We start from the raw sequence: 57,671 nt of genomic DNA, 5'->3' as shown, positions 1-57,671 counted from the left end.
ACAATGGAAGGCCGCCGGGATGATCGGCATTTTGCTGCTCACCTTCGGTAATGGCGGCGTCACGTTGGCCGAACATGCGGGCGTGTCGTCCGGCGTGGCTGCCCTGGCGGTGGCGACCGTGCCGCTGTTCACCTTGCTGTGCGGGTATTTCTGGGGCGCGCGCAATACGCGGCTGGAATGGGCCGGGGTGATCCTGGGGATTGTCGGCATCGCCATGCTCAACATGGGCAGCACCCTGCAATCAAGCCCGGTGGGCGCCGCCTTGTTGCTGTTCGCGGCGGCATCGTGGGCATTCGGGTCGGTGTGGAGTCGGCAGTTATCGCTGCCCCAGGGCGCCATGGCCAGTGCTGCGGAAATGCTGGTGGCGGGCGTGACCCTGTTGATCGGCAGCGCGCTTTCCGGTGAGCACCTGCAGGCCATGCCGCCACTGGAGGGTTGGCTGGCGTTGGCCTACCTGACGGTGTTCGGCTCGATCATCGCCTTCAACGCCTATATGTATCTGCTCAAGCACGTCCGCCCGGCTGCGGCGACCAGCTATGCCTATGTGAACCCTGCGGTGGCGGTGTTGTTGGGGATTGTGTTCGTCGGCGAGACCATCGGCCTGGAAGAAGCCTTGGCGATGTTGGTGATCATCAGTGCCGTGCTATTGATCAGCCTGCCCCAGTGGCGCAAGCCCAAGCCGGAAATAAGGTAAACTGCCGCGCATTACGCCCTTGCGCTGAATTTTTCCTACGGTAACTACATGACTTTCGCCACCCTTGGCCTGATCGAACCCTTGCTGCGCGCCCTTGAGACGCTTGGCTACCAGACCCCGACGCCGGTGCAGGCGCAAGCGATTCCGGCGGTGCTGGCTGGCCGCGACCTGATGGCGGCGGCCCAGACCGGCACCGGCAAGACTGCCGGTTTCGCCGTGCCGCTGTTGCAACTGCTGACCATGGAAGGACCGAAAGTCGCCGCTAACTCGGTGCGCGCGCTGATCCTGTGCCCGACCCGCGAACTGGCCGAGCAGGTTCACGCCAGCGTTGCCGAATACGCCCAGAACCTGCCGCTCACCACCTACGCGGTGTACGGCGGCGTGAGCATCAACCCGCAGATGATGAAGCTGCGCAAGGGGGTCGACGTGCTGGTCGCCACCCCTGGCCGGCTGATCGACCTGTTCCGCCAGAACGCGCTGAAACTCAATCAGCTGCAAACCCTGGTGCTGGATGAGGCCGACCGTATGCTCGACCTGGGCTTCTCCGAAGAACTGGCGAACATCTACCGCATGCTGCCGAAAAAGCGTCAGACCCTGCTGTTCTCCGCGACCTTCTCCGATGACATCCGCCTGCTCGCCGGGCAGATGCTCAACGACCCGCTGAGCATCGAAGTCAGCCCGCGCAACGTGGCCGCCAACACCGTCAAGCAATGGGTGGTGCCGGTGGACAAGAAGCGCAAGGCGGAGTTGTTTGTGCACCTGATGCGCAAGGGCCGCTGGAAGCAGGTGCTGGTATTCGCCAAGACCCGTAACGGCGTGGATGCGCTGGTGGATAAGTTGCAGGGCCTGGGCATCAATGCCGATGGCATCCACGGCGACAAGCCGCAGGCCACGCGCCAACGTGCGCTGGATCGTTTCAAATCGAGCGATGTGCAGATCCTGGTGGCCACTGATGTGGCGGCCCGCGGCCTGGACATTGAAGACCTGCCGCTGGTGGTCAACTTTGACCTGCCGATCGTGGCCGAGGACTACATCCACCGTATCGGCCGTACCGGTCGCGCGGGCAACACCGGCGAGGCGATTTCCCTGGTGTGCGCCGATGAAGTGAACATGCTGTCGGCCATCGAGATGCTGACCCGCCAGACGTTGACCCGCAAGATGGAGCCGGATTTCGAACCGGAACACCGCGTGCCCGACACCGATGCCAGCGGCCAGGTGGTGAAGAAACCGAAAAAACCGAAGAAGCCCAAGGCGTCAGGTGGTGGCGGTGGTAAGCGCAACCTGGGCAAGTGGGTGGACAGTGGCGAAGTGGCGCCGTCGGAGCCTTCGATCAAGCCGGTGCGTAAGGTGCCGGTGTTTAATACTGGGCCGCGTAAGAAAAAGTGATTTTGCGGTGTGGCTGATGGCCTCATCGGGGGCAAGCCCCCTCCCACATTTTGATGTGTGAATACATTCAAACTGTGGGAGGGGGCTTGCCCCCGATGGCGGCTTTGAATTCACCACGAATATCAGCGGTTAAGCCACTCCAACATCCCCCGCCCAGCCGCCCTGCCACTGGCAAAACACCCCGTCAGCAAATACCCGCCGGTCGGCGCTTCCCAGTCCAGCATCTCCCCCGCACAAAACACCCCTGGCAATTGCTTGAGCATCAACCGCTCATCCAACGCTTCAAACGGCACACCACCGGCCGTGCTGATGGCTTCATCCATCGGCCGTGTCTTCACCAAGGTCAGCGGCAGCGCCTTGATAGCCGCCGCCAACTGCGCCGGATCATTGAAGTGTTCGGCGGGTGCCAACTCGCGCAACAACGCCGCCTTGACCCCATCCAACCCCAACTGACTGTGCAAGTGCTTGCTCATCGAGCGCGAACCACGTGGCTTGGCCAACGCGGCATGGACCTTGTCCAACGGCTTGCTGGGCAGCAAATCGATATGCACCGTGGCCGAACCTTTCCGGTTGATCGCCTCACGAATCGGCGCCGACAGCGCGTAGATCAAGCTGCCCTCGATACCGCTGGCGGTGACCACGCATTCGCCGAGGCGGGGTTTGTCATCGCCCAGGCCGATGACGACATTTTTCAACGGTGCGCCGGCGAATTTGCTGACCATCAATTCGCTCCAGGCCGACACCTCGAAGCCGCAGTTGCTCGGTTGCAACCTGGCGCAGGGCACGCCTTTATCTTCCAGCAATTTGAGCCAGGCGCCGTCAGAGCCCAAGCGCGACCAACTGCTGCCGCCCAGCGCCAGCAACACGGCAGCACTGTGGATGGTTTTTTCGCCGTCCGGGCTGTGGATAAGTAAATCCCCCTGCGCATTCCAGCCCTGCCAACGATGCCGGGTGTGGATAACCACGCCTTGGTCGCGCAGGCGCTTGAGCCAGGCACGCAGCAACGGGGCGGCTTTCATGTCGGTGGGAAATACGCGGCCGGAGGTACCGACAAACGTCTCGATGCCCAGGCCATGAATCCATTCGCACAGTGCTTCAGCGCCAAATGCCCGCAATAACGGCGCCAGGTGGGGGGCCCGTTCGGCATAGCGCGAGAGGAAAGCCGGGTAGGCTTCGGAATGGGTGATGTTCATGCCGCCCACGCCCGCCAGCAGGAATTTGCGCCCCACCGACGGCATGCCGTCGTACAGGTCGACCCGCACCCCCGCCTGGCTCAAGACTTCAGCGGCCATCAGCCCGGCGGGGCCGCCGCCGATGATGGTGACGTGTTGAGGAGAGGTCTGAGGCATGGGCAGGGCTACGGTCGCTTGAATAGGCCGAGCATTCTACCCGACGGCAGCGTGGCTGCCTGATCAAAAAACGTACACTTTCCTACAGGCCATGCGGCTACTCGCTTTCAGCCCCTTACGCTCAAGTTATCCACAGCCCGTTCCACAGGCATTGTGGGTAACGCCCAGGGTTCAATGACAACCTGATGACGTCCACACCCGTTGCGCGCTGTGGTGCAGGATGCCATGACGGCGCGCCAGGGCTGGGCGATCCTTGCTGTAGCCGCCGCCGATCACTCCCATCACCGGGATGTCGCGACCCAGGCAGTGGCGCATCACGCTTTCATCGCGGGCGGCGACGCCTTCGTCGGTCAGCTTGAGGTAACCGAGGGCGTCGTCCTTGTGTACATCGACGCCGGCGTCGTATAGCACCAGGTCCGGCTGGTACAACGGCAAAAGGTAGTTCAGTGCATCGTCCACCACCTTGAGGTACTCGGCATCGCCCATGCCCATGGGCAGCGGGATATCCCAGTCGCTCTGGGCCTTGCGGGCCGGGAAGTTCTTCTCGCAGTGCAGCGACACGGTGATTGCGTCCGGCGTGTCGTGGAGGATGCGCGCGGTGCCGTCGCCCTGGTGCACGTCGCAGTCGAAGATCAGCACGCGGTTGACCCGCCCGCTGGCCAGCAGGTAATGGCTGATCACCGCCAGGTCGTTGAAGATGCAAAAGCCGGCCGGATAATCATAATGGGCGTGATGGGTCCCCCCCGCCAGGTGGCAGGCCAGGCCGTGTTTCAGCGCCTGTTCTGCCGCGAGTATCGAGCCGCCGACCGCGCGCACGGTACGCCGGGCCAGCGCTTCGCTCCAGGGCAGGCCGAGTCGCCGTTGGTCTTCTCGGGACAACTTGCCGCTCATGTAGCGTTCGATATACCCAGGTTCATGGGCCAGGCCCAGAATCTCTGGCGGGCACAGTTGCGGGCGCAGCAACTGGCGGTCTTCGGTCAGGCCGCTGGCCACCAGGTGGTCGCGTAACAGGCGGAACTTGTCCATGGGAAAGCGGTGATCCGCGGGGAACTCAGGGCTGTAGTCATCGTGGTAGATCAATGGCAAAGGCATGGGATTTTCTGACGGGAACCTGCGAGGGATCTTAACAGCGCTGTACACTCACGCACATGGCAAGGGGAGGGGACCCGTGGAGCCGATACTGGAATTGGAAAGCGCGCGCCTGGTGCTGCGCCAATGGCGTGACAGCGACCTGCCGGCGTTTGCGCAAATGTGTGCCGACCCGCAGGTGATGCGCTATTTTCCCGGCCTGCTGGACCGCCTGGAAAGCGCCGCGCTGATCGGCCGGATTCGTGGGCATTTCGCTGAATACGGCTTTGGCCTGTGGGCCTTGCAGCGCAAGGACAGTGGCGAATTCATCGGCCTGACCGGGTTGCAGAATGTCAGTTTCGAAGCCGGTTTTACCCCCGCCGTGGAAATCGGCTGGCGCCTGGCCCGCGAGCATTGGGGCCTGGGCTACGCCAGTGAAGCGGCCTGGACGGCGCTGCGCTGTGGTTTCGACCGCTTGCAGCTGGATGAAATCGTCGCGTTCACCACCGAAGCCAATCTGCCATCACAAAAAGTCATGCAGGCCATCGGGATGCATTACGATCCCCAGGCGGATTTCGAACACCCCAAGGTCGCAGCCGATAACACGCTGCGCCATCATGTTTTGTACCGCATCACCCGCGCCCAATGGTTGGACACGCTGCACGGATAAGCAGCCCGGAATGCCCAATAGACCCCTGTAGGCGCGAGCTTGCTCGCGAAGAACGCAAGAGCGCTGCGGTAGACCAGAAGCGCGGCGTTATCGTTAACCACCTTCGCGAGCAAGCTCGCGCCTACAGGTAGATACCGTTTTGCTCTGAGGAGAGTTTGAATGAGCCAAGTATTGGAAGATCTGGTGGACTTGCTGACCCTGGAACCGATCGAGGAAAACCTCTTTCGCGGCCGCAGCCAGGACCTGGGTTTTCGCCAACTGTTCGGTGGTCAGGTGCTCGGCCAGTCGCTGTCGGCCGCCAGCCAGACCGTAGAAGAAGCGCGCCACGTGCATTCCCTGCACGGTTATTTCCTGCGCCCTGGCGACGCGGCCTTGCCGGTGGTGTATTCGGTGGACCGCGTGCGTGATGGCGGCAGTTTCAGCACGCGTCGGGTCACGGCGATCCAGAAGGGCCACCCGATTTTCACCTGCAGCGCTTCGTTCCAGTACGACGAAGAAGGCTTCGAACACCAGACCACCATGCCGGTGGTGGTCGGCCCGGAGAACTTGCCGTCGGAGCTGGAACTGACCAAGCAGCGTGCGCACCTGATCCCGGAACACATGCGCGAAAAGTTGCTGTGCCCCAAACCGATCGAAGTGCGCCCGGTAACCGAAAAAGACCCGTTCAACCCGCAGCCGTCGGACCCGGTCAAGTACGTGTGGTTCCGCGCCGACGGGGCACTCGCCGACGCGCCGGCGCTGCATAAATACCTGCTGGCCTACGCGTCGGACTTCGGCCTGCTGACTACCTCGCTGCTGCCCCATGGCAAGACGGTGTGGCAGAAAGACATGCAGGTCGCCAGCCTTGACCATGCGCTGTGGTTCCACGCCGACCTGCGCGCCGATGACTGGTTGCTCTACGCCATGGACAGCCCATGGGCCGGCAACTCCCGTGGTTTCTCCCGGGGCAGTGTGTACAACCGCGCCGGGCAACTGGTGGCGTCGGTGACCCAGGAAGGCCTGATTCGCCACCGCAAGGACTGGGCATGAGCCTGGCCGACGTTAAGCATTGGGTGTTCGACATGGACGGCACCCTCACGGTGGCCGTGCATGATTTTGCGGCTATTCGCGTGGCCCTGGAGATTCCACCCGAGGATGACATCCTCACCCATCTCGCCGCTTTGCCGGCGGACATCGCCGCGGCCAAACATGCCTGGTTGCTGGAACATGAGCGCGAGCTGGCGCTGGGCTCCGTCGCGGCGGACGGTGCGGTGGAGCTGGTGCGCGAGCTGGCCGGGCGGGGTTATCGCCTGGGGATCCTGACCCGCAATGCGCGGGAGTTGGCGCATATCACCCTGGAGGCTATTGGCCTGGCGGACTGCTTTGCGGTCGAGGATGTGCTGGGACGTGACGATGCGCCGCCCAAGCCGGATCCGGGTGGGTTATTGAAATTGGCGGCGGCGTGGGATGTATCGCCGAGCGAGATGGTGATGGTCGGGGATTACCGCTTCGACCTCGACTGCGGCCGAGCGGCGGGGACCCGAACGGTGTTGGTCAACCTGCCGGAGAACCCGTGGCCCGGGTTGGCGGATTGGCATGCGCAGGATTGTGCGGCATTGCGCCGGATGATCTAGCCCAAGCGACGAATATCAAATGTGGGAGGGGCGGTGCGACGATTCGACTTGCCCCCGATAGCGGTGGATCAGTTACAGATGCTGAGACTGACACACTGCTATCGGGGGCAAGCCCCCTCCCACATTTTGAACAGGTTTCGTCAGTTATCGCTTAAACAGTACTTTCTGGCCTTCTGGCGAAGTAAACATCCCATCCCCGTCATGCCCAACCCCCGGCACTTCCACCAGCGTCTGGCTCAACTGCGGATGGCGTTGCTTGAGGTAGTCAAAATAGTTGTGCCCACGAATCAGCCGATACGCGCCCTGGGTCTCGGCTTCGCAGCTTTTATCCAGTGCCGGGTGGTTCGGGTCGGTGTCCTGCTGGCCCAGCAGGTAGGTAATGTCGCGTGACACGTAGGCCCGCTCAAGCTGCTCGACGCCTTGGCCTTCAGCATAGGCGGGCAGGTGTTGCATGCCGTATTTCCAGTCGTTGAATCCAGGGCAGTCGGCCACGTTGAATTTCACCGGGCGTTGCGGGCTGAAGTAGGCGTAGGACGACGGGTTAGCCACCACATACCGCAGGCGGATGCCTTCGGTGTGCAGGGCCGGGTGGTCGTGGCCGGTGAGGGCGAAGCGCTGTACCACCTGGCCTCCGCCGGAATGGCCGGCTACCACGATCTCTTTGAGCGCCGGGAACAGTGTGCGGTTGCCCAGGTGCTTGATGATCTGGTCCAGGGCGCCGAAGGAGCTGACAGCGCCCGGCCCCACCGAGGGCTCGCCAGCCATCCAGTCGTTGCCCCTCCAGCGCAGGACCTGATTGTCCAGATGGTTGCGTTTTACGTCTGAATCATTGAGAAACTGCGGCGCGATCACCAGCGTCGTGGCTCCAACCCCGGCGTGTTCAGCAGCGTCTTCGCCACTTTGCAGGTAGGTCTGCGCATTGCGCAGCCGACCATGCACGATGATCAGGGCTCGGGTGACCTGGGGCAGGGGGCTGGCCCAGTCCTGGCTCAGGCCCAGGCTGAGGTCGCCGGCCGGCAGGTGAAAACGATCGGGACTGACCACCTTGACGCCATGCTCTTTCTCGGCCGCCCAAGTGGTGGTGGAGCAGGTCAGCCATACGCCCAGCAGCAATCCCAATCGGTTATTCATCTAAAGACTCTTGGCCGTAAACGTGTCGCATTGAGTGATCTGGCCCTGGGCGAAGCCAGTCTTGAACCAGCGAACCCGCTGTGCCGAGGTGCCGTGGGTAAACGAGTCCGGCACCACGCGCCCTTGACCCTGTTGCTGCAAACGGTCATCGCCGATGGCGTTGGCCGCATTCAATGCTTCTTCAATATCGCCGGGCTCCAACCAGTTCAGGCGCTTTTGCGCACGGTTGGCCCATACCCCGGCAAAGCAGTCGGCTTGCAGTTCCTGGCGGACCAGCAGGCCGCCGTCGCCTTGCATCTGTCGGCCTTGCTGGCGTGCAGCCTGGATCTTCGCCGAGATGCCGAGCAAGGTCTGCACGTGGTGCCCGACTTCGTGGGCAATCACATAGGCCTGGGCGAAATCACCCGCGGCCTGGAAGCGTTGCGACATCTCCCGGAAGAAGTCGAGGTCGAGGTACACCTGCTGGTCGGCCGGGCAATAGAACGGGCCGCTGGCCGAGGTCGCCCCACCGCAGGCGGAATTGACCCGGCCACGGAACAGAATCAATTTCGGGTTCTTGTAGGCCAGGCCGTTTTCCTGGAACACCTGGCCCCAGGTGTCTTCGGTATCGCCCAGTACGGCCCTTACAAAATCGGCTTGCTCGTCATTGGCCGGTGGCGCCTGGCGCGACTGTGTACTCACCGAGGGGGCCTGGTCCATTTGGCCGGTCAACTGGCCAAGGATCTGCAGCGGGTCCTGGCCTGTCAGCCAACCGATGCCGACGATCAGCACAATCGCCGTGAGGCTCAGGCCCTTGCCGCCGCCAAAACGCATGCCCCCACCACCGCCGCCGCCACTGTCGTCGCGGGCGTCCACCACGTTGTCGCTGCGTCGGCCTTTTTTCCATAGCATGGGAGCAATCCTCTTGATAAACCTGCTGTAGGCGCGAGCTTGCTCGCGAAAAACGCACAAACACCGCGTTTAACCAGATTGCCCGCGTTATCGTTAACGAATTTCGCGAGCAAGCTCGCTCCTACACTAATTTAGTGTCTGATTATGGTCGGTATTAACGGCAATAGCCTTCGCCGGTGGCGACGATCAGGCAGTCCTTTTTATCCGCCAGCCATTTCAGCCCGGTCGCTTCGCCATCTCCGGCGCGCAGCAGTTGCGGGCCGTCCGGGCGGGTGAAGGCAATACCGCCGTCGGCCGCTTCCCCTTTAAAGGTGCCGGAGTCGCCTGCGTCAAGGCCGTATTGCATGGTTAGAACGTAGTGGCCTCGGCCGATGCTGTCGTCTTTGGCGATGGTCAGGTTCAAGCCTTCAACACCGATCCACTTGCCGACCCATTGGTCAGTGGGCGGGGTTTGCGGCACCAGAGTGGCCTGCACGGAGGCTGGTGCAGGTTTGGGGGCGACCTTGGCTTCCTGGTTGCAAGCGGCGAGCAGCGCAACGGCGCAGAGAAGAAAGAGGGTTTTTTTCATAACGGCAGGGCCTTGGCTAAAAAGTGTGCAACGCGGGAGCGAGCGTGCAGCGTTAGACTCGATTCCCGTGATTTAGTGCGCTGTTCGCACGTTGTTTGGTTATGCTCTTGGGGCAGACTCCCGCCCGGCTGCTAGATTACCGGGTTGAGCGCCACTTCGTTCAGTGCTCAGCGTTCCGCTCGCCAAGCCAGAGAATTCAATGACTGTCAGTACCCCGCTTTCCGGCGTCAACCATCCCTTCAAAGGCATCCTGCTGATTGTGCTGGCGACGTTTCTGTTCTCCAGCCATGACGCCCTGTCCAAATACCTGGCCGGGTTCTACCCGATCGTGATGGTGGTGTGGGCGCGCTACCTGGTGCACACCTTGCTGATGGCCGGGATTTTCCTGCCGCAATCGGGGCTACGCGTGCTGCGCAGTAAACGCCCGGGGATGCAGGTCGTCAGGGCCTTGTGCCTGCTGGGCACCAGCCTGTTTTTCACCTCGGCGCTGCATTTCATCCCATTGGCCGAAGCCACGGCCGTGAACTTCCTCGCGCCGATCCTGGTGACCGCGCTCTCGGTGCCGCTGCTGGGTGAACACGTGACCCGCGGCCAATGGCTGGCGGTGGTCTGCGGGTTTGTCGGCGTGCTGGTGATCATCCACCCCGGCGGTGAGTTGTTCACGCCTGCGGTGCTGCTGCCGTTGTGCTCGGCGCTGTTCTTCTGTTTCTACCAACTGCTGACGCGCATTCTCAGCCAATACGACACGCCGACCACCAGCAACTTCTTCGCCGGGCTGTGCAATACCTTGGTGATGAGTGCGATGGTGCCGTTCTTCTGGCAGGTGCCGAGCCTGTGGCACGGCGCGTTGATGCTAGCACTGGGTACCTGCGGGATGACCGCACACTTGATGCTGACCCAGGCGTTCCGCTTTGCGGCACCGGCCTTGCTGGCGCCGTTCGGCTATTGCCAGATCGTCTTCGCGGGGTTGTTGGGGTGGCTGGTGTTCAACCATACCCCCGATATGACCACGGTGGTCGGCATCGGGGTGATCTGCATGAGCGGGTTGGCCGCTGCCTGGCAGCAGCGGCGGCGTTGATTACACGGCGACGGTAGGAATCTTGCGCGGTGCCATGAAGTACATCCAGGTCAGCGCGATGAAGTACATCGCCGGGATCAGGGTGAACAGCACGGTGTAGTTGTTGTTGGTCACAGTCAGGATGTGGCCGACGATCTGGGTCATGAACATACCGCCGATGGCCGCGCACATGCCGCCGAAACCGAACACCGTGCTCATCATGTGCTTGGGCGTGTAGTCCATCACCAGGCTCCAGATATTCGCGGTCCAGGCCTGGTGCGCGCCGATGGCCAGGGAGATGGCGAACACCGCGACCCACAGCTGGCTGGAACCGGCCGCCATGATCACGCCGACGATGCAGCAGGCGAACAGCAGCATCGACAGCAGCCGCGCCTTGATCGAGTTCATCCCACGGCCGATCAGGAACGACGACAGAATCCCGCCCCCTACGCTGCCGAAGTCGGCGGTCAGGTAGATGATGATCAGCGGAATGCCCATCTGGGTCACGTTGATGCCCAGGTTGTATTGCTGGTTCAAGAACGGCGGCAGCCAATACAAGTAGAACCAGAACACCGGCGCCGTCAGCGCGTAGGCGAGGGCGAAGGCCCAGGTGCCGCGCATGCGCAGGATACGGCTGAAGGGCACGCGGGGTTGTTCCGGTTCGACTTCCTGTTGCACGTAGTCCAATTCGGATTGCTTGACCGTTGGATGGTCTTCCGGGTTGAAGTACTTCAAGCCCCAGAACAGCAGCCAGATGGCGCCCAGTGCCGACATGCACAGGAACGCCGCCTGCCAGCCCCACACGTGCAGGATCAATGGCAGCAACATTGGCGTCATCATCGCGCCGACGTTGGTGCCGGCGTTGAAGATGCCGGTGGCTACTGCGCGTTCGCCGGCCGGGAACCACAGGCGGGTGGTCTTGACGCAGGCCGGGTAGTTGGCGGCTTCGGTCAGCCCGAGGATAAAGCGGCAGACCATAAAGCCCAGCGCCGAGGTGGCCAGGCCGTGGGCACCGGTGGCCAGGCTCCACAACAGTACCGCGCAGAAGAACACGCGCTTGACGCCGACGCGGTCGATCAGACGGCCTTGCAGCACAAAGCCAATCGCATAACCGACCTGGAACCAGAAGTTGATGTTGGCGTAGTCCATCGCCGTCCAGCTCATCTCTTTGGCCAGGATCGGTTGCATCACGCCAAGGGCGGCGCGGTCGATGTAGTTCAGGGTGGTGGCGAAGAACACCAGGGCCAGCATGCCCCAGCGGGTTTTACCGACGGCCAGTGCGCCGCGGATCTTATCGCCGATACCGGCGTGCGGGGTGGCCGGGCGCGCGGCCAGGACGGAGTTTTGCGAAGGCATGAGGGAGTACCCGTTTTTTTTGAAATTTTTATGGTGTGGTCTGGGTCTTGTTGCGTGATCGATGGTGCGCAGTGGCTAAAAAATCGTCAATTCGCCAACCACCATTGTGTTCGATAATCGCCCTAAAAACTAACCGGTTCGTACATTTCAATTGCTGTGAGCAGTTTGGCAGCCAATAATTTGCCCTAAATAAGACGAGCCTCAAATGCCGGGAGTCGCCCCATGCAACGCTCTATTGCCACCGTTTCCTTGAGCGGAACCCTGCCGGAAAAACTCGAAGCCATCGCGGCTGCCGGGTTTGATGGCGTTGAAATCTTCGAAAACGATCTGCTGTATTACGACGGCAGCCCGCGAGAAGTCAGGCAAATGTGTGCCGACCTGGGCATTGCCATCACCTTGTTTCAGCCGTTTCGTGACTTTGAAGGTTGCCGCCGTGACCGCCTGGCCCGCAACCTGGAGCGCGCCGAACGTAAGTTCGACCTCATGCAGGAACTGGGCACCGACCTGGTGCTGGTGTGCAGCAATGCCTCGGCCGACTGCGTAGGCGATGAACGGATTTTGCTGGATGACCTGAGCCTTCTGGCCGAGCACGCCGGCCGCCGTGGCCTGCGTATCGGTTATGAAGCGCTGGCCTGGGGCAAGCACGTGAACACCTGGCAGCAGGTATGGAACCTGGTGCGCCAGGTCGATCATCCGAGCCTCGGCGTGCTGCTCGACAGCTTCCACACCTTGTCGCTCAAGGGCGACCCCAGCGGCATCGCCGAGATTCCCGGCGACAAGATCTTCTTTGTGCAAATGGCCGACGCGCCGATCCTGGCCATGGATGTGCTGGAGTGGAGCCGGCATTTTCGCTGCTTCCCCGGCCAGGGTGAATTCGACCTGGCGGGTTTTCTGGCACCGATCATCCAGAGCGGCTACACCGGGCCGCTGTCCCTGGAGATTTTCAACGACGGATTCCGCGCGGCACCGACCCGGGCGAATGCTGCCGATGGCCTGCGCTCGTTGCTGTACCTGGAGGAGAAAACCCGCCAGCGCCTGGCGCGGGAACAACCCGCCGCGCCGGTCGATATCTTGTTCGAAACCCCTGCCGCCAGCGAGTACGACGGTATCGAGTTCCTCGAATTTGCGGTGGATGAAAGCCTCGGCGCCAAGCTGACCCAATGGCTGGAGCGCCTGGGCTTCGTCAAGGCTGGCCAGCACCGCTCCAAGAGCGTCAGCCTGTTGCGCCAGGGCGATATCAACCTGATCCTCAATTGCGAACCCTATTCCTTTGCCCACAACTTCTTCGAGGCCCATGGCCCGTCGTTGTGCGCCACCGCGATTCGGGTCAAGGACAGCGCCAAGGCATTGCAGCGCGCGGTGGCCTACAAGGGGCAACCTTATCGCGGCCTGGTGGGCCCCAATGAGCTGGAACTGGCGGCTGTCCGTGCGCCGGACGGCAGCCTGATCTACCTGGTAGACCCCAGCGAAGGCGGGTTGTACGACACCGATTTCAACCTGCAACCGGTCAGCGCCTCCAGCGGTGGCCTGCTGCGTATCGACCACATGGCCATGGCTTTGCCCGCCGACAGCCTCGACAGCTGGGTGCTGTTCTACAAGAGCCTGCTGGATTTCGAAGCCGATGATGAAGTGGTGTTGCCCGACCCTTACGGCCTGGTGAAAAGCCGCGCGTTGCGCAGCCGCTGCAGCTCGATTCGCCTGCCGCTCAATATCTCCGAGAATCGCAACACCGCCATTTCCCACGCACTGTCGAGCTATCGCGGCTCGGGTGTGCATCACATTGCCTTCGACTGCGCGGATATTTTCGCCGAGGTACGCCGCGCCAAGGAGGCGGGCGTGCCGTTGCTGGATATCCCGCTCAACTACTACGACGACCTGGCGGCGCGCTTCGACTTCGACGATGAGTTCCTCAGCGAGTTGGCGTACTACAACGTGCTGTATGACCGCGATGCCCAGGGCGGTGAGCTGTTTCATGTGTACACCGAGCCGTTCGAAGGGCGGTTCTTCTTCGAAATCATCCAGCGTAAGAACGGCTATGCCGGCTACGGTGCGGCCAACGTGGCGGTGCGCCTGGCGGCGATGGCCAAGTCGCGCAGCGGCGCGGTACGCCAGGCTCGGTTGTAACCGGTGGCCAGGTGCTTCCTTCGGGGAGCGCCTCGGCCCATAATCGCGGCCTGCACAATAAAACCGGCCGTGAGCGCACCATGACCCTGACTCCCGATCTCTCCGCTGTGTCAGACGCACCGCGCAAGAGTCGCAAGAACAATCCGGAAAAGACCCGCGAGAACATTCTCCAGGAAGCCGTTGTCGAGTTTGTTCAGCAGGGTCTGTCCGGCGCTCGCGTGGATGCCATCGCCGAGCGCATCCATACCTCCAAGCGCATGATCTATTACTACTTCGGCAGCAAGGAGCAGTTGTACGTCGAGGTGCTGGAGAAGCTCTACGGTGATATCCGCAACACCGAAACCCGCATGAACCTCACCGCCCTGGAACCCCGTGAGGCGATCCGGCGGCTGGTGGAGTTCACCTTTGATCACCATGACCAGAACGTGGATTTCGTGCGCATCGTCAGCATCGAAAATATCCACAATGCCGAGTACGTGAAGCGTTCCGACTCGATCAAGGCGATGAACAGCAACATCCTGGAAGCGCTGGGTGCGACGTTGCGCCGTGGGGCTGAGATGGGGGTGTTCCGGGCCGGGTTGGAGCCGCTGGACGTGCACCTGCTGATCAACTCGTTCAGCTTTTACCGGGTGTCCAACCGCCATACGTTCAGTGAGATTTTTCAGATCGACCTGTCGGATGAGGCGGTTAAGCATCGGCATCGGGACATGATTTGTGATTCGGTGTTGCGTTACCTGCAAGCCTGAAGTCAGCGCAGAAATCGTTGTGGCTTGCCCTAAATGCCGTTCAATTAAGGCTTTTTTTGTAGGAGCGAGGGGGACGCCTAGTTCTTGCTCGCGAAGAACTCACAGGCGCCGCGTTGATTCAGGAAACACGCGTTATCGTTGACGTTTTTCGCGAGCAAGCTCGCTCCTACAGGGGTTAGTTCAGTCCACTCATTGAGCCATTCATGCTTTGGAAGTGCGCCAGCATCCGCTGCGCATCCGCCACCTCACCACTGAACAGCTCAAACGCTTTTACCGCCTGAAACACCGCCATATTGCCGCCATCCAGGGTGCGGCAGCCCAAGGCGCGGGCATCACGCAGCAGTTCGGTTTCCAGCGGGAAATACACGATTTCAGCCACCCACAGTTCGGCTCTCAGCAGGGCAGCGGGCACCGGCGTGCCGGGCAGCTTGGCCATGCCCATTGGCGTGGTGTTGACCAAGCCGTCGGCCTCGGCCATGGCGTTTTGCAGGTCACTGCCCACCTGGGCGCGACCGCTGCCAAAATGTTGCGCCAGGTTATCCACAAGGTCCCGGGCGCGGGTGGCGTCCACATCGAACACACTCAATTGCTCGACACCCTCGGCCAGCAACGCGTGCGCCACTGCTGCGCCAGCGCCACCGGCGCCCATCTGCACCACGCGCTGACGCGGCACATCGTTGAGGTTACGGCGAAAGCCCTCGGCAAACCCCAGGCAATCCGTGTTGTGGCCAATACGTTTGCCACCCTTGAACACCACGGTATTGACTGCGCCAATGCCCCGCGCTTCGTCAGACAATTCATCAAGCAGCGGCAGGATCGCTTGCTTGCACGGGTAGGTAATGTTCAAACCGGTGAAGTGCATCCGCTCGGCGGCGTCCAGCAGGTCGGGCAGGGCGTCGAGAGTCAGTTGCAGCGGTTCCAGATCGATCAGTCGGTAGAGGTAGCGCAAGCCCTGGGCATCGCCTTCCTGTTCATGCAGGGCTGGCGTGCGGGAAGCCTGGATACCGGCGCCGATCAGGCCAGCGAGGACGCGCGGTTTCATCGAGCCGCCCCCTTGAGCAACTGGCTGAAATGTTCCAGGGCCAGGTGATAGCCATGGCTGCCGAAACCCGCGAGCACCGCCTTGGCGATGGGCGACACAAAGGAATGATGACGGAAGGCTTCACGGCCATGCACGTTGGAGAGGTGCACTTCGATCACCGGCACTTCACTGGCCACCAGAGCGTCACGAATCGCCACCGAAGTGTGGGTCCAGGCCGCCGGGTTGATCACGATACCGGCGCAACGGGTGCGGGCGCCGTGGATCCAGTCGAGCAATTCACCTTCGTGGTTGGTCTGGCGAAACTCGATTTTCAACCCCAGTTGCTCGGCGCTGCGACCACACAGGGCGGCCACGTCGGCCAGGGTTTCATGGCCGTAGGTCGCGGGCTCGCGGGTGCCGAGCAGGTTGAGGTTGGGGCCGTTGAGCACCAGCACGATGGGCGGCATAAGGGTCTCTCCACAGTTATTGTTGGTTGTGGAGATAAAATGTACTGAATGGTTAATTTGGTCAATTGGCGGCAGAGGATGTGTTCGATTATCGAACAGTTAATCCGGCCCTTCACCTGGCTGGATCAGATTAGATATCAATTGAAAGTCATTCTCGACAACGCTTAAGATGCTTGCCTGTTTCCTTAACATTCCAGGGAGTCGGTTTGTCGGACGTGGATCTCAAAGGCCTGTTTCTCAAGCATGCCGATACCTTGCGCGGGTATCTGGCGCGCAAGGTACGGGACCCGCAGTTGGCCGCAGATCTGGTGCAGGAGAGCTTCCTGCGCCTGGCGGAAAAGCCGGCCGGCGAGCGCATCGACAACTCCCAGGGCTATCTCTATCGAACGGCGAGCAATCTGCTGATCGACCATATTCGCCAGGAAGCGCGGCGCAAGACAGACTCCGTGCCCCATGAGGCGTTGGCCGAGATTGAAGATGAAGTGGCCGGGTTGGAGGCTCAGGCAATGGCGCAGCAACAGCGACAGGCATTGAAGCAGGCACTGGCGGAGTTGCCGGAGCGCACCCAGCAGATTTTCCGTCTCAACCGCATCGAAGGCATGACCCACGCCCAGGTCGCGAGGCACCTGGACATCTCTGACAGTTCCGTACAAAAGCACCTGGCCAAAGCGTTGGCCTACGTGATGCAACGCTTGCAGGAAGGCGAGAGGGCGCCATCCGACGAATGAGTTACCGAAATGCGCCACGTCAGACGTCACAGCGTTACATAACGAAAAATTCGAGATTCACACGTGAATAGCCAGGGTCCGCAACAGCACAGCATTACCGAGGCGGCCGCCGAGTGGGCGGTGCGCCTGCACGCCGGTGCCCTGACCGATCAGGAGCAGGCCGAACTGCAGCATTGGATTGCCTGCGACAGCCGTCATGAAGCGGCATTGCGCTTTGCCGAACAGACGTGGGCGGCACTGGGCGACGTGTACAAGGAACCGCCGGTGAACCGCCAGCGTTCATCAGCGGCGACGATGCCCGTGCGCCGGGCCAAACGGCGCAGGTCATGGCAACGTGCGGCGGCCGTCGCGCTGGTCGTGGTGGTGGCCGGTGTCGGCTGGGTGCGCGGGCCAGAGGTGTTGCTGCGCATGCAAGCGGATTACCTCACCGAGAAAGGCGAGGTGCGCACCGTGCAGCTGGCCGATGGCAGCAAGGTCGAGCTGGACTCCGGCAGTGCCATTCGCCTGGATTACGACGGTGTGCAACGCCGTATCAGCCTGCTCCAGGGCTCGGCGATCTTCGACGTGGCGCCGATGGTGGGCGAGGAAACCCGGCCTTTTGTGGTGCAGAGCGCCGGGGGGCAAACCCGGGCGCTGGGCACGCGGTTTGTGGTGGCACGCGAGAGCGACAGCCAGGCGTGGGTCGGCGTGCTGGAGCACAGTGTCGAGGTTTCCCTGCAAGCCATCCCGATAAAAGGCCCGGCCGACAGGGTGGTCAAGGAAGGCCTGGCCGCACGCTACAACCTCCAGGAAGGCATCGTGGCCATGGACCCCTTCGATGTGGAACGCGCCACCAGCTGGCGACGCGGCGTACTGATCTTCGATCGCCAGCCCCTGGCCAAAGTCATCGAGCAACTCAACCTCTACCGCCCCGGGCGTGTGGTGTTGACAGACTCGGCACTGGGCGATCGCGAAGTCAGCGGCGTGTTCCGCCTCGACATGCTCGACACCGCCCTCGGCACCCTCACCCAGGAACTTCAAGTGCAACGCTTTGACCTGGCAGGCCTCAGCCTGATCTATTGATTGCCCTGTAGGCGCCGGTTTGCCGAGCGATGTGCGGTGGTCTTTCTGACGTCATCGCCCGCAAGCCGGCTCCTACACATACCTCGCCTTGAAACCCGCCCTTTAGAAACTTTTGAAAAAGTCTTACTGACTTCCTGCGCGTCGCACGTCTTGCTAGGTGAGAAGCATTCGCATAAACAAAAACGCTCAGCGCAGGGAACAACAGAAATGTCAGCACTCAACAAGGGGCGTATCACCGCAAGCCGGTTAGCCCTGGCCATCCACGTGGGCCTGTTCGCCGCAGTGGCTCCAGTATTCGCCGCTCAGTCTCAGGCGAGTGCTGCGCAACCGGCGGTGCTGATGCTGGATATCCCTGCACAATCCCTGGGCAGTGCGGTGCTGGCGTTCGCCGACCAGGCCGGTCTGCAAGTGCTATTCGACAGCCAGCGCCTGGCGGGTTTGCAAAGCACTACGGTGAAGGGGCAGTACGGCGTGCAGGAAGGCCTGGCGTATTTGCTGGGGAATGCGCCCGTGGAGTATCGCTTCAATGGCGAGCGCCAAGTCACCCTGACCCGCGTAGAGCAGAGCGGCGCCGCTTTGGCGCTGGCGACCACCACAATCACCGGCCTGCACCCCAACGACTGGGTGTATTCATCGCCACGTTCGGTGAGTGTGGTGGGGCGTGAGCAATTGGATCGCAACCCGCCACGGCATGCCGCTGAGATGCTCGAGGAGGCGCCGGGCGTCTACTCGGCGGTCAGCCAGCAAGACCCTGGGCTGTCGGTGAATATTCGCGGTATCCAGGACTACGGCCGGGTCAATATGTCGGTGGACGGCATGCGCCAGAACTACCAGCAAAGTGGTCACCAGCAACGCAATGGCACGCTGTATGTCGACCCGGAATTGCTGTCGGAGGTGGTGATCGAGAAGGGCGCCACTTCCACGATGGGCGGCGCCGGGGTGATCGGCGGGGTGGCCAACTTTCGCACCGTGGAAGCGGCCGACCTGCTCAAGGGCGGTAAGGAAATCGGCGGGCGCATCCGCTTGACCACGGGGCTGGGCGGGCGCAGCAACGGCACGCATTTTATTGGCAGTTCGGCGTTTGCCGTGGGGACGGACGTGTGGGACATGCTGGTGGCCGCCAGTGAGCGTCATCTCGGTGATTACAAACCCGGGACTAAAGGCAGCATCGGTGAACTGCGCACCGGCAGTTCCTTCCTGCCGGCCAGCGAGGATCGGATCAAGAACTCCACCGTCGAGTACACCGGCTCGGTGATGCGCTCGCGCCTGCTCAAGCTCGGTATCAACCTGCCGGTGGATCAGCGTCTGCAACTGAGCTACCTGACCACCGAAGTCGACTACGACGACGTCAACATGATGACCGCCGAAAAAGCCCAGCTATGGGAAAAACTCGGCAGCAGCAACGTCACGGCGCAGAACTTCGCACTGGACTACAGCTACACGCCGGACAACCCGCTGATCGATTTCAAGGCCAAGCTTTACTACGTCGATACCCGCAATGACCAAACCACGCTGACCCGTGGCAGCAGCAAGGGCTACGACGTTACCTATCAGACCAACACCTATGGTTTCCAGGCGCAGAACATCTCGACCTTTGCCTTGAGCGAGCTGTCCGTGATCAAGGCCAACTATGGGCTGGAGTTTTTCTACGACAAGGTGCGGCCGGACTCCAACCAGATGGTGGCCGCCGATTCGGCGGTGACGGCCTCGGCGGCGGAAAGCATCACACCCAGGGGGGATCGGGCGATGGGCAGCCTGTTCGCGCGCCTGGATTACGACTACGACAACTGGCTGAACCTCAATGCCGGGTTGCGCTACGACCGCTATCGGCTACGCGGCGAAACGGGCTTGAACACGCGCACCTTCATCATCGGCACTACGCGGCAAATCGGCTTGCCCATGACCTATGACGTGGATCGGGAAGAAGGGCATTTCTCGCCCACCTTCGGTCTGTCGGTCAAGCCAGGCGTGGATTGGTTGCAACTGTTCGCCACGTACGGCAAGGGCTGGCGACCGCCGGCAGTCACTGAAAGCCTGGTCAGCGGCCGGCCCCATGGAGGCGGTTCGGAGTCGATTCTCCCTAACCCCTACTTGAAACCCGAGACGTCCACGGCGTGGGAGGTGGGCTTCAATGTGCTCAAGGAAGACCTGCTGTTCGCCGAAGACCGTGCGGGCATGAAGGTGTCCTACTTCAATACCCGCGTCGATGATTTTTCCTACATGGCCCTGGGCGTGCAGCCACCCGGTTATGGCATTGCCAATATCGGCAATGCGGCTTACGTCAACAACCTGGAGACCACGCGTTTTCGCGGCCTCGAATACCAGTTGGATTACGACGCGGGTTTCGCCTACGGCCAGGTCAACTACACGCGCATGCTCGGCAGCAACAAGTTCTGCAGCAAGACTGCGTGGTTGGGGGGTGTTACCAAGACCCAGAAGCGGCCGGGCAACCGCACGCCGGTGGACGCGATGGTGCCGGACGACGCGGCCAATGCCGCCGTGGGCTGCAATGCCATCCTCGGCTCCTCCGAGCACATGCCGATGGATCGCGGCACCGCGACCCTGGGGGCGCGTTTCTTCGAGCGCAAGTTGGATGTGGGGGTTCGCGCCCGTTATAGCGCTGGTTATTACGTGAAAGGCGGCGTCGGCGTGACCACTTCACAGACCGGCGTCTACCCCGCCGACTGGAAGCCTTACACCGTCTATGACCTGTACAGCAGCTACCGCGCTACCGACCAATTGACCTTGCGCCTGGCCATGGAGAACGTCACCGACCGCGCCTACCTGGTGCCCCTGGGCGATGTGCTGGCCTTCACCCTGGGCCGTGGGCGCACCCTGCAGGGCACCGTTGAATATCAGTTCTGACCGATTTTGCCCAGTGACGGGCAAAACCACAGCAGGCACCGGCTTGCTGCGGAGTTACCACCCCATGACTTGGAGTTTTGCATGAGCATTTCTATTTCATACAGCACGAGCTACGCCACGAACACCGTTGCCCAGTACTTGAGCGACTGGTCGGCTTACTTTGGTGACCTGAACCACCGTGAAGGGTCGGTCAAAGAGGGTGTGAACACCGGTGGTTTCAATCCTGGGCCGTTCGACGGCACTCAATATGGCGTATCGAGCACCGTCAGCGATGCAGCGGTAGTGGCCGAGGGCAACCTGCATTACACCTTGTTCAATCCGCCTTCGCATACGCTCTGGGGTTCGCTCGACGCACTGACCTTTGGCGATACCCTCGCCGGTGGCGCAGCCAGCGGTGGCTACACCATTGCCAGTCAGGAAGTCAGCTTCACCAACCTGGGCCTGTCGAGCCTGCAGTCCGAAGGCCGCGACGGCCAGGTGCACAAAATCGTCTACGGCTTGATGAGTGGCGACAGCTCGGCGCTGGCTTCGGCGATCGATTCCTTGCTCAAGGACATTGACCCAAGCCTGTCGATCAACTCGACGTTCGACCAACTGGCCGCTGCCGGTGTGGCGCATGTGGACTCGGCTTCGGTCGCAGCCTCCGATGTGGCGCTGGTTGGCGTGCAAGACGTGCCTCAGGACTTTGCCCTGGCTGCCTAAGCAAAAAAGCGAATGGAAGATCGCTCTCCCATTCGCCGCATGACACACCGCCGTCGCCCAAGCCTTCTACTTCTTCAGCGACGGCGGTGCCGAATTCTGCGCAGCGTCGTACAGCCTGTCAACGCAACGACGCTGCCCGCTCAACCCTTTGAGAATCCCCAGATGCGCCACGCCGGCAACGAAACCCTGGCCGCCCTCACGGCTTATAAAAGTGGCTTCTTCAACATCGGCCTGTTCTCGGCGGTGATCAACCTGCTGATGCTGGCCCCGGCGCTGTACATGCTGCAGGTGTACGACCGGGTGCTGGCCTCGGGCAACCAGATGACCCTGCTCATGCTGACGCTGATGATCCTTGGCCTGTTCGGCCTGATGGGGGCATTGGAGTGGGTGCGCAGCCAGGTGGTGATCCGCCTCGGCACGCAGATGGACATGCGCCTGAACCAGCGGGTGTACGACGCTGCGTTCGAAGCGCAACTCAAGGGCGGCAACCAGGCGGCCGGCCAGGCACTGCATGACCTGACCACCCTGCGCCAGTTCGCCACCGGGCAGGCGTTGTTCGCGTTCTTCGACGCGCCATGGTTTCCGGTGTACCTGTTAGTGATCTTCCTGTTCCACCCTTGGCTCGGGCTGCTGGCCCTGATTGGCGCAGTGCTGCTGATCGTGCTGGCGTGGGTTAACCATCAAGTCAGCCAGGTCCCGATGTCCCTGGCCAGCCAACTGTCCATCAGCGCCAGCCAGCAGGCCACGGCCAACCTGCGCAATGCCGACGCCATCGAAGCCATGGGCATGCTCGCCACCTTGCGTGCGCGTTGGTTCGGCCAGCACCAGGCCTTTCTGGCACAGCAGAACCTGGCGAGTGAAAAGACTGCGACCGTCACCGCCTGGTCCAAGGGTGTGCGCCTGGCGTTGCAGTCGCTGGTGCTGGGCCTGGGCGCCTTGCTCGCGGTGCAGGGCGATATCACGCCGGGGATGATGATTGCCGGCTCGATCCTCATGGGCCGCGTGCTCAGCCCGATCGACCAGTTGATCGGTGTGTGGAAACAGTGGGGCTCGGCGCGCCTGGCGTTTGATCGCTTGTCACAGATGCTGGAGGCCAACCCGGCGCGGCCCGAAAGGATGAGCCTGCCGGTGCCCAAAGGCCAACTGAGCGTCGAGCAAATCAGTGCCTGTGCTCCCGGCAGCCGTCGGCCGGCGCTGGCCAACCTTGGGTTTACTCTGGCCGCGGGTGAGGTGCTGGGGGTGATCGGGCCGTCGGGCTGCGGAAAATCCACCCTGGCTCGAATACTGGTAGGTGCCTGGGCGCCCTTGGCCGGCAAGGTGCGGCTGGACGGTGCCGACCTGGCCCTGTGGGACAAACAGCAATTGGGCCCGCACATCGGCTACCTGCCGCAAGACATTCAACTGTTCGCCGGCAGCATCGCGGATAACATCGCACGGTTTGTCGAGGTCGACGCGGACAAAGTCCTCGCCGCCGCACAAATGGCCGGTGTCCATGAGTTGATCCTGCAACTGCCCCAGGGCTATGACACGCAGTTGGGGGAGGGCGGCGCCGGGTTGTCCGGCGGCCAGAAACAGCGTGTCGCCCTGGCGCGTGCGCTGTACGGCGTGCCCGCGCTGATCGTGCTGGATGAGCCCAATGCCAACCTCGATGAAGTGGGCGAGCAGGCTCTGCTCCAGGCCATCACCCAGCTCAAGCAACAGCGCCGCACGGTGATCTTGATCACCCACAAGCCCAACCTGCTGACCCTGACTGACCAACTGCTGATCCTCAGGGAAGGCCAGTTGCAGGCCTTCGGCCCAACCGCGCGCGTGTTGGAGGCGCGGCAGAAACCGGCTGCGGCCAAGCCGGTATCGACCATGAGCATGAGTTACCGCCTCGGTGAAGGAAAACAGGCATGAGCCAGAGCAAACCCGTGCTGATCAGTGATACGCCGAACAATGTGCTGGCGCTGGATGACAAAAAGTATTCGCGCCTGGGCTGGCTGTTGGTGCTCGGTGGCTTTGCCGGGTTCCTCGGCTGGGCAGCGTTGGCGCCACTGGACAAGGGCGTGGCGGTGCCGGGCAAGGTCATGGTCTCGGGCCATCGCAAGACCGTGCAGCACCCGGCCGGGGGCATCGTCGAGCGTATCGAGGTGCGCGACGGTGATGTGGTCAACGCCGGCCAGGTGCTGTTGCGCTTGAAGGAAACCCCGTTGCGCGGGCAGATGCAGTCCCTGCGCAGCCAGTACCTGGCGTCCCTGGCCAGCGAGGCGCGCTTGAGCGCCGAAAGCGAAGGTTTAGCGGTGATCAACTTCGGCCCTGAGCTGCTCAACGATCCTGAGGCGGCGGGCACCCTGGACCTGCAACGGCAATTGTTCAAGAGTCGCGCCCAGGCACTGGCCACGGAGCAACAAGGCCTGCGCGAAACCATCGCCGGGGCCGAGGCGCAGTTGCGTGGCACACGGGATTCGCAAGCGAGCAAAGTCCAGCAGCGCGCGGCGTTGAATGAGCAACTGCAAGGCCTGCGCGAGTTGGCTCGTGACGGTTACATCCCGCGCAATCGCCTGCTCGACAGCGAGCGCCTGTATTCACAGATCGACGGCGCCATCGCCGAGGACTACGGCCGCATCGGCCAATTGCAGCGCCAGGTTCTCGAACTGCGCCTGCGCATCCGCCAGCTTGGCGAAGATTTCCAGACAGACCTGCGCGGCCAGTTGGCAGAGACCCGCACCCGCAGCGACGACCTGCGCAATCGGCTGGCCTCGGCCGAGTTCGAACTGGCCAATAGCCTGGTGCGAGCGCCGGTGTCGGGCGTGGTGGTGGGGCTGGACGTGTACACCGAAGGCGGCGTCATCAAGCCCGGCCAGACGTTGATGGATATCGTGCCTCAGGGTGAGCCCTTGCTGGTTGAAGCGCGGGTCCCGGTGCAGATGGTCGACAAAGTGCACCCGGGCTTGCCGGTGGAATTGATGTTCTCGGCGTTCAACCAATCCACCACGCCACGGGTCGCCGGCGAGGTGACGCTGGTCTCGGCGGACCGCCAGGTCGATGAGCGCACCGACGAGCCGTATTACACGCTGCGTGCCCAGGTCAGTGCGGCGGGCGTGCAGCAACTGGACGGCGTGCAGATCCGCCCAGGCATGCCGGTGGAAACCTTCGTCAAGACCGGTGAGCGCTCAATGCTCAACTACCTGTTCAAACCCCTGATGGATCGCACCCACATGGCCCTGGTGGAAGAATGAAGGCGCTGTTGTTTACCCTGTGTTTCGCGTGTTCCTCGGCGGCCCAGGCCTTGGGTTTGCTGGATGCCTACGACTTGGCCCTGCGCAATGATCCGACCTTTCAGGCAGCCATTCAGGCGCGTGAAGGCGGTGAAGAAAACCGCCTGATCGGCCGAGCGGCGTTGTTGCCGAACTTGTCGTGGAGTTACAACAACTCGCGCAATGAGTCCGAAGTGACGGCGGGTGATGTCACCAGCAACCGTGACTACCGCAGTTATGCGTCGACCCTGACCTTGCAACAACCGCTGCTGGATTATGAAGCCTACGCGCGCTTTCGCCAGGGCACTGCCCAGGCCTTGATGGCCGATGAACGCTTTCGCGGCAAGAGCCAGGAACTGGCGGTGCGGGTTCTCAACGCCTACAGCCAGGCCTTGTTGGCCCAAGAGCGCATCGAGCTGAGCCGTGCGCAGAAACGTGCGTACGCCGAGCGCCTGCAACTCAATGATCGCCTGCTCAAAGGTGGCGAAGGCACGCGCACCGATGTGCTGGAAACCCAGGCACGCCTGAGCCTGGCCCAGGCCGAAGAAATCGAATCCCTGGATGCCCAGGACAGCGCCCTGCGTGAGTTGGAAGCCATCGTCGGCCAACCGCTGCAGATCGAAGAACTGGCGCCGTTGACGCGCCAATTCGAGATCCCGCCGCTGGAACCCAACCGTTTCGAAACCTGGCGCGAACTGGCCATGGCCAACAACCCGGAGCTCCAGTCCCAGCACCATGCCTTGGACGTGGCATCCTATGAGGTGGAGCGCAAGCGCGCCGGGCACATGCCCAAGGTCAGCCTGTACGCCACCAGCCGCCAGACCAACTCCGACTCGGAAAGCAGCTACAACCAGAAGTACGACACCAACACGGTCGGCATCCAGGTCAGCCTGCCGCTGTTCGCTGGCGGCGGAGTATCGGCCTCTACGCGCCAGGCGGCCAATCAACTGTCCCAGGCCCAATACGAACTGGATGCGCAAACCTCGGCCACGCTGGTGGAGTTGCGCAAGCAGTTCAACCTCAATACCAGCGGCGCGGCCAAAGTGCGTGCTTATGAAATGGCGGTCAGCTCTGCCACTGCGCTGGTTACTGCGACGAAAAAAAGTGTTGCCGGCGGTGAGCGGGTGAACCTCGACGTGCTCGACGCCGAGCAACAACTGTTCACCGCTCGCCGCGACCTGGCGAATGCGCGGCATGCGTATCTGCTGGCGAGGATTCAGTTGAAGTATTACGCGGGGGTGCTGAGCGAGCAGGATTTGCGCGCGTTGGCGCGGTATTTCCAGCCGTCGGCATGAGTAGGGTCTTTGCCAATACACAGGCCCCTGTAGGGGGCGGCTTAGCGGCGAGGGTGGTGGTTCAGTTAACACATGTGCTGACTGATGCACCGTCATCGCTGCATGGGTATCTACACAACTTTGGCATGGCCCTGAACCTGTGGCGAGGGAGCTTGCTCCCGTGACGGCTCGGGAGCCGACGACTATCTAAATGATGCATCGCGACCTAAATGTGGGAGCGGGCGGTGCGACGATTCGACTTGCCCCCGATGGCGGCCTCTGGGCCGACTATTTTTTTGGTTTGGACCGGGTACATATCCGTTGCTGCGGTAACGGCCACTTAGGGTTCCGCCCTTACGGCGGCTCACTTTGGAAAAGCCCCAAAGTAAGCAAAGGGCTCTTGCCCCACCACTCGGCACCTCGCCCAGGCTCGGTGTGCCCGCAATCCGACAGTGATTTGGGGGGCCGCCGCCACGCGCCATCCATGGCGCGGGGCGGCTAAACCGGCATCCCTGCCGGTTTACCCCCCAAATCACTGTCGAATTGCGGCCAGCGTGGTTTAACGGGGCGCCTGAGATCAAGATCAAAAGCAAGATCAAGGGCGGCTCGCTTCGCATCGTGGTTAGCGTTGGTTGCTACACAATTGTGTAGATACCCATGGTCATCGCTGGCAAGCCAGCTCCTACAGGGAATCTGTGTTGTCTGGCAGATTTATCGCCGGGTCAGCAACACCCCGGACTCCATATGATGGGTCCATGGAAACTGATCAAACATCGCGCACTGTGTAATGCGGTGCGTGTCATGCAGTTGCGCAATGTTCGCCGCCAGCGTCTCCGGGTTGCAGGAGATGTACAGGATGTTCTCGAAGCGCCGGGTCAGTTCGCAGGTGTCCGGGTCCATGCCGGCGCGGGGCGGGTCGACGAAGACGCTGCCGAATTCGTAGCTTTTCAGGTCGATGCCCTGCAAGCGACGGAACGGGCGCACTTCGTTCAGCGCTTCGGTGAGTTCTTCGGCGGAGAGGCGCACCAGGGTGACGTTATCCACCGCGTTTTCATCGAGGTTGCTCAACGCGGCATTCACCGAGGTCTTGCTGATCTCGGTAGCCAGCACTTTACGCACGCGGGTAGCCAGCGGCAGGGTGAAGTTGCCGTTGCCGCAATACAGCTCCAGCAAATCATCGGCGCGATCGCCCAGGGCTTCGTACGCCCAATTGAGCATCTTCTGGTTCACCGTGCCGTTGGGCTGGGTGAACGCACCTTCGGGTTGGCGGTAGCTGAACGTGCGGCCGCCGACGTCGAGTTTTTCCACCACGTAGTCATGGCCGATCACATCGCGCTTGCCCTTGGAGCGGCCGATGATGCTCACGTTCAGATCCGCAGCCAGTTGGTTCGCGGCCGTGTGCCAATGCTCGTCCAGCGGGCGGTGATAGCACAGGGTGATCATCGCGTCGCCCGCCAGGGTGGTGAGGAATTCCACCTGGAACAGCTTGTGGCTCAGGGCGGCGCTGGCTTGCCAGGCGGCCTTGAGCTGGGGCATCAGCTGGTTGATGCGCTGGCTGGCGATGGGAAATTCTTCGATCAGGATCGGCGTGCGTTTGTCATCCTGGGAGAACATCGCATAGTGGCGCTCGCCACCCTCGCGCCACAGGCGAAACTCCGCGCGCAGGCGAAAGTGCTGCAGCGGCGAGTCGAAGACCTGCGGCTCGGGGGCGTCGAACGGTGCCAGCAGGTCACGCAAGCGCGTGACCTTATCTTGCAGTTGAACGGTGTAGCGTGCGGCATCAAAAGTCATGCGTTGAACCAGCCCAGCTTGATCACAAACAGAATCGACAGAATCACCAGCGCCGGGTTCAGCTCACGGTAGCGGCCCGAAAGCAGCTTGATGGCGGTCCAGGCGATGAAACCGAAGGCAATGCCGTTGGCGATGGAGTAAGTGAAGGGCATCGCCAGGGCGGTAATCACCACTGGCGCTGCAACAGTAATGTCTTCCCAGTCGATTTCCGCCAGGCCCGATGTCATCAGCACCGCGACGAACAGCAGCGCGGGTGCGGTGGCGAAGGCCGGCACGCTGGCGGCCAGTGGCGAGAAGAACAGCGCCAGCAGGAACAGGATCGCCACCACGATGGCGGTCAAACCGGTGCGGCCACCGGCACTCACGCCAGCGGCGGACTCGATGTAGCTGGTGGTGGTCGAGGTGCCCAGCAGCGAACCGGCCATGGCGGCGGTGCTGTCGGCGATCAGCGCACGGCCCATTTTCGGCATGTGGCCGTCCTTGCCCATCAGGCCGGCGCGCTTGGCCACGCCGATCAGGGTGCCGGAGTTGTCGAACAGGTCGACGAACAGGAAGGCGAAGATCACGCTGACCAGGCCGATATCCAGCGCGCCCTTGATATCCAGTTGCAGGAAGGTCGGGGCCAGGGACGGTGGCATCGACGTTACGCCGCCAAAGGGCGTGACACCCAGCAGGATGGAGACGACGGTCACCGCCAGGATGCCGATCAGCACCGCGCCGCGCACGGCCAGGGCTTCAAGGGCCACGATCAGCACGAAACCGAGGGTGGCGAGAATCGGTGCCGGTTGTTTCAAGTCGCCCAGGCCCACCATGGTGGCCGGGTTGCTGACCACGATCCCGGAGTTGTGCAGGGCGATCAGCGCCAGGAACAGGCCGATACCGGCGGCAATCGCCGAGCGCAGGGGCAGGGGGATGCTGTTGATGATCCATTCACGGATGCGGAAGATCGACAGCAGGAAGAACAACACCGCCGAAATAAACACCGCACCCAGCGCCACTTGCCAGGTATGGCCCATGTGCAGGACCACGGTGTAGGTGAAGAAGGCGTTGAGGCCCATGCCCGGCGCCAGGGCGATCGGGTAGTTGGCGATCAGGCCCATGACGGTCGAACCGATGGCGGCGGCCAGGCAGGTCGCGACGAAGACGGCGCCCTTGTCCATGCCGGTCTCGCCGAGGATGCTCGGGTTCACGAACAAGATGTAGGCCATGGCCAGGAATGTCGTGATGCCCGCGAGAATCTCGGTGCGCACGTTGGTGTTGTGTGCCTTGAGTTGAAACAGCTTTTCCAGCATGCCTGCTCCCTGTGACGCTATGTTGCGTCGTTATTTGTTGACCTCTAAGTCAAAGCACAAACTGCGCCAAGCGCCTGTGGTTCCAGAGAGGATCGGAAAAAGCGGCGCATCATACCAGCAGCCGAGGCTGTGTGGCGCATGGCCTTGAGGCATACTGCGGCGACGTTCAATAGCGGGTCATCGACAGCATGAAAAAAGCCAACGCGTGGAGTCTAGCCCTGATCACTTGTCTCGGCCTGTGGTTGGGCGCGGCACCGGTGTGGGGCGCGACTGCACCGCCCTTGAGCGAGGTGCGCGTGTTCAAGGTTGAGTCGGCGGGTTGCAGCGAAACCATCCCGGAACGCGCGCAAAGTACGCAGATGTGCACGCATCGTGGGCCTACCAAGGTGTCGGTGATGGAAGTCGGCCTGGGCCACAACCCCATGGGCCGCTTCAATGGTGCCGAGCTGAACGGGCAACGTACGCCCGTGTGCCAGGTCGGCAACATCAGCCAAGCCTGCAACGGGGCAGGCACCCTGATGGGCTACATCTATGTATTTGACCTGAATGTCGAAGCCCAAGGCTGGTTCGAATACAGCAATTCCTCGATCAACGGCCCGCAGAACACCTTGAAGACACAGCTCAATATCCTCTGATCAATCAGCTTGAACGCTCAAAACCCCGGGAAGTCGTACCCCTGAGACGGCGACTTTCCTGAACGCCGCGGATGTCCACCAACCCGTGAGGTGTTTATGAGCGCGACCCCCAATGGCGCGGCGACCCAACCGTTCGTCGCCCACTCGATACGCTTGACCCTGAACGGCCAGGCTCGCCAACTGGACGTGTTGCCCTGGACCACGCTGCTGGACCTGCTGCGCGAACAACTGGACCTGGTCGGCAGCAAAAAAGGCTGCGACCACGGCCAATGCGGCGCCTGCACGGTGTTGCGCGACGGCAAGCGCGTCAACGCCTGCCTGACCCTGGCCGTGATGTGCGACGGCGCCGAGCTGACCACCATCGAGGGCCTGGCCGACGGGGAGCAACTGCACCCGATGCAGCAAGCCTTTATCACCCACGATGCCTTCCAGTGCGGTTACTGCACCCCTGGCCAGATTTGTTCCGCGGTTGGCCTGGCCAATGAAGGCCGCGCCCATGACAGCGCGCAGATCCAGGAGCTGATGAGCGGCAACCTGTGCCGCTGCGGCGCCTATACCAACATCCGCGCAGCCATCGAAGAGGCACTGCCGGCCTGTCGTGCCCGGGGAGGTCAGCGATGAATCCCTTCCACTACAGCAAGCCGGCCGATGTGCATGAGGCGGTGCACCTGAGCAGCGCGGCGTCGCGCTTTATTGCCGGTGGTACCAACCTGCTCGACCTGATGAAAGAAAACATCAGCCGGCCCGAGCACCTGATCGATATCACCGGGCTGCCGCTGCACGCGGTTGAAGAAACGGCCGAGGGTGGCGTGCGGATCGGTGCGCTGGTCAGCAATGCCGACCTGGCCTGGCACCCTTTGATCGAGCAGCGCTACCCGCTGCTGTCCCAGGCCATCCTCGCCGGCGCTTCGCCGCAATTGCGCAATATGGCCAGCACCGGCGGCAACCTGTTGCAGCGCACCCGTTGCTACTACTTCTATGACGCCGCCGTGCCCTGCAATAAACGACTGCCTGGCAGCGGTTGCCCGGCGCGCACCGGGTTGAACCGCATCCATGCGATCCTCGGTGCCAGCGAGCAATGCGTGGCCACCCATCCGTCGGACATGTGCGTGGCCCTCGCCGCCCTGGCGGCGCGGGTGCATGTGCAAGGGCGCGGCGGCGCACGCGTCATCGAGTTTGCCGACTTCCATCGTTTGCCCGGCGATACGCCGCAGCGCGACCACCTGCTGGCCGACGATGAACTGATCACCGCTATCGAGTTGCCCGCCGACCACCTGGCACGCCACAGCCACTACCTGAAAATTCGCGACCGCGCGTCGTACGCCTTTGCCCTGGTCTCCGTCGCTGCGGCCTTGGAACTGGACGGCGATCGCATCGTCGACGCCCGCCTGGCCCTGGGCGGCGTGGCCCATAAACCCTGGCGTGATCGCGCGGTGGAAACCGCGCTGATCGGCCAGGCGGTCAGCCGCGAAACCTTCAGCAACGCTGCCGACGCTTTGCTGCAAGACGCCGAGCCGCTGCAACACAACGGCTTCAAGATCAAACTGGCGCGCCGCGCAATCATTCGCGCACTGAGTGATGCCGCTGTCGCAGGAGAACGCCCATGACGGCTATCGGCAAACCCCTGGACCGTGTCGACGGTCTGCTCAAAGTCACCGGCCAGGCACGATATGCCGGTGAGTTTCCCGAGGACGGCCTGCTTCATGGCAGCGTGGTCTCCAGCACCATCGCCAAAGGGCGCGTCATCAAGATCGATGCGACCAAAGCCCTGGCGCTGCCGGGCGTGGTCAGGGTGCTCGATCACCTCAACCGGCCGACAATCGCCAGCTACGATGACGCCTTCGCCGATGCCGACGCGGCGGATGGCTCGCCGTTTCGCCCGCTGTACAACGACCGCGTGCTCTACAACGGCCAGCCCCTGGCCCTGGTGATCGCCGACAACCTGGAACTGGCGCGGCATGCCGGTTCCCTGGTCGAAATCGAGTACGAAACCGAACCCTTCGACACCGACCTGCTGGCCCGGCAGGAACACGCTTATCCTTCGCCGCAGACCCCGCCCGAGCCGCGCGGCAACTTTCAGGCCCAATGGAGCGCCGCCGCCGTCAGCCTCGACCTGCACTACAGCACTCCCATCGAACACCACAACCCCATGGAGCCCCACGCCAGTACCGTGCTGTATCAGCCGGATGGCACCCTGCATATCCATGACAAGACCCAGGGGCCGCAGAACTGCCAAGCCTATGTGCAAAAAGTGTTCGGCTTGGATAAAAGCCAGGTGCGCATCTTTGCCGCCTTCGTCGGCGGCGCTTTCGGCTCGGGCCTGCGCCCGCAATACCAATTGCCGTTGGCGGTGATGGCGTCCCTGGCGCTCAAGCGTTCGGTGCGTGTCACCCTGACCCGGCAACAGATGTTCACCTTCGGTTACCGCCCGCGCACCTTGCAGCGTTTGCAGATGGGCGCCGCGGCCAACGGTCGCCTGCTGGCCCTGGGGCACACCGCGATTGGCCAGACCTCGCGCTTCGAGGACTTCAGCGAGCATGTGGTGGAGTGGAGCGGCATGCTCTACCACTGCGACAACGTCCAACTGACCTACCAATTGGTGCCCCTGGACGTGTTCACCCCCTTGGACATGCGCGCACCGGGCGCTGCCCTCGGCGTGATCGGCCTGGAGTGCGCCATGGACGAACTCGCCTGCGCCTTAGGCATGGACCCGGTGCAACTGCGCTTGATCAACTACGCCGAGCGCAACCAGAACGAAGACAAACCCTGGTCGAGCAAAGCCCTGCGCGAGTGCTACCGCGACGGCGCCGAGCGCTTCGGCTGGCGCGAGCGCAACCCGGAACCGCGCAGCATGCGCGACGGCCGTCAATTGATCGGCTGGGGCATGGCCGGCGGGGTATGGGAAGCCATGCAGATGAAGGCCAGCGCCAAGGCGCGGATCGACGCCGATGGCAAGCTGACCGTGAGCAGTGCCACCACCGATATCGGCACCGGGACTTACACGGTGATGACCCAGATCGCGGCGCAGGCCAGCGGTGTGGCGGTGGAGGATGTGCGTTTTCTGCTCGGCGACTCTTCGTTACCCACCGCGCCATTGCAGGGCGGCTCGTTTACCGTCTCGTCCGTCGGCACCGCCGTGCAGCAGGCCTGCGAAGCGTTGACGAGCAAGTTGCTGAGCATTGCCCGGCAGACTTACCCGGTATTCAAGGAGGCCGAATCCGTACGCTTTGAAGACGGCCAGTTGCATACCGGTGACGTGAGTGTGACGTTGGCGCAGTTGGTCAAGGACAGCGGCGAAGATGCATTGGAGGTGCAGGTCGACAGCGAACCGGATAAAAAACGTGAGGCCTACGCTACCGCCACCCATTCAGCGGTGTTCGTTGAAGTGCGTGTGGATGAGGACCTGGGCACGATCAAGGTCAGCCGTGTCGTCAGCGCGATTGCCGCTGGGCGTGTGGTCAATCCGAAGATGGCGCGCAGCCAGATCCTCGGCGGGGTGGTATGGGGCATCGGCATGGCCCTGCATGAAGAGACCCAGGTCGACCATCAACTGGGGCGCGGCATGAACCACAGCCTGGCGGAGTACCACATCCCGGTGAATGCCGATATTGGCGAGATTGACGTGCTGTTTGTCGAAGAGCACGACGAGATCGTCAACGCCCTCGGGTCCAAGGGCGTGGGCGAGATTGGCATTGTCGGAGTGGCGGCGGCAGTGGCCAATGCGATTTATCACGCCACCGGCAAGCGGGTGCGGGAGTTTCCGATCACCCTGGATAAGGTGCTCTAACGCGGTTCTTTCAAACCCATGGCGATCCAGATGTGGCAGGGGGCTTGCCCCCGGCAGCCATGGGTATCTGCACGACTGTTCAGCCCCTGACAAATCACCCACAACTGCCCTGTCTATCGGGTGCTCAGTATTGAGCCAACGTCGTGTACCTACCCATGCCCCCTCCCACATGGGTTATGCGGTAGTTTTTTGAGCGGGCTCCTCCACCGGCACATGCATACGGTCGCGATTGGCCAGGGTCGGGAACAGTTTGATCCACACCCCCGTCACCACCAACGTGCCGATACCGCCCATCACCACCGCCGGCACAGTGCCGAACCAGTGGGCGGTAATCCCGGATTCGAACTCGCCCAATTGATTCGAGGCGCCAATAAACAGGCCATTGACCGCACTGACCCGCCCGCGCATTTCATCCGGGGTTTCCAGTTGCACAAAGGAGGCGCGGATCACCATGCTGATCATGTCCGCCGCGCCCAGCACCACCAGCACGGCCAGGGAAAACCAGAACGAAGTGGAGAGGCCGAAGGCAATGGTCGCCACGCCGAACACCCCGACGGCGGTAAACATGACCCGGCCGACCTGCCGGTCCACCGCAAACCGTGCCAACCACAGCGACATCAGCAAGGCACCGACAGCGGGGGCCGAGCGTAGCAGGCCCAGGCCCCAGGCGCCGGTCAGCAGGATGTCCTTGGCGAACACCGGCAGCAACGCGGTGGCGCCGCCGAGCAGCACGGCGAACAGGTCGAGGGAGATCGCGCCGAGGATGTCCGGGCGGCTGCGGATAAAGCGGATGCCGGCGAGCAGCGAGTCCAAGGTCGCCTTGCCTGTGTTGAGCGGGGTCTGGCGGGCGGGCAGGTTGAGGGTCAAGACGCAGGCAATCAGGTACAGCACCACGGTCGGGCCATACACCCACACGCTGCCAAAGGCGTAGAGCAACCCACCGAGGGCCGGCGCGACGATAGTCGCCAGTTGCTGGGCCGATTGTGACGAAGCCACGGCGCGCGGAAACAGCGCGCTGGGCACGATGCTCGGCAGCAGCGCCTGGGTGGTGGGCATCTCGAAGGACCGCGCGGCCCCCAGCACGAAGGCGAGGATAAAGATCATCTCGCGGGTTACGTTGCCAGTCAGGCCTCCGATGGCCAGGGACAAGGCGATCAGCGCCTGCACGGTCTGGCAGATGGCCGCGACTTTACGCCGCTCATAGCGGTCGGCCACATGCCCGGTGTGCAGCATGAACAGCACGCGTGGGACGAATTCCACCAGGCCGACCAGGCCCAGGTCGAGTACGTTGCCGGTCAGTTGGTAGAGGTTCCAGCCGATGGCCACGGTAAGCATCTGGAAGCCGCTGGCGGTGAAGATCCGCGCCAGCCAGAACGCGATGAAAGGGCGGTGGTGACGTAACAGCAACGCGGGTTCACTGGGCATCGGAAATTCTGGTCAAGGCCGGAGGGAAGGGTGAGATTAGCATCAAGCTGTAACAATTAGTTGCGAGAAGAAGGCTGAGGCAAGCTGTCACGCGGCAAAAGACCACACAGGCCAACCGCGAAAATGGGACTACTCTTTTGACTGTGATTGATCCAGATCAAAGTCATTTCAGAATTTGTTCTGGCGGCCGCAAGGCCAGAATCCCTGCGTGGCTGGTGAAAAAAGAAACGAATTGAAATTCGCCACACTCCATATCCGTGGGGGCAGTGGATGCGGCCTCCAGCCAGCATTCGGTATTACCTGACAGAGGAAGACTTATGTTCGGTTTGGAGGCGCTAGATCTCGCCCGAATTCAATTTGCGTTCACCATCTCGTTCCACATCCTGTTCCCGGCGATCACCATCGGCCTGGCCAGTTACCTTGCGGTGCTGGAAGGTCTGTGGCTCAAGACCCATAACGACACCTACCGTGACCTCTACCACTTCTGGTCAAAGGTCTTTGCCGTCAACTTCGGCATGGGCGTGGTCTCCGGCTTGGTCATGGCTTACCAGTTCGGCACCAACTGGAGCCGCTTCTCGGACTTCGCCGGCTCCGTCACCGGGCCGCTGCTCACGTACGAAGTGCTCACGGCCTTCTTCCTCGAGGCCGGTTTCCTCGGGGTGATGCTGTTCGGCTGGAACAAGGTGGGGCGCAAGCTGCACTTCTTTGCCACGGTGATGGTGGCGGTCGGTACGTTGATCTCCACCTTCTGGATCCTGGCGTCCAACAGCTGGATGCAGACGCCCCAGGGCTTTGAAATCATCGACGGCCGGGTGATTCCCACCGACTGGCTGGCGGTGATCTTCAACCCGTCGTTCCCCTACCGCCTGATGCACATGGCCACGGCCGCGTTTGTCGCCACGGCCTTCTTCGTCGGCTCCTCGGCGGCCTGGCATTTGTTGCGTGGCAAGGATACTCCCGCGATCCGCACCATGTTGTCGATGGCGATGTGGATGGCCCTGATCGTGGCGCCTATCCAGGCGGTGATCGGTGACTTCCACGGCCTCAACACGCTCAAGCATCAGCCGGCGAAAATCGCCGCGATTGAAGGCCACTGGGAAAATATCGGCAATGAGCCGACGCCGTTGATCCTGTTTGGCTGGCCGGACATGAAAGCCGAAAAAACCAAATACGCGGTGGAAATTCCCTACCTGGGCAGCCTGATCCTGACCCACTCCCTGGACAAACAGGTGCCGGCGCTCAAGGAGTTTGCGCCTGAAGACCGCCCCAACTCGACCATCGTGTTCTGGTCGTTCCGGGTCATGGTCGGCCTGGGCTTCCTGATGATCTTCACCGGGCTGTTCAGTCTCTGGCTGCGCCGGGGCGGCAAGATGTACACCTTCAGGCCGTTCCTGTACCTGGCCCTGTGGATGGGGCCGTCTGGCCTGATCGCGATTCTCGCGGGCTGGTTCACCACCGAAATCGGTCGCCAGCCGTGGGTGGTCTACGGGTTGATGCGCACGGCGGATGCTTCTTCCGGGCACAGCCTGGCGCAGATGACCATCACCCTGGTGTTGTTCGTGGTGGTGTACTTCGCGCTGTTTGGCGCAGGCCTGGGCTACATGATGCGCCTGGTACGCAAAGGCCCTGTGACCCACGAAAGCACGGAGCCGACCCACGGTGGCCCTGGCCAGAAACGCACACCGGCCCGTCCGTTGTCCGCCGCCGACGATGGCGGCGATGACGACCACGCCCACATCCAGCACAAGGGGAATTGAGATGGGTATTGATCTTCCGCTGATCTGGGCCGTGATCATCATCTTCGGCATCATGATGTACGTGGTCATGGACGGCTTCGACCTGGGCATCGGTATCCTCTTCCCGTTTATTCCGGGCAAGACCGACCGTGACGTGATGATGAACACCGTGGCCCCGGTCTGGGACGGTAACGAAACCTGGCTGGTGCTGGGGGGCGCGGCGTTGTTCGGCGCCTTCCCGCTGGCCTACTCGGTGGTGCTGTCGGCCTTGTACCTGCCGTTGATGCTGATGCTGATCGGGCTGATCTTTCGCGGCGTGGCCTTCGAGTTTCGCTTCAAGGCCAAGGACCACAAGCGTCACCTGTGGGACAAGGCGTTTATCGGCGGCTCACTGGCGGCGACCTTCTTCCAGGGCGTGGCGCTGGGGGCGTTTATCGACGGCATCCCGGTGGTCAATCGCCAATTTGCCGGCGGCTCGCTGGACTGGCTCACGCCGTTCACGATGTTCTGCGGGGTGGCGCTGATCGTGGCCTATGCGTTGCTCGGCTGCACCTGGCTGATCATGAAAACCGAAGGCCCGTTGCAGGAGAAGATGCACAACCTGGCGCGGCCATTGGCCTTTGTGGTGCTGGCGGTGATTGGTATCGTGAGTATCTGGACCCCGCTGTCGCACCCGGAAATCGCCTCGCGCTGGTTCACCCTGCCGAACCTGTTCTGGTTCCTGCCGGTGCCGATCCTGGTGCTGGTGACCATGTACGGGTTGATCCGCGCGGTGGCGCGTAATGCGCACTACACGCCGTTCCTGCTGACGCTGGTGCTGATCTTCCTCGGCTACAGTGGCCTTGGGATCAGCCTGTGGCCAAATATCATCCCACCCTCGGTATCGATCTGGGATGCGGCTGCACCGCCGCAAAGCCAGGGCTTCATGCTGGTGGGGACGCTGTTCATCATTCCGTTCATCCTGGGCTACACCTTCTGGAGCTACTACGTGTTCCGCGGCAAGGTCACCCACGAAGACGGCTATCACTAGGAGGGTCGTTCCATGTCTGGCAAACCTTCGTTGCACGAGATTGAACAGGCCGAGAAACAGCCGTTGTGGCGGCGCCTGGGGTGGTTGGCGATGATCTGGAGCGCCAGCGTGCTGGCCCTGTTCATCGTGGCCAGCCTGATGCGCATGTTCATGAGCGCGGCCGGCCTGACCACTCACTGACATCCCATCCCGTTGCCTTGCGGCACGGTTTTTTGACCCTGTTCCCTTTTTGGAGGGACGGGGTCTTTTTTTATTTGCGCGCTTTGAGGATCACGAACTTTGGTGTGGCGGCGACTTGCTCGACGCCTCGGAACAGCCGCGCCAACTTGCTGTGATAGCCCAGATGGCGGTTGCCGACGATATAGAGGGCGCCGCCTGCCACCAAGGCTTCGCGCGCTTGTTGGAACATGCGCCAGGCGAGGAAGTCGCCGACCACCTGTTGCTGGTGGAACGGCGGGTTGCACAGCACCACGTCGAGGGACTCTGGCTCCTGGCCTGCCAGGCCGTCGCCGGCGTGGACGCTCACCGCGCGTGCGCCGAGGGCCGCTTGCCAATTCTCGGCGGCTGATTGCACGGCCATGTAGGACTCGTCCACCAGGGTGTACTGCGCCTGCGGGTTTTGCAGGGCGCTGGCAATCGCCAATACGCCGTTGCCGCATCCAAGGTCCGCGACGCGCGCGCTGCCCAGGCCCTTGGGCAAGTGGGGCAGGAACGCACGGGTGCCGATGTCCAGTCCTTCGCGGCAGAACACGTTGGCATGGTTGAGCAGCTCGATGGGCGGTGTTTCCAGGGTATAGCGTGTCGGGTAGGGCGACACCGCTGCCGGGCGGTCTGCCAATGTTGCGATCAGCAAACGTGCCTTTTTTACCGCGAGTGAAGCGTGCATCGGTCCGATATAGCGTTCCAGCAACTCACCGGCGGCCCGTGGCAGATGCTTGATCATCGCCCCCGCGACCACTTCGGCGCCCGGGGCCAGTTGGCCTTGCAGGCGAATCAGCTGTTCTTCCAGCAAGGCCAGGGTTTTCGGCACGCGTATCAGCACGCGGTCGAACAGCCCGATGGGCACCTGGCTGGCCGGTACAAAACTCACCGCATCGAACGCCTTGCCGTTGCGCACCAGGTTTTTCTCCAGGCCCTGGGCGGCAAGGAACGAATCACCGCTGGACGTCACCTGCACCCGGCCTTCGAGGCTGGCCGCCAGGGCGCCAAAACTGTCGTTGAGGACCAGCACGCGGGTCGTTGCGCCGGGCTGTTGCCCGGCCAAGTGACTGAGCAGGTACTCGTCGGCGGCGTCGAAGGCTTGCAGCGGATCATTGTGTTGCTCTGGCTGGCGGATCAGATCGAGCTGGGCGAACGGACTGTCGAGCAGGGGCATGGCAGGGGAGGCTCTGGGTAATCGATGGGTGTTCGGCAGGGGGCGTGAGGCGCGCTGGTCGAACCGTCTGAGTGAACTGCGAGGCGGCGCCTTGGCGGCGGCATCAACACTCAGAGTTGGTCGTAAATGTTACTTATTTTTTGCAAGGATTACATGCAGCGTTTCCGGGGCGGTTAAAACAGCCCGGCTTTTGATGCCCTCAGTACAGCGGCAATCTTATTATTGACCCCCAGTTTCTTGAACGTACTGCTGATATGAAAACCCACCGTACGCTCCGACAGGCAGAGGATGCCGGCAATGTCGGCGGCGGTCTTGCCCAACGCCGACCATCTGAGGACTTCCGTTTCCCGATCGGTCAATTTGCAGGGTGGGGTGATGCTTGGGTTGTCGGCGAATTTTTGCGCGACAACCGCGTGCATCGCATGACAGAGCCACAAGACATGGCCGGCCTTTTCATACAGTTCTTCCGGGCTGACTGCGCCCTCGCGGCGTCCCAGGGACAGCATGCTGAATACACCCTGGAAGTCGTGGACCGATTGGGTCCAGCCCAAATGCACACCCTGTGACCGGGCCAGTTCCCACAGGCTTGGTACGGCGGTGAAGAGTTTTTCCTCCCTGACAATGGGTAATACGCAATGTTTGCAATGGTTGACGACCGGGTCTACTTCGAAGTAGTGGGCCTGGTCATACTGCAGGTTCCATTCATTCGAATAGTTGTTGAGATGAATCGGTTTGGTTGGGTTTGTCGGTAGTTGAGAACTCATGGTGAAGGAACAGAATTGGAAGCCGAGTTCAAGGGTTCTGTTGATAACCATTTCAAATACGCTGGTGATCTTGTCCTCGCCTTCCAGTTTGGGAATCCGTGTATTTCGCCAGTTAACCATTGGTAACTCTCCATAACGTGTCGGCGGCATGGGTACATCCTGAGCCCAGTGCTGCACGCAAATGAGTGTAGGGCATGATCTACATCAATCTCGGAAATTTCTTTCTTGGTAGGGAGAGGGGAAAGATAGTTTCAGCAGTAATATTAATTTGCCATCAAGCGTTCGATGGAGGTTGCCCCTTCCATTTCACGAGGGCAGTGCACTACCTGTAACACCCAACTAACAAATGGGCCGCGCTTCAATGTAATGGCGCGGTGTTGTGTTATAGCGAAATAATTAGACGAGCAATTAAAGTGCCATTAGCTTTGGTCCCCCAAGGGGCATTCAGGATGTCACTACCGACTGCAGGTGTTTCCGCGCGTGACTTTGAGGGACACTAGGGCACCTGTAGAACGGAGTTCCCCATGACGGCCAGTGCTGAGAAATTTACCCGCCAGACCTTGCTCGACGTGCAATCGCTGACCCCCAGCCTCTTCACCTTGCGGACCACCCGCGACCCCGGCTTTCGGTTTGTCGCCGGCCAGTTCGTGCGCCTGGGGGTCACCAAGGCGGATGGCAGCACCGTATGGCGCGCTTACTCTGTGGTGTCTTCACCGTTCGATGAGCACTTGGATTTTTTCTCGATTGTTGTGCCCGGCGGCGAGTTCACCAGCGAACTGAGTCGCCTGCGTGTGGGCGACACGCTGTTGGTCGAGCGCCAGGCTACGGGGTTCCTCACCCTGAACCGTTTCGTCGATGGCCGCGACCTTTGGCTGCTGGGCACTGGCACCGGGGTGGCGCCGTTCCTGTCGATCCTGCAGGACTTCGAGGTGTGGGAAAAATTCGAGCGCATCATCCTGGTGTACAGCGCGCGGGAAGCCAGGGAGCTGGCCTATCAGTCTCTTATCCAGGGCTTGGGCGAGCGCGAGTACCTGGCTGAATATGCGCACAAACTGACCTACCTGCCGCTCGTCACGCGTGAGCAGCATCCGGGCGCGTTGAATGGGCGTATCACCACCTTGATCGAGAATGGCGAGTTGGAGCGCGCGGCCGGCGTCGAGCTGAGCCCGGAGCATTCGCGCGTGATGATTTGCGGCAACCCCCAGATGATCGACGACACCCGCCAATTGCTCAAACAGCGCGACATGCAATTGAGCCTGTCCCGGCGCCCTGGCCAGGTGGCCGTGGAGAATTACTGGTAACAAAAAAGGCGCCCCTCGAGGCGCCTTTCTGCAAGTCGATGGGGTTACAGCGGCTTGTCGTTCTGTGCCTTGAGCAGATCACGGATCTCACCCAGCAACACTTCTTCTTTGGTTGGCGTCGGTGGCAGGCTCGGCGCCACGGCTTCTTCGCGCTTGAGGCGGTTGATGGCCTTCACACCCATGAAGATCGCAAACGCGACGATCACAAAGTCGATCACGCTCTGGATGAACTTGCCGTACGCCAGCACAACCGCGGGCACGTCACCCTGCGCGGCTTTGAGCGTTATCGCCAGGTCGCCGAAGTCTACGCCACCGATCAACAGACCAATGGGCGGCATCACCACGTCGCCTACGAACGAGGAAACAATTTTGCCGAAGGCGGCGCCGATGATGATACCGACGGCCATGTCGACCACATTACCTTTGACCGCGAAGGCCTTGAACTCACTGATCACGCCCATAGGTTATTCCTTGTTACAGATTAGAAGGGTGCTGCTCAGTGTAAGTCAGTCGTGGAGGGCTTGCCTGACACAACTGTTCACACTCTTGGTTTTTATCGACACATTAAAACGCAAATAGTTTGCAAAGTGCCACCAATCGCGCGCGAAATACGCGCCATTTCAGTGGCTTACCACATTATTTTCTTAATCGCCCTAGTGGTGTTTTTCTATTTATCTTCTGACTCGCGGGTCACTAGCCTCTGGCAAGCACAACTGAATGTGCGCTAAAAAAACCAGAGGAAACCTCGATGAAGAACCCCATTAAGCGCGGCCCAGGCCTGGCGCGACATGCAGTGGTACTGGCGACCGCCAGCCTGCTTTCCCTTTCTGTGCAAGCCGCCAACCTGACCCGCGATAACGGCGCTGCCGTCGGCGACAACCAGAACTCGCAAACCGCGGGTGCCAATGGCCCAGTGCTGCTGCAAGACGTGCAACTGATCCAGAAGCTGCAGCGTTTCGATCGTGAACGCATCCCTGAGCGTGTGGTGCATGCCCGTGGCACTGGTGCCCACGGCACGTTTACCGTCACCGACACCCTCAGCGACCTGAGCAAGGCCAAGGTCTTTGCGGCAGGCGAAGCCACCCCGGTGTTCGTGCGCTTCTCGGCCGTGGTGCACGGCAACCACTCCCCGGAAACCTTGCGTGACCCGCGCGGTTTCGCCACCAAGTTCTACACCGCTGATGGCAACTGGGACCTGGTGGGCAACAACTTCCCGACGTTCTTTATTCGCGACGCCATCAAGTTCCCCGACATGGTCCACGCCTTCAAGCCGGACCCACGCACTAACCTGGACGATGACTCCCGTCGTTTCGACTTCTTCTCCCATGTTCCCGAGGCCACTCGTACACTCACCGAGTTGTATTCCGACTCCGGTACCCCGGCAAGTTATCGGGAAATGGATGGCAATGGCGTACATGCCTACAAGTTGATTAACGCCAAGGGCGAAGTGCACTACGTCAAGTTCCACTGGAAGAGCCTGCAGGGCATTAAGAACCTCGATCCCAAGCAAGTTACCGAGGTGCAGGGACGTGACTACAGTCATATGACCAATGACTTGGTTACCCACATCAATAAGGGCGACTTCCCCAAGTGGGACCTGTATGTGCAGGTACTCAAGCCGGAAGAGTTGGCCAAGTTTGATTTCGACCCACTGGACGCCACCAAGATCTGGCCGAATGTGCCCGAGCGTAAAGTCGGGCAGATGGTACTGAACCGCAACCCGGCGAATGTCTTCCAGGAAACCGAGCAAGTCGCCATGGCCCCGGCCAACCTGGTACCGGGCATCGAACCGTCGGAAGACCGCTTGCTGCAAGGTCGGGTGTTCTCGTATGCGGACACGCAAATGTATCGCCTGGGCGCCAATGCGCTGCAATTGCCGATCAACGCCCCACGGGTCACCGTCAACAACGGTAATCAGGACGGCGCGCTGAACTTCGGCAAGACCACCAGCGGCGTGAACTACCAGCCAAGCCGCCTGGAAAACCGTGAAGAGCCACAAACCGCGCGCTACAGCCAGACGGCACTGTCGGGCAGCACCCAGCAGGCGAAGATCCAGCGCGAGCAGAACTTCAAGCAGGCCGGCGATCTGTATCGCTCTTACAGCAAGAAAGAGCGCCAGGACTTGATCGACAACTTCGGCGGCTCCCTGGCCACTACCGACGACGAGAGCAAGCACATCATCTTGTCGTTCCTCTACAAAGCCGACCCGGAATACGGTACCGGCGTGGCCAAGGTTGCCAAGGGCGACCTGGCTCGCGTGAAGGCGCTGGCCGAAAAACTCACTGACTGACGTTGGTTTCGGTCGACGTCCTCGTGGGCGTCGACCTCTGGCAGGAGAGCACCCATGCGTATTTCTATCGGCTTACTGATGGCCATGCTGGCCTTTGTCGCCCATGCCGAGTCGCCCGACCCGGTCGCGCTCAAGGCGCAACTTCAGGATTATTACTTCGACGCTGCCCGCCGTGGCGACCTCGACATGCTCAACACCTTTATCGACGCCGGTTTCCCCCTCAACACCCAGGACGACAAGGGCTACACCGCGCTGATCCTCGCCGCCTACCACGGCGAGAGCGCCTACGTGGAGCGCTTGCTCGCCGCCGGCGCCGATGCCTGTGTGCAGGACAAACGCGGCAACACCGCGTTGATGGGCGCGATCTTCAAGGGGGAACTGAAAATCGCCCAGCGCCTACTGGCCACCGACTGCAACCCCGACCAACGTAACGGCGCCGGGCAGACGGCAGCCATGTACGCCGGCCTGTTCAAACGGATCGAATTGCTCGACGAACTCAAAGCCAAGGGCGCCGATCTCAACGCCGAAGACCCGGTCGGCAACAGTGCTTCACGCTTGGCCAGCGGTGAAATCCGGACCCCGGCGTCGCGCTGAGCTATCATCGCGGTTTTTCGGTTGGAGGTTCTCGAATGGCAAAGGCCAAGCGCATGTACGGCTGCACGGAGTGCGGCGCGACCTTTCCCAAGTGGGCCGGCCAATGCACCGAGTGCGGTGCGTGGAATACCCTCACGGAAACCATGATCGAAAGCGGCGGCGCCTCGGCCCCTACCGGCCGCGCCGGCTGGACCGGGCAACAGGCGCAGATCAAGACCCTGGCTGAAGTCAGTGTCGAAGAGATTCCGCGCTTCTCCACCGCGTCCGGCGAGCTGGACCGTGTGCTCGGCGGCGGCCTGGTGGATGGTTCGGTGGTGCTGATCGGCGGCGACCCGGGCATCGGTAAGTCGACGATCCTGCTGCAAACCCTGTGCAGCATCGCCAGCCGCATGCCGGCGTTGTACGTCACGGGTGAAGAATCCCAGCAGCAAGTGGCCATGCGCGCCCGTCGCTTGGGCCTGCCCCAGGATCAACTGCGGGTCATGACGGAAACCTGCATCGAAAGCATCATCGCCACGGCCCGCATCGAAAAACCCAAGGTCATGGTGATCGACTCGATCCAGACGATTTTCACCGAACAACTGCAATCGGCGCCGGGTGGCGTGTCCCAGGTGCGCGAAAGTGCGGCGCTGCTGGTGCGTTATGCCAAGCAGAGTGGCACGGCGATCTTCCTGGTTGGCCACGTGACCAAGGAAGGTGCATTGGCCGGGCCACGCGTGCTGGAGCATATGGTCGACACCGTGCTGTATTTCGAAGGCGAATCCGATGGCCGCCTGCGTTTGCTGCGCGCGGTGAAGAACCGCTTTGGCGCGGTGAACGAGCTGGGTGTGTTCGCCATGACCGACCGGGGGCTGAAAGAAGTCTCCAATCCATCGGCGATTTTTCTCACCCGTGCCCAGGAAGAAGTCCCCGGCAGTGTGGTGATGGCGACGTGGGAAGGCACTCGGCCGATGCTGGTGGAAGTCCAGGCGCTGGTGGATGACAGCCATTTGGCCAACCCGCGTCGAGTCACCCTGGGCCTGGATCAGAACCGCCTGGCGATGTTGCTGGCGGTATTGCACCGCCATGGTGGCATTCCGACCCATGACCAAGACGTGTTCCTCAACGTGGTGGGCGGGGTCAAGGTGCTGGAAACCGCATCCGACCTGGCGTTGATGGCGGCGGTGATGTCCAGCCTGCGCAACCGGCCGCTGCCCCATGACTTGCTGGTGTTTGGCGAAGTCGGCCTGTCGGGCGAAGTGCGCCCGGTGCCCAGTGGCCAGGAGCGCCTCAAGGAAGCCGCCAAGCACGGCTTCAAACGCGCGATTGTGCCGAAGGGCAATGCGCCAAAGGAAGCGCCGCCAGGGTTGCAGGTGATCGGGGTAACGCGCCTGGAACAGGCATTGGATGCACTTTTCGAATAACTCAGGGATGGACGCCATGCAACGATCGAATCGCTGGGGCGCGCTCGCCCTGTTTATCGCTTTGGCCGGCTCGTCCGCCATGGCGTGGGCTGAGCTGCCAGCCGGTTATCGGCTGGCGCAGAAGCTGGTGACACCCAACGGCAGTGTGCTGCAGGTGCTGGAAGACCAGCGCATCAGCGCCCAACTGCACAGCGACAGTTGGGGCAATGGGTTGGATGAAGACTCGTTCGACGAGCCTGGCGATTTGGTCGACAGCCCGCTGCGCGAAGCCCAGGTGCGGTTGGTATCAGCCTCTGGCGAGGTGATAGCTCACGAAGACCTCGGCTACCCGTTGGCCCAGGTCGAGAAAGCCCCGCTCAAAGGGCTGCCCGAACCTGTGTATTTTTTGACCATCGATCAGACCGCCCCCATGGGCAGTTACAGCGGGCCTGCCACGCAACTGTTGCTGCCTGACAAACAGCAACTCAAACCGCTGAGTTACCAGGGCACCGACGGCAAAGTCCAGGCGCTGACCCTGGCACAGACGAGCAAGGCTGCGTGGATGATAGCGACGCCAGCCAGTGGCGGCGCGGATGAGCTGCTGCAGGTGTCGTCCTTCATGGATGGCGACGGTGAGGATGACTTTGCCACGCGTTATCAGACTTATCGGTTTGTTGACGGACAGTGGCACGGTGCCTCAAGTCAGAAAAAGGGCTACTGGGACATGGAAAGCGCATTTCCCGCACGTACGGCGTTTCCCTGAGCCATCACACTTCCAGCAACGCGCCCAGCTCCCGCTCAAGTTCTTCCTGGTCGCCCAGGTTCAGCTCGATCAGCCGCCGCAAGTGTTTGATCGAGTCCAGGTCGATGTTTGTGCACACAAATCCCAGTTGGCCATTTGCTTCGTGGGTCAGTTCTACTTGCATCTTTATATGAGCCTCGGGATCCAGGCGTATGTCGACGGTGAACGGCAGCTTTATATTTCCCTTCCAATCTTCAGGCCGTTGCGCCAACAGGCCCTTTAGCGACAGATCCACCAATTGCACCGGCCATTCCTGGCCGTTTTGCTGAAGTTTGGTCTTGGCATCAAAGGCGATCCGGCGAAAACGGCGGCGATCAGACGCTTGCTCGGTCATGGTGAAACCCTCTGTGGATAGAAGGATTGTAGCCGTACGCCATCACTGGGCTGTTTTTTCTGCTTTTTTGCCTTGGGAAGGCTCTAGACCAACGTAGGGGGGTGGCCTTTAAGGCCAGTAGCGCTAAACTCCGGGTGGCTGTCCTTTCTGTCCACCCTGGCTGGAATATAAAAATGAAAAATAATAATAGCCTGCTACGCCACTTACCCTGGCTGGTGCTGGCAATCGTAGGAGCGTGCGCCCTGGGCGTAGTGGCCTTGCGCCGCGGCGAGGCGATAAACGCCTTGTGGATCGTGGTCGCCGCTGTGGCCATTTATCTGGTTGCTTACCGTTACTACAGTCTGTTCATCGCTAACAATGTGATGCAGCTCGATCCTCGGCGGGCCACCCCCGCAGTGGTCAACAACGACGGTCTGGACTATGTGCCGACCAACAAACACATCCTTTTCGGTCACCACTTTGCGGCGATTGCCGGTGCAGGCCCGTTGGTCGGTCCGGTATTGGCGGCGCAAATGGGCTACCTGCCTGGCACCTTGTGGCTGATTGCCGGCGTGGTGCTGGCCGGTGCGGTGCAGGACTTCATGGTCCTGTTCCTGTCCACCCGTCGCAACGGCCGTTCCCTGGGAGATATGGTTCGCGAAGAGATGGGCCGCATTCCCGGGACCATCGCGCTGTTCGGCTGCTTCCTGATCATGATCATCATCCTCGCGGTGCTGGCGCTGATCGTGGTCAAGGCCCTGGCCGAGAGCCCGTGGGGTATCTTCACGGTGATGGCGACCATCCCGATCGCGATGTTCATGGGCATCTACATGCGCTACATCCGCCCGGGCCGCATCGGTGAAATTTCTATCCTTGGCGTGTTGCTGCTGCTGGGTTCGATCTGGCTGGGCGGGCAGATTGCCGCTGACCCGGTCTGGGCCAAGGCCTTCACCTTCACCGGGATCCAGATCACCTGGATGCTGATCGGCTACGGTTTCGTCGCCGCGGTGCTGCCGGTGTGGCTGATCCTGGCGCCACGTGACTACCTCTCCACCTTCCTGAAAATCGGCACCATCATCGCCCTGGCGATTGGCATCCTGGTGACCATGCCCGACCTGAAAATGCCCGCGCTGACCCAGTTCATCGATGGCACCGGCCCGGTGTGGAAGGGCGGCCTGTTCCCGTTCCTGTTCATCACCATTGCCTGCGGTGCGGTTTCCGGCTTCCACGCGCTGATCTCCTCGGGCACTACGCCCAAGTTGCTCGCCAGTGAAGGCCATGCTCGCTACATCGGTTATGGCGGCATGTTGATGGAGTCGTTCGTGGCCATCATGGCGATGGTTGCCGCTTCGGTGATCGAGCCTGGCGTGTATTTCGCCATGAACAGCCCGGCGGCGATTGTCGGCACCGACGTGGTCACCGTGGCGCAAACCGTCAGCAGCTGGGGCTTTGCAATTACCCCCGAGGCGTTGTCGGCCGTCGCCCATGACATCGGTGAAACCACCATCCTGGCCCGTGCCGGTGGTGCGCCGACTCTCGCGGTGGGGATCGCACAGATCCTGCACAGTGTGCTGCCAGGTGAAAACACCATGGCGTTCTGGTACCACTTTGCGATCCTGTTCGAAGCGCTGTTCATCCTGACCGCTGTCGACGCCGGCACCCGTGCCGGGCGCTTCATGCTGCAAGACTTGCTGGGCTCCTTCGTACCGGCGCTCAAACGCACCGAATCGTGGACCGCCAACCTGATCGCGACTGCCGGTTGCGTGGCCATGTGGGGCTACCTGCTGTACCAAGGCGTGATCGACCCACTGGGCGGGATCAACACCTTGTGGCCGCTGTTTGGTATCTCCAACCAGATGCTGGCGGGTATCGCGCTGATGCTGGCGACCGTTGTGCTGATCAAAATGAAACGCCAACGCTACATCTGGGTGACCATGCTGCCGGCTGTCTGGCTGCTGATCTGCACCACCACCGCAGGCTTCATCAAGCTGTTCGACGCCAACCCGGCGATCGGCTTCCTGTCGCTGGCGAAGAAATACAGCGATGCCCTGGCCAACGGCCAGATCCTGGCCCCGGCCAAGAGCATCGACCAGATGCAACACGTGATCTGGAACGCCTACACCAACGCAACGCTGACGGCGCTGTTCCTGTTCGTGGTGTTCAGCATCCTGTTCTATGCGCTCAAGGTCGGTGTCGCCGCCTGGGGCAACAAAGAACGTACGGATAAAGAAGCCCCGTTCCAGGCTGTACCGGACGCTTGATCGAGGATTGCAGCCATGTTCAATGACATCAGTCGCCTCGGTAAATACCTCGGTCAGGCCGCGCGCCTGATGGTCGGCATGCCCGACTACGACACCTACGTCGAGCATATGCAAACCAAACACCCGGACAAACCGATGATGGACTACAAGGCGTTCTTCCGAGAGCGCCAGGAAGCCCGTTACGGTGGCAAGGGTGGGCCCAAGTGCTGTTGATTTAACGTAACTCTCCTGTGGGAGGGGGCTTGCCCCCGATAGTGGTGCGTCAGTGACAGATAAGTGCCTGACACACTGCTATCGGGGGCGAGCCCCCTCCCACATTTGTTTCAGTGTTCCTTCAAGGAGAATTTTTTGTCCTCTCCCATTCCAGTGACCGTCCTCAGCGGCTTCCTCGGCGCCGGCAAGACCACCTTGCTGCGCCACCTGCTCAAGGCCGAGCACGGCTTGAAAATCGCCGTGATCGAAAATGAATTCAGCGATGCCGGTATCGACACCCAGCTGTTGGGCGAAGAACCGGTGCAAGTCATGACCCTGTCCAACGGCTGCGTGTGCTGCACTATCCACACCGACCTGACCAAGGCCCTCTACCTGCTGCTCGAACGCCTGGACAGCGGCGAGATCGCCTTCGACCGCCTGGTGATCGAGTGCACCGGCCTCGCCGACCCTGCGCCGGTGGCCCAAACCTTTTTCATCGATGAGGAACTGCGCGAGCGCTACATCCTTGACGGCATCATCACCCTCGTCGACGCGGCCCACGCCGAGCACCACCTGACCCAGACCATCGCCCAGGCGCAGATCGGTTTCGCCGACCGCCTGCTGGTGAGCAAGCGTGACCTGGTGGACGACGCCACCTTCGAGGCTCTCAGTGAACGCCTCACACGCATCAACCGCCGCGCGCCGATCCGTGTGGTCGAGCACGGCAAGATTGAGTTAGCCGAACTGCTCGATGTGCGCGGCTTCAACCTTAACGCCGGCATGAGCTTGCGCCCGGTGAGCAAGGCGCCGTCCAGCGACCGTATTTCCAGCCTGGTACTGCGTACTGACCAGCCGCTGGATATCGACCGCCTCAGTGAGTTCATGAACGAACTGCTGGAAGACCATGGCAAGCAACTGCTGCGCTACAAGGGCGTGCTCAACATCGCCGGGGAGGATCGGCGCATGGTGTTCCAGGGCGTGCTCAAGCTCTACGGGTTCGATTGGGACACCGAATGGGCCGAGGGTGAGGCGCGGGAGAGTGTGATTGTGTTTATTGCCGATGAGTTGCCGGAAGACAAAATCCGCGAAGGCTTTAAGCGGATTTACCAGGCGTAAAAAAGCCCGCTTGTAGGAGCGAGCTTGCTCGCGAAGAACTCATAGGCACCGCGTGTATCCAGGATGCACGCGTTATCGTTGACGTTTTTCGCGAGCAAGCTCGCTCCTACAGCGGGCTTCTCAGTCAAGCAACTGCAATCAAGCGCCGTACACCGGCAGCTTCTTGCAGATGGCCTTGACCTTCTCACGAACCGCGTCGATCACCGCTTCGTTGTTCAGGTCTGCCAGGATGTCGCAGATCCAGCCCGCCAGTTCCTTGCACTCTGCTTCCTTGAAGCCACGAGTGGTCACAGCCGGGGTGCCGAAGCGCAGGCCGGAGGTGACGAACGGCGAACGTGGATCGTTCGGCACGGAGTTCTTGTTCACGGTGATGAAGGCTTTGCCCAGGGCCGCGTCAGCATCTTTACCGGAAATGTCCTGCTTGATCAGCGACAGCAGGAACAGGTGGTTTTCCGTACCGCCGGATACCACGTCAAAACCGCGTGCGATAAACACGTCGGCCATGGCCTTGGCGTTTTTCACCACTTGTTGCTGGTAGACCTTGAACTCAGGCTGCAGCGCTTCCTTGAAGCAGATGGCCTTGGCGGCGATCACGTGCTCCAGCGGGCCACCCTGGGCGCCTGGGAATACGGCGGAGTTCAGCTTCTTCTCGATCTCGGCGTTGGCGCGTGCCAGGATCAGGCCGCCACGTGGACCGCGCAGGGTCTTGTGGGTGGTGGTGGTGACCACGTCAGCAAACGGTACCGGGTTCGGGTAGACGCCCGCGGCGACCAGACCGGCCACGTGGGCCATGTCGACGAACAGGTATGCGCCGACTTTGTCAGCGATGGCGCGGAAGCGTGGGAAGTCGAGGATCTGCGAGTAAGCAGAGAAACCGGCGACGATCATTTTTGGCTTGTGCTCGATCGCCAGGCGCTCGACTTCGTCGTAGTCGATCAGGCCGTTGGCATCGATACCGTATTGAACGGCGTTGTACAGCTTGCCGGAGGAGGAAACGCTGGCGCCGTGGGTCAGGTGACCGCCGTGAGCCAGGCTCATGCCCAGGATAGTGTCGCCGCCTTGCAGCAGGGCCAGGTACACGGCGCTGTTGGCTTGGGAGCCGGCGTGTGGCTGGACGTTGGCGTAATCGGCGCCGAACAGTTCTTTGGCACGGTCGATGGCCAGTTGCTCAACCACGTCGACGTACTCGCAGCCGCCGTAGTAGCGCTTGCCTGGGTAGCCTTCGGCGTACTTGTTGGTCAGAACCGAACCTTGAGCCTCCATCACCGCAGGGCTGGTGTAGTTTTCCGAAGCGATCAGCTCAATGTGCTCTTCCTGGCGCACGGCTTCTTGCTCCATGGCGGCGAAGAGATCGGCGTCGTACTTGGCAATAGTCAAATCACGGCTGAACATGGCGGTCCTCAAGGATCGGGGGGCAGAAAAGGAGGGCATTCTAACCCAATGGGTTTTAGATGGCATATGAAAGGACATCATGTCGCGGACAAGTGGGATTCACTTAGGGATGAGCGGTGTCATTACCGGCCTCATCGGGGGCAAGCCCCGTCCCACATCTGGAGCGCATTCCCCTGTGGGAGGGGGCTTGCCCCCGATGAGGCCAGTGGCTTCACCACAAAATTTCAGTCGAACATGAACAGCGCGTCGTTGCTGAACTGTGCCTCGAACCGATTCGCCGGCATCGGCCGCCCGAACAGATAACCCTGCACCTCGTCGCAACCGTGCTCGCGCAGGAAGTCCAGCTGCTCATGGGTTTCCACACCCTCGGCGATTACCGCCAGGTTGAGGCTGTGGGCCATGGCGATGATTGCCCGGGCGATTTGCGCATCCTGTTCGCCGGACGGCAGGCCGTCGACGAAGGTGCGGTCGATCTTCAACACATCGATGGGGAATTGCTTGAGGTAGTTGAGTGACGAATAACCAGTGCCGAAGTCGTCCACCGCAATGCTCAGGCCCAGGTTTTTCAGGCTGTCGAGGATGTGCATGGCTTCGTTGACTTCGCGCATCAGGATACTTTCGGTCAGCTCCAGCTCCAGGCACGCCGGCGGCAGACCGGTGTCCTTGAGGATGGTGGCGATGCGCGTGCCCAGTTGGCCGTCGGAGAACTGCCGCGCGGAGATGTTCACCGAGACTTTCGGCACGCGCACCTTGTTCTGGTGCCAGGTCTTGAGCTGGCGGCAGGCTTCGCTGATCACCCAGTCACCCACATCCACGACCAGGCCCAACTCTTCGAGTACCGGAATGAAGTCCCCTGGCGGCACCAGGCCACGGCGCGGGTGGCGCCAACGCAGCAGGGCTTCGGCCCCGGTCAGGCGTTTGCCGTCGCCGCTGAACTGCGGTTGGTAATAAAGCACGAATTCGTTTTGGTCCAGGGCGTGGCGCAGGTCGCTTTCCAGCTCCAGGCGTTCCAGGGCGCTGGCGTTCATGTCGGCCTGGTAGAACTGGAAGTTGTTCTTGCCACGTTCCTTGGCGTGATACATCGCGGTGTCGGCGTTTTTCATCAGCTGGCTCAGCTCGTTGCCGTCCTGGGGGCTGAGGGCGATGCCGATGCTGGCGGTCACAAAGAACTCGCGACCCTCCAGCACAAATGGCTTCACCAGGCTGGCGAGGATCTGTTCGGCGACATGGATGGCGCGGTTCAGCGCCATTTCGCGGCTGACCCGCGGTTGCAGGAGCAAGGTGAACTCGTCGCCGCCCATGCGCGCCACGGTGTCGTCTTCGGCGACGCAGCCAAGCAGGCGGGTGGCCATTTCCTTGAGCATGCGGTCGCCAGCGGCATGGCCCAGGGAGTCGTTGATCGGCTTGAAACGGTCGAGGTCGAGGAACATCAGCACCACCCACGACTTTTGCCGTTCCGCCGACTGCAGCGCGGTGTGCAGGCGGTCCTGGAACAGGGTGCGGTTGGGCAGGTGGGTCAGGGCGTCGTAGTACGCCAGGCGGTGGATGCGTTGTTCGCTGGCCTTGCGCTCGCTGATATCGCTGAAGAAGCACACATAGCTGGCCAGGTCGCCTTCATCGTCGAACACGGCGGTAATGCCCACCCAGGCCGGGTAATGCTCGCCGTTGCGGCGCTTGAGCCACACCTCGCCTTCCCAGGTGCTGTGCTGGTGCAGTTGCTTGAGCACGTAGCGCAGGTGCGCTTCCTGTTGTTCGTCGACGGTGAGCATGTTCGGCAGTTGATCGAGCACATCCGCCACCTCATAACCGCTGACTCGGCTGAATGCCTCGTTGGCTTGCACGATGTAGCCTGCCGGATCGGTGATCAGGATCGCCGACGTGGAGTGCTCGAAGACCGTGGCCGCCATGCGCAGGTCTTTCTCGGCGCGGCGTTGCTGGCTGATATCACGGCCCACGCCGAGGATGCCCTCGAACGCACCGTGGTCGTCCCACACCAGCACCAGGCGCAGTTCGATGGGCACTTTGCGCCCATCGGCGCGCAGGCAGTCGAACAGGAACAGTTGGGTCTGCACGTCGTCACGCAAGCGGGTCAGCGCCTCGGCGTCGCCCAAGGCACGGCTGACCTGTTCGACCAGGCTATAAATGCCGGCCAGTTGCTGCGGGTTGGCGATGATCGACTGCCAGCCGTTCTTGAACACCCAGTCCACGTCATAGCCCAGTACGGCATTGACCGAGGGGCTGATGTAGTTGAGCGCCAATTGGCTGTCGGTGGAGCAGATCACGTCGCTGATGCTTTCAGCCAGCATGCGGTAGCGCTGTTCGCTGTCACGCAGGGATTCGCTGGCTTCGATCTGGTCGGTGATGTCCTTGGCCACGCCGATGATGCGCGTGACTTGTGCGGACTTGTCACGCGCCAAGGCTTGTTCACGTATATCGAAACGCCGCCATTGGTTATTGCGGTGACGGAAGCGCAACTGGCATTGCAACTGCGTTGAGTAGCCGGCCTGGCGCTGCTGTTGGCGCAAGTCATGGTAATGCTCGGCATCTTCGGGGTTCAGCAGGATTTCCCAGAAGTACTCACCCATTTGCTGCAATTCGGCTTTGTTGTAGCCGAGGGTGTGGCCCAAGTGGTGGTTGCTGAAAATCATGCGCTGGCTGATCACATCCTGCACATACAGGTGATCCGGCACGGTGCGCACCACGTCCGACCAGAAGCTTTCACGCTCCACCAACGACAATTCGATCAGCTTTCGGCTGGTGATATCACTGATGCTGAGGATCACCGCCTTGAAGTCGTCCTGCTGCTCCGGCAAGCGCATCACCAGCCACAGGTATTGCTCATTGCCTGCGACATCACTGAGCTGGATCTCCAGCTCCAGCTGGTTTTGCTGGGTCAGGACCGCTTCGAGCACCTGGTAACCGATGGCCGTGGCGTTACGCGGGCAGTCGTCAATCAGGCGTTCCCAGGCTTGCTCGCACGAGGTCACGTTCAGCAGGCGCACGGCGACCTGGTTGACCTCGGTGATACGCAGCTCCTTGAGCAGTTGCCGGCGCTCCTCGGGATGGTCGCGCAGCCAGGCGTGCAACTGCTCGCGGGTGTGCACGCTGGCCTTGTCAAAAAACGTGTAGAGGCCCGACAAGTCGAGCACGCACAGGGCCACGCCGGTGCCTTCGAAAATATCCTGGTAGCGCCGCCGGCCCTCATGCACCTGGCGCTGACGACGACGCATGTTCAGCAGCACGATCACCGGCACCAGCGAGAAGGCCAGGCCCAGCAGGCACTTGCCGATAAACGCGGGCAGCAGTTGTTCCAGCACCGCGTTGCGGTCGAACAGGCCACGTAATTGCCAGTCGCTTTTGCTCAGGGGCGTGACCAGCACGCTTTTATTCAACTCATCCGGCGTCAGGGCGCTGGCCCATTGTGTCGGCATGCCGCTGTCGCGACCGACCACGCGGTGGTTCAGGCGGTTCTCGATGACCCACATGGGGCGCTGGCCTTGGCCGTCCTGGCGGGTCAGGTTGACCAGGTAGCTGGGGTCCAGGCGCAGGACCCAGTACATCCTCGAGCCGCCGCTGGGCTGATGCAGCAACAGATAGATGAGGGTGCCGTCGTTGTTGTTGCTCAAATAGTAGGACTGGGCGTGGCTGCGTTGCACCAGTTCCTCCAGCCAGGCGCTGTCCTGGCTATCCGTGGCACTGTCGCTGATCAGTGCACCGCTGGGGGCGAGGAGGGCGATGCTGCGCAATTCCGGCAACGAGCGCTGCAAGGTGCGCATCAGCACCTGTTGCTGTTCGCTGTCACGCGGCGGCTCGACCATCGGCAGCAGGTTCAAGGCGATCTTTGCGCTCAGGGCCATGTTCAGGCTGATCTGTTCAGCCAGGTCGGCACTGTAGTCGATGGTGTATTGCTGCTGGTTTTTCTGGTTTTGCTGCAGTTGGTCGAGCAGTTGCCAGAACAATAGCGCAAGCAGCATGAGGACGAGCGTCGCCAAAGCGCCTTTGAGGGTGCCGTGCAGGGGCGCTCCCGGCGCTATATGAGCGGCGCGCAGAGGAGTGGGCGGCGTGACTTTGGACAAGCTGTGATCCTGCGGTTTGGCTGGACTGGCGCGCGACGTGCACTATAAGCCGGACGCCCGGAGGGCGGCTAGCATGCCTTGAGTTGTGGCAAAGTGCCAGCCCCGCCTGGCTGGACTGGCCAGACGCATTAAGGTAGCTTTGCCGGTTACGCGGGGGCGTTCCAGCCCCAGATATTCAGGCTTTTTCCGCTCGCTGGCATTGATGATAGTCAACGGCCCGCGCGGCGCATGGCCTGGCACGGGCTTCGCCCGCTCAATTCATCAGTCACTGACGCTAGGTTCACCATGGCTCAATACGTCTTCACCATGCATCGGCTGGGCAAAGTTGTCCCTCCGAAGCGGGAAATCCTGAAAAATATTTCGCTGTCCTTTTTCCCCGGCGCCAAGATCGGCGTGCTCGGCCTCAACGGTTCGGGTAAGTCCACCCTCTTGAAAATCATGGCTGGCGTCGACACCGAGTTCGAGGGCGAAGCCCGCCCGATGCCCGACCTGAACATCGGCTACCTGCCGCAAGAGCCGATCCTGGACCCGACCAAGACCGTGCGTGAAGTGGTTGAAGAAGCCGTCAGCGTGATCAAGGACGCCCAGGCTCGCCTGGACGAGGTCTACGCCGCCTACGCCGAACCGGATGCCGACTTCGACAAGCTGGCTGCCGAACAGGCCAAGCTCGAAGCCATCCTGCAGGCCGGCGACGGTCACAATTTGGAGCGCCAGCTGGAAGTGGCCGCCGATGCGCTGCGCCTGCCGGCGTGGGACGCCAAGGTCGAGCACCTGTCCGGCGGTGAAAAACGTCGCGTGGCCCTATGCCGCCTGCTGCTGTCGGCCCCCGACATGCTGCTGCTCGACGAACCGACCAACCACTTGGACGCCGATTCTGTCGCCTGGCTGGAACACTTCCTCCATGACTTCCCCGGCACCGTGGTTGCGATCACGCACGACCGGTACTTCCTGGACAACGTGGCCGGCTGGATCCTCGAGCTCGACCGTGGCGCCGGTATCCCTTACGAGGGCAACTATTCCGGTTGGCTGGAAGCCAAGTCCGACCGTCTGGCCGCCGAATCCAAGCAGCAATCGGCCCACGAAAAAGCCATGAAGGAAGAACTGGAGTGGGTGCGCAAAGGCGCCAAGGCCCGCCAGTCCAAATCCAAGGCCCGTCTGCAACGCTTCGAAGAAATGCAGTCGCAGGAATTCCAGAAGCGCAGCGAAACCAACGAGATCTACATCCCGGCCGGCCCGCGCCTGGGTGACAAGGTCATCGAATTCAAGAACGTTTCCAAAGGCTATGGCGACCGCGTGCTGATCGACAATCTGTCGTTCTCCATGCCAAAAGGCGCGATCGTCGGCGTTATTGGTGGTAACGGTGCGGGTAAATCCACGCTGTTCCGCATGCTGATGGGCAAGGAGACTCCGGATTCGGGCACCATCGAAGTCGGCGAAACCGTGCAACTGGCGTGTGTCGACCAGAGCCGTGAAGACCTGGATGGCAGCAAGACGGTGTTCCAGCAAATCTCCGATGGTTCCGACCAGATCCGCATCGGCAACTATGAAATTCCGTCGCGTACCTATGTTGGCCGTTTCAACTTCAAGGGTGGCGACCAGCAGAAGTTCGTCAAGGACCTGTCCGGTGGTGAGCGTGGTCGCTTGCACCTGGCCCTGACCTTGAAAGAGGGCGGCAACGTGCTGCTGCTCGACGAACCATCCAACGACCTCGACGTTGAAACCCTGCGTTCCCTGGAAGAAGCCCTGCTGGACTTCCCAGGCGCCGCCATTGTGATCTCTCACGATCGGTGGTTCCTTGACCGCGTCGCGACCCACATCCTGGCGTACGAAGACGACTCGCAAGCAGTGTTCTTCGAAGGCAACTACACCGAGTACGAAGCGGACCGTAAAAAGCGTTTGGGTGAAGCTGCTGCCCAGCCGCACCGTGTACGGCACAAAAAACTGGCCTGATCCGGCTGGTCTGAAAAAAGCGGAGCCCTCGGGCTCCGCTTTTTTTTTGCGCATTTTTCCTGACCCACACCGATCAAATGTGGCAGGGGACTTGCCCTGGTGCCAGTCAGTTAAGGCTTTTTTGTAGGAGCGAGGGGGACGCCTAGTTCTTGCTCG

Annotated in this window: 48 protein-coding genes (1 of these 48 running past the window's edge); 31 read left to right on the top strand and 17 right to left on the bottom strand. The window is 61.5% G+C overall.

Annotated elements, in window-relative coordinates; all coding sequences use genetic code 11:
• Together yedA and rhlE1 are read left to right on the top strand one after the other, a co-directional pair.
• Positions 1-694 carry the 3' portion of a drug/metabolite exporter YedA gene (yedA, locus tag ACODSV_RS20820; protein WP_024077540.1) on the top strand. It extends 203 nt beyond the left edge of the window, so only the last 694 of its 897 coding nucleotides appear in the window; the start codon falls outside the window, past its left edge; the stop codon is at positions 692-694.
• Positions 695-742: 48 nt separating this feature from the next.
• Entirely contained in the window at positions 743-2,080 is a 1,338-nt protein-coding gene (rhlE1, locus tag ACODSV_RS20815) for an RNA helicase RhlE1 (RefSeq protein WP_024077539.1), read from the top strand.
• Between the two features lie 122 nt (positions 2,081-2,202).
• Here rhlE1 and ACODSV_RS20810 read toward each other — a convergent pair whose 3' ends face one another.
• The gene (locus tag ACODSV_RS20810; RefSeq protein WP_150056387.1) at positions 2,203-3,429 is read right to left on the bottom strand and encodes a TIGR03862 family flavoprotein; all 1,227 of its coding nucleotides are present in this window, start codon (positions 3,427-3,429) and stop codon (positions 2,203-2,205) included.
• Between the two features lie 171 nt (positions 3,430-3,600).
• A complete protein-coding gene (locus tag ACODSV_RS20805) occupies positions 3,601-4,521 on the bottom strand; it encodes a histone deacetylase family protein (RefSeq protein WP_150095536.1) in 921 nt (306 codons plus the stop codon).
• Positions 4,522-4,597: 76 nt separating this feature from the next.
• Between ACODSV_RS20805 and ACODSV_RS20800 the strand changes: the two genes are divergently transcribed.
• The 3 genes from ACODSV_RS20800 (at position 4,598) to ACODSV_RS20790 (ending at position 6,780) form a co-directional block, all read left to right on the top strand.
• The gene (locus ACODSV_RS20800; protein WP_024077536.1) at positions 4,598-5,167 is read left to right on the top strand and encodes a GNAT family N-acetyltransferase; all 570 of its coding nucleotides are present in this window, start codon (positions 4,598-4,600) and stop codon (positions 5,165-5,167) included.
• Between the two features lie 159 nt (positions 5,168-5,326).
• Positions 5,327-6,196, top strand: coding sequence for an acyl-CoA thioesterase II (gene tesB / locus ACODSV_RS20795; RefSeq protein WP_069077056.1), 870 nt, complete (start codon positions 5,327-5,329; stop codon positions 6,194-6,196).
• Complete coding sequence (locus ACODSV_RS20790; RefSeq protein WP_024077534.1) at positions 6,193-6,780, top strand: HAD family hydrolase; 588 nt, start codon at positions 6,193-6,195, stop codon at positions 6,778-6,780. Before tesB ends, ACODSV_RS20790 begins: the two co-directional genes overlap by 4 nt.
• A gap of 144 nt (positions 6,781-6,924) precedes the next feature.
• Here the strand turns inward: ACODSV_RS20790 and ACODSV_RS20785 are convergent, their stop codons facing one another.
• From ACODSV_RS20785 to ACODSV_RS20775, 3 genes are all read right to left on the bottom strand, one after another.
• Positions 6,925-7,911 (bottom strand): alpha/beta hydrolase, encoded by a 987-nt coding sequence (locus tag ACODSV_RS20785; RefSeq protein ID WP_150054498.1) that lies wholly within the window; start codon positions 7,909-7,911, stop codon positions 6,925-6,927.
• Entirely contained in the window at positions 7,912-8,802 is an 891-nt protein-coding gene (gene ypfJ, locus ACODSV_RS20780; protein ID WP_102624479.1) for a KPN_02809 family neutral zinc metallopeptidase, read from the bottom strand.
• Between the two features lie 154 nt (positions 8,803-8,956).
• Positions 8,957-9,370, bottom strand: coding sequence for a lipoprotein (locus tag ACODSV_RS20775; RefSeq protein ID WP_150055910.1), 414 nt, complete (start codon positions 9,368-9,370; stop codon positions 8,957-8,959).
• Positions 9,371-9,569: 199 nt separating this feature from the next.
• Between ACODSV_RS20775 and ACODSV_RS20770 the strand changes: the two genes are divergently transcribed.
• Positions 9,570-10,448, top strand: coding sequence for a DMT family transporter (locus ACODSV_RS20770; RefSeq protein WP_024077530.1), 879 nt, complete (start codon positions 9,570-9,572; stop codon positions 10,446-10,448).
• Here the strand turns inward: ACODSV_RS20770 and ACODSV_RS20765 are convergent, their stop codons facing one another.
• Positions 10,449-11,783, bottom strand: coding sequence for an MFS transporter (locus ACODSV_RS20765; protein ID WP_024077529.1), 1,335 nt, complete (start codon positions 11,781-11,783; stop codon positions 10,449-10,451). It lies immediately after the preceding gene.
• Between the two features lie 222 nt (positions 11,784-12,005).
• On the opposite strand from ACODSV_RS20765, the gene quiC reads away from it, so the two are divergent.
• Positions 12,006-13,907 (top strand): 3-dehydroshikimate dehydratase QuiC, encoded by a 1,902-nt coding sequence (quiC, locus tag ACODSV_RS20760; protein WP_069077060.1) that lies wholly within the window; start codon positions 12,006-12,008, stop codon positions 13,905-13,907.
• 80 nt (positions 13,908-13,987) lie between these two features.
• Positions 13,988-14,653, top strand: coding sequence for a TetR/AcrR family transcriptional regulator (locus tag ACODSV_RS20755; protein WP_150055908.1), 666 nt, complete (start codon positions 13,988-13,990; stop codon positions 14,651-14,653).
• Between the two features lie 175 nt (positions 14,654-14,828).
• Here the strand turns inward: ACODSV_RS20755 and ACODSV_RS20750 are convergent, their stop codons facing one another.
• On the bottom strand, positions 14,829-15,695 hold the full coding sequence (locus ACODSV_RS20750; RefSeq protein WP_069077061.1) for a shikimate dehydrogenase: 867 nt from the start codon (positions 15,693-15,695) through the stop codon (positions 14,829-14,831).
• Positions 15,692-16,141, bottom strand: coding sequence for a type II 3-dehydroquinate dehydratase (aroQ, locus tag ACODSV_RS20745; protein ID WP_024077525.1), 450 nt, complete (start codon positions 16,139-16,141; stop codon positions 15,692-15,694). Before aroQ ends, ACODSV_RS20750 begins: the two co-directional genes overlap by 4 nt.
• A gap of 206 nt (positions 16,142-16,347) precedes the next feature.
• Between aroQ and ACODSV_RS20740 the strand changes: the two genes are divergently transcribed.
• The 7 genes from ACODSV_RS20740 (at position 16,348) to ACODSV_RS20710 (ending at position 26,032) form a co-directional block, all read left to right on the top strand.
• Positions 16,348-16,869, top strand: coding sequence for an RNA polymerase sigma factor (locus tag ACODSV_RS20740; protein WP_024077524.1), 522 nt, complete (start codon positions 16,348-16,350; stop codon positions 16,867-16,869).
• Positions 16,870-16,932: 63 nt separating this feature from the next.
• Positions 16,933-17,931 (top strand): FecR family protein, encoded by a 999-nt coding sequence (locus ACODSV_RS20735; RefSeq protein WP_150055900.1) that lies wholly within the window; start codon positions 16,933-16,935, stop codon positions 17,929-17,931.
• Positions 17,932-18,138: 207 nt separating this feature from the next.
• Positions 18,139-20,796: a TonB-dependent receptor gene (locus ACODSV_RS20730; protein WP_069077062.1), complete on the top strand. Its 2,658-nt coding sequence runs from the start codon at positions 18,139-18,141 to the stop codon at positions 20,794-20,796.
• An 81-nt stretch (positions 20,797-20,877) separates the two neighbouring features.
• A complete protein-coding gene (locus tag ACODSV_RS20725) occupies positions 20,878-21,498 on the top strand; it encodes a heme acquisition protein HasA (RefSeq protein ID WP_150055899.1) in 621 nt (206 codons plus the stop codon).
• Positions 21,499-21,660: 162 nt separating this feature from the next.
• Entirely contained in the window at positions 21,661-23,397 is a 1,737-nt protein-coding gene (locus ACODSV_RS20720) for a type I secretion system permease/ATPase (RefSeq protein ID WP_150055898.1), read from the top strand.
• Complete coding sequence (locus ACODSV_RS20715; protein ID WP_150095453.1) at positions 23,394-24,719, top strand: HlyD family type I secretion periplasmic adaptor subunit; 1,326 nt, start codon at positions 23,394-23,396, stop codon at positions 24,717-24,719. The genes ACODSV_RS20720 and ACODSV_RS20715 overlap by 4 nt, the downstream gene beginning before the upstream one ends.
• On the top strand, positions 24,716-26,032 hold the full coding sequence (locus ACODSV_RS20710; protein WP_069077065.1) for a TolC family outer membrane protein: 1,317 nt from the start codon (positions 24,716-24,718) through the stop codon (positions 26,030-26,032). Before ACODSV_RS20715 ends, ACODSV_RS20710 begins: the two co-directional genes overlap by 4 nt.
• Positions 26,033-26,722: 690 nt before the next feature.
• Here the strand turns inward: ACODSV_RS20710 and trmA are convergent.
• Positions 26,723-27,802 (bottom strand): tRNA (uridine(54)-C5)-methyltransferase TrmA, encoded by a 1,080-nt coding sequence (trmA, locus tag ACODSV_RS20705; RefSeq protein ID WP_024077517.1) that lies wholly within the window; start codon positions 27,800-27,802, stop codon positions 26,723-26,725.
• A complete protein-coding gene (locus ACODSV_RS20700) occupies positions 27,799-29,094 on the bottom strand; it encodes an NCS2 family permease (protein ID WP_150054030.1) in 1,296 nt (431 codons plus the stop codon). Before ACODSV_RS20700 ends, trmA begins: the two co-directional genes overlap by 4 nt.
• Before the next feature lie 188 nt (positions 29,095-29,282).
• Here ACODSV_RS20700 and ACODSV_RS20695 point away from each other — a divergent pair, with 188 nt between their 5' ends.
• The 4 genes from ACODSV_RS20695 (at position 29,283) to ACODSV_RS20680 (ending at position 33,516) form a co-directional block, all read left to right on the top strand.
• Positions 29,283-29,729, top strand: a complete 447-nt coding sequence (locus ACODSV_RS20695) for a DUF4879 domain-containing protein (protein ID WP_150054031.1) — start codon at positions 29,283-29,285, stop codon at positions 29,727-29,729.
• A gap of 96 nt (positions 29,730-29,825) precedes the next feature.
• The gene (locus ACODSV_RS20690; protein WP_150054032.1) at positions 29,826-30,350 is read left to right on the top strand and encodes a (2Fe-2S)-binding protein; all 525 of its coding nucleotides are present in this window, start codon (positions 29,826-29,828) and stop codon (positions 30,348-30,350) included.
• The gene (locus ACODSV_RS20685; protein WP_150054033.1) at positions 30,347-31,336 is read left to right on the top strand and encodes an FAD binding domain-containing protein; all 990 of its coding nucleotides are present in this window, start codon (positions 30,347-30,349) and stop codon (positions 31,334-31,336) included. The genes ACODSV_RS20690 and ACODSV_RS20685 overlap by 4 nt, the downstream gene beginning before the upstream one ends.
• Positions 31,333-33,516 carry a xanthine dehydrogenase family protein molybdopterin-binding subunit gene (locus tag ACODSV_RS20680; RefSeq protein WP_150054034.1) on the top strand — a complete coding sequence of 728 codons (2,184 nt, stop codon included), beginning with the start codon at positions 31,333-31,335 and terminating at the stop codon, positions 33,514-33,516. The genes ACODSV_RS20685 and ACODSV_RS20680 overlap by 4 nt, the downstream gene beginning before the upstream one ends.
• Before the next feature lie 174 nt (positions 33,517-33,690).
• On the opposite strand, the gene ACODSV_RS20675 is transcribed toward ACODSV_RS20680, so the two are convergent.
• Positions 33,691-34,941 (bottom strand): MFS transporter, encoded by a 1,251-nt coding sequence (locus ACODSV_RS20675; RefSeq protein WP_024077511.1) that lies wholly within the window; start codon positions 34,939-34,941, stop codon positions 33,691-33,693.
• Positions 34,942-35,258: 317 nt separating this feature from the next.
• Between ACODSV_RS20675 and ACODSV_RS20670 the strand changes: the two genes are divergently transcribed.
• Genes ACODSV_RS20670 through ACODSV_RS20660 form a run of 3 tightly spaced genes read left to right on the top strand, consistent with a single transcriptional unit; the run spans position 35,259 to position 37,887 of the window.
• Complete coding sequence (locus ACODSV_RS20670) at positions 35,259-36,698, top strand: cytochrome ubiquinol oxidase subunit I (protein ID WP_150054035.1); 1,440 nt, start codon at positions 35,259-35,261, stop codon at positions 36,696-36,698.
• A 1-nt stretch (position 36,699) separates the two neighbouring features.
• Positions 36,700-37,707 (top strand): cytochrome d ubiquinol oxidase subunit II, encoded by a 1,008-nt coding sequence (cydB, locus tag ACODSV_RS20665; RefSeq protein WP_150095312.1) that lies wholly within the window; start codon positions 36,700-36,702, stop codon positions 37,705-37,707.
• A gap of 12 nt (positions 37,708-37,719) precedes the next feature.
• Positions 37,720-37,887, top strand: coding sequence for a DUF2474 domain-containing protein (locus ACODSV_RS20660; protein ID WP_069077069.1), 168 nt, complete (start codon positions 37,720-37,722; stop codon positions 37,885-37,887).
• Between the two features lie 70 nt (positions 37,888-37,957).
• On the opposite strand, the gene ACODSV_RS20655 is transcribed toward ACODSV_RS20660, so the two are convergent.
• Positions 37,958-39,082, bottom strand: a complete 1,125-nt coding sequence (locus ACODSV_RS20655) for a methyltransferase (protein ID WP_150054037.1) — start codon at positions 39,080-39,082, stop codon at positions 37,958-37,960.
• Between the two features lie 173 nt (positions 39,083-39,255).
• On the bottom strand, positions 39,256-39,966 hold the full coding sequence (locus ACODSV_RS20650; RefSeq protein WP_150054044.1) for a helix-turn-helix transcriptional regulator: 711 nt from the start codon (positions 39,964-39,966) through the stop codon (positions 39,256-39,258).
• A 404-nt stretch (positions 39,967-40,370) separates the two neighbouring features.
• On the opposite strand from ACODSV_RS20650, the gene ACODSV_RS20645 reads away from it, so the two are divergent.
• Complete coding sequence (locus ACODSV_RS20645) at positions 40,371-41,147, top strand: ferredoxin--NADP reductase (protein WP_024077505.1); 777 nt, start codon at positions 40,371-40,373, stop codon at positions 41,145-41,147.
• A 44-nt stretch (positions 41,148-41,191) separates the two neighbouring features.
• On the opposite strand, the gene mscL is transcribed toward ACODSV_RS20645, so the two are convergent.
• Entirely contained in the window at positions 41,192-41,608 is a 417-nt protein-coding gene (mscL, locus tag ACODSV_RS20640; protein WP_017737414.1) for a large-conductance mechanosensitive channel protein MscL, read from the bottom strand.
• Positions 41,609-41,895: 287 nt separating this feature from the next.
• Here mscL and katB point away from each other — a divergent pair, with 287 nt between their 5' ends.
• From katB to ACODSV_RS20620, 4 genes are read left to right on the top strand one after another with little or no spacing between them, the layout of a single operon-like run.
• Positions 41,896-43,437: a catalase KatB gene (gene katB / locus ACODSV_RS20635; protein WP_150054038.1), complete on the top strand. Its 1,542-nt coding sequence runs from the start codon at positions 41,896-41,898 to the stop codon at positions 43,435-43,437.
• A gap of 54 nt (positions 43,438-43,491) precedes the next feature.
• The gene (locus ACODSV_RS20630) at positions 43,492-44,031 is read left to right on the top strand and encodes an ankyrin repeat domain-containing protein (protein ID WP_150054039.1); all 540 of its coding nucleotides are present in this window, start codon (positions 43,492-43,494) and stop codon (positions 44,029-44,031) included.
• Between the two features lie 35 nt (positions 44,032-44,066).
• Positions 44,067-45,434 (top strand): DNA repair protein RadA, encoded by a 1,368-nt coding sequence (gene radA, locus ACODSV_RS20625; protein ID WP_069077072.1) that lies wholly within the window; start codon positions 44,067-44,069, stop codon positions 45,432-45,434.
• A 16-nt stretch (positions 45,435-45,450) separates the two neighbouring features.
• Complete coding sequence (locus tag ACODSV_RS20620) at positions 45,451-46,176, top strand: hypothetical protein (RefSeq protein ID WP_150054041.1); 726 nt, start codon at positions 45,451-45,453, stop codon at positions 46,174-46,176.
• Positions 46,177-46,180: 4 nt separating this feature from the next.
• Here ACODSV_RS20620 and ACODSV_RS20615 read toward each other — a convergent pair whose 3' ends face one another.
• Positions 46,181-46,549 (bottom strand): PilZ domain-containing protein, encoded by a 369-nt coding sequence (locus ACODSV_RS20615; protein ID WP_150054042.1) that lies wholly within the window; start codon positions 46,547-46,549, stop codon positions 46,181-46,183.
• Between the two features lie 173 nt (positions 46,550-46,722).
• Here ACODSV_RS20615 and ACODSV_RS20610 point away from each other — a divergent pair, with 173 nt between their 5' ends.
• The 3 genes from ACODSV_RS20610 (at position 46,723) to yjiA (ending at position 50,097) form a co-directional block, all read left to right on the top strand.
• Complete coding sequence (locus ACODSV_RS20610) at positions 46,723-48,789, top strand: carbon starvation CstA family protein (RefSeq protein WP_150054043.1); 2,067 nt, start codon at positions 46,723-46,725, stop codon at positions 48,787-48,789.
• A gap of 15 nt (positions 48,790-48,804) precedes the next feature.
• Positions 48,805-49,002, top strand: coding sequence for a YbdD/YjiX family protein (locus tag ACODSV_RS20605; RefSeq protein WP_003176208.1), 198 nt, complete (start codon positions 48,805-48,807; stop codon positions 49,000-49,002).
• Positions 49,003-49,137: 135 nt separating this feature from the next.
• Entirely contained in the window at positions 49,138-50,097 is a 960-nt protein-coding gene (yjiA, locus tag ACODSV_RS20600) for a GTPase (RefSeq protein WP_150054954.1), read from the top strand.
• A 138-nt stretch (positions 50,098-50,235) separates the two neighbouring features.
• Here the strand turns inward: yjiA and glyA are convergent, their stop codons facing one another.
• Entirely contained in the window at positions 50,236-51,489 is a 1,254-nt protein-coding gene (gene glyA, locus ACODSV_RS20595; protein ID WP_024077497.1) for a serine hydroxymethyltransferase, read from the bottom strand.
• 224 nt (positions 51,490-51,713) lie between these two features.
• On the bottom strand, positions 51,714-55,565 hold the full coding sequence (locus ACODSV_RS20590; protein ID WP_069077050.1) for a sensor domain-containing protein: 3,852 nt from the start codon (positions 55,563-55,565) through the stop codon (positions 51,714-51,716).
• Positions 55,566-55,850: 285 nt separating this feature from the next.
• Between ACODSV_RS20590 and ettA the strand changes: the two genes are divergently transcribed.
• A complete protein-coding gene (gene ettA / locus ACODSV_RS20585; protein ID WP_024077495.1) occupies positions 55,851-57,515 on the top strand; it encodes an energy-dependent translational throttle protein EttA in 1,665 nt (554 codons plus the stop codon).
• Positions 57,516-57,671 lie beyond the last annotated feature (156 nt).

Source organism: Pseudomonas sp. FG86, from assembly GCF_057808775.1.
The sequence above is the reverse complement of the archived record's forward strand: the minus strand, read 5'-3'. Positions and strand labels throughout refer to the sequence as shown.

Coding starts and splice junctions, on each gene's coding strand:
- ACODSV_RS20670 (WP_150054035.1), top strand. CDS start 35,259: ATGTTCGGTTTGGAGGCGCTAGATCTCGCCCGAATTCAATTTGCGTTC.
- trmA (WP_024077517.1), bottom strand. CDS start 27,802: ATGACTTTTGATGCCGCACGCTACACCGTTCAACTGCAAGATAAGGTC.
- tesB (WP_069077056.1), top strand. CDS start 5,327: ATGAGCCAAGTATTGGAAGATCTGGTGGACTTGCTGACCCTGGAACCG.
- ACODSV_RS20755 (WP_150055908.1), top strand. CDS start 13,988: ATGACCCTGACTCCCGATCTCTCCGCTGTGTCAGACGCACCGCGCAAG.
- quiC (WP_069077060.1), top strand. CDS start 12,006: ATGCAACGCTCTATTGCCACCGTTTCCTTGAGCGGAACCCTGCCGGAA.
- ACODSV_RS20810 (WP_150056387.1), bottom strand. CDS start 3,429: ATGCCTCAGACCTCTCCTCAACACGTCACCATCATCGGCGGCGGCCCC.
- ACODSV_RS20690 (WP_150054032.1), top strand. CDS start 29,826: ATGAGCGCGACCCCCAATGGCGCGGCGACCCAACCGTTCGTCGCCCAC.
- glyA (WP_024077497.1), bottom strand. CDS start 51,489: ATGTTCAGCCGTGATTTGACTATTGCCAAGTACGACGCCGATCTCTTC.
- ACODSV_RS20605 (WP_003176208.1), top strand. CDS start 48,805: ATGTTCAATGACATCAGTCGCCTCGGTAAATACCTCGGTCAGGCCGCG.
- ACODSV_RS20720 (WP_150055898.1), top strand. CDS start 21,661: ATGCGCCACGCCGGCAACGAAACCCTGGCCGCCCTCACGGCTTATAAA.
- ACODSV_RS20615 (WP_150054042.1), bottom strand. CDS start 46,549: ATGACCGAGCAAGCGTCTGATCGCCGCCGTTTTCGCCGGATCGCCTTT.
- ACODSV_RS20645 (WP_024077505.1), top strand. CDS start 40,371: ATGACGGCCAGTGCTGAGAAATTTACCCGCCAGACCTTGCTCGACGTG.
- ACODSV_RS20770 (WP_024077530.1), top strand. CDS start 9,570: ATGACTGTCAGTACCCCGCTTTCCGGCGTCAACCATCCCTTCAAAGGC.
- rhlE1 (WP_024077539.1), top strand. CDS start 743: ATGACTTTCGCCACCCTTGGCCTGATCGAACCCTTGCTGCGCGCCCTT.
- ACODSV_RS20750 (WP_069077061.1), bottom strand. CDS start 15,695: ATGAAACCGCGCGTCCTCGCTGGCCTGATCGGCGCCGGTATCCAGGCT.
- ACODSV_RS20715 (WP_150095453.1), top strand. CDS start 23,394: ATGAGCCAGAGCAAACCCGTGCTGATCAGTGATACGCCGAACAATGTG.
- ACODSV_RS20660 (WP_069077069.1), top strand. CDS start 37,720: ATGTCTGGCAAACCTTCGTTGCACGAGATTGAACAGGCCGAGAAACAG.
- ACODSV_RS20710 (WP_069077065.1), top strand. CDS start 24,716: ATGAAGGCGCTGTTGTTTACCCTGTGTTTCGCGTGTTCCTCGGCGGCC.
- ACODSV_RS20730 (WP_069077062.1), top strand. CDS start 18,139: ATGTCAGCACTCAACAAGGGGCGTATCACCGCAAGCCGGTTAGCCCTG.
- aroQ (WP_024077525.1), bottom strand. CDS start 16,141: ATGCCGCCCATCGTGCTGGTGCTCAACGGCCCCAACCTCAACCTGCTC.
- radA (WP_069077072.1), top strand. CDS start 44,067: ATGGCAAAGGCCAAGCGCATGTACGGCTGCACGGAGTGCGGCGCGACC.
- ACODSV_RS20785 (WP_150054498.1), bottom strand. CDS start 7,911: ATGAATAACCGATTGGGATTGCTGCTGGGCGTATGGCTGACCTGCTCC.
- cydB (WP_150095312.1), top strand. CDS start 36,700: ATGGGTATTGATCTTCCGCTGATCTGGGCCGTGATCATCATCTTCGGC.
- ACODSV_RS20610 (WP_150054043.1), top strand. CDS start 46,723: ATGAAAAATAATAATAGCCTGCTACGCCACTTACCCTGGCTGGTGCTG.
- ypfJ (WP_102624479.1), bottom strand. CDS start 8,802: ATGCTATGGAAAAAAGGCCGACGCAGCGACAACGTGGTGGACGCCCGC.
- ACODSV_RS20805 (WP_150095536.1), bottom strand. CDS start 4,521: ATGCCTTTGCCATTGATCTACCACGATGACTACAGCCCTGAGTTCCCC.
- ACODSV_RS20650 (WP_150054044.1), bottom strand. CDS start 39,966: ATGGTTAACTGGCGAAATACACGGATTCCCAAACTGGAAGGCGAGGAC.
- ACODSV_RS20675 (WP_024077511.1), bottom strand. CDS start 34,941: ATGCCCAGTGAACCCGCGTTGCTGTTACGTCACCACCGCCCTTTCATC.
- mscL (WP_017737414.1), bottom strand. CDS start 41,608: ATGGGCGTGATCAGTGAGTTCAAGGCCTTCGCGGTCAAAGGTAATGTG.
- ACODSV_RS20695 (WP_150054031.1), top strand. CDS start 29,283: ATGAAAAAAGCCAACGCGTGGAGTCTAGCCCTGATCACTTGTCTCGGC.
- ettA (WP_024077495.1), top strand. CDS start 55,851: ATGGCTCAATACGTCTTCACCATGCATCGGCTGGGCAAAGTTGTCCCT.
- ACODSV_RS20765 (WP_024077529.1), bottom strand. CDS start 11,783: ATGCCTTCGCAAAACTCCGTCCTGGCCGCGCGCCCGGCCACCCCGCAC.
- ACODSV_RS20775 (WP_150055910.1), bottom strand. CDS start 9,370: ATGAAAAAAACCCTCTTTCTTCTCTGCGCCGTTGCGCTGCTCGCCGCT.
- ACODSV_RS20685 (WP_150054033.1), top strand. CDS start 30,347: ATGAATCCCTTCCACTACAGCAAGCCGGCCGATGTGCATGAGGCGGTG.
- ACODSV_RS20790 (WP_024077534.1), top strand. CDS start 6,193: ATGAGCCTGGCCGACGTTAAGCATTGGGTGTTCGACATGGACGGCACC.
- ACODSV_RS20655 (WP_150054037.1), bottom strand. CDS start 39,082: ATGCCCCTGCTCGACAGTCCGTTCGCCCAGCTCGATCTGATCCGCCAG.
- ACODSV_RS20630 (WP_150054039.1), top strand. CDS start 43,492: ATGCGTATTTCTATCGGCTTACTGATGGCCATGCTGGCCTTTGTCGCC.
- ACODSV_RS20700 (WP_150054030.1), bottom strand. CDS start 29,094: ATGCTGGAAAAGCTGTTTCAACTCAAGGCACACAACACCAACGTGCGC.
- ACODSV_RS20680 (WP_150054034.1), top strand. CDS start 31,333: ATGACGGCTATCGGCAAACCCCTGGACCGTGTCGACGGTCTGCTCAAA.
- ACODSV_RS20620 (WP_150054041.1), top strand. CDS start 45,451: ATGCAACGATCGAATCGCTGGGGCGCGCTCGCCCTGTTTATCGCTTTG.
- ACODSV_RS20725 (WP_150055899.1), top strand. CDS start 20,878: ATGAGCATTTCTATTTCATACAGCACGAGCTACGCCACGAACACCGTT.
- katB (WP_150054038.1), top strand. CDS start 41,896: ATGAAGAACCCCATTAAGCGCGGCCCAGGCCTGGCGCGACATGCAGTG.